54 protein-coding genes (1 of these 54 running past the window's edge) are annotated in these 56,843 nt (G+C 64.3%); 36 read left to right on the plus strand and 18 right to left on the minus strand.

The window, feature by feature from the left end; all coding sequences use genetic code 11:
* Positions 1-344: hypothetical protein (locus CD932_RS28865; protein WP_176460997.1), on the plus strand; the 344-nt coding region annotated here is incomplete at its 5' end.
* 120 nt (positions 345-464) lie between these two features.
* Here the strand turns inward: CD932_RS28865 and CD932_RS15150 are convergent.
* From CD932_RS15150 to CD932_RS15160, 3 genes are read right to left on the minus strand one after another with little or no spacing between them, the layout of a single operon-like run.
* On the minus strand, positions 465-1,103 hold the full coding sequence (locus tag CD932_RS15150; RefSeq protein ID WP_094443661.1) for an NAD(P)H-dependent oxidoreductase: 639 nt from the start codon (positions 1,101-1,103) through the stop codon (positions 465-467).
* A gap of 56 nt (positions 1,104-1,159) precedes the next feature.
* On the minus strand, positions 1,160-2,236 hold the full coding sequence (locus tag CD932_RS15155) for an ATP-binding protein (protein WP_094443662.1): 1,077 nt from the start codon (positions 2,234-2,236) through the stop codon (positions 1,160-1,162).
* Positions 2,236-2,955, minus strand: coding sequence for a response regulator (locus tag CD932_RS15160; protein WP_094443663.1), 720 nt, complete (start codon positions 2,953-2,955; stop codon positions 2,236-2,238). Before CD932_RS15160 ends, CD932_RS15155 begins: the two co-directional genes overlap by 1 nt.
* 133 nt (positions 2,956-3,088) lie before the next feature.
* Between CD932_RS15160 and CD932_RS15165 the strand changes: the two genes are divergently transcribed.
* The 27 genes from CD932_RS15165 to CD932_RS15295 all read left to right on the plus strand — a co-directional run bounded on the left by CD932_RS15165 (position 3,089) and on the right by CD932_RS15295 (position 35,166).
* On the plus strand, positions 3,089-4,231 hold the full coding sequence (locus CD932_RS15165; RefSeq protein WP_094443664.1) for an efflux RND transporter periplasmic adaptor subunit: 1,143 nt from the start codon (positions 3,089-3,091) through the stop codon (positions 4,229-4,231).
* Positions 4,232-4,258: 27 nt separating this feature from the next.
* Complete coding sequence (locus CD932_RS15170; RefSeq protein WP_094443665.1) at positions 4,259-7,384, plus strand: efflux RND transporter permease subunit; 3,126 nt, start codon at positions 4,259-4,261, stop codon at positions 7,382-7,384.
* On the plus strand, positions 7,381-8,769 hold the full coding sequence (locus tag CD932_RS15175) for an efflux transporter outer membrane subunit (protein ID WP_303396095.1): 1,389 nt from the start codon (positions 7,381-7,383) through the stop codon (positions 8,767-8,769). Before CD932_RS15170 ends, CD932_RS15175 begins: the two co-directional genes overlap by 4 nt.
* 34 nt (positions 8,770-8,803) lie before the next feature.
* The gene (locus tag CD932_RS15180; RefSeq protein WP_094443666.1) at positions 8,804-9,589 is read left to right on the plus strand and encodes a transporter substrate-binding domain-containing protein; all 786 of its coding nucleotides are present in this window, start codon (positions 8,804-8,806) and stop codon (positions 9,587-9,589) included.
* Positions 9,590-9,687: 98 nt separating this feature from the next.
* Positions 9,688-11,265: an FAD-dependent oxidoreductase gene (locus CD932_RS15185; RefSeq protein WP_094443667.1), complete on the plus strand. Its 1,578-nt coding sequence runs from the start codon at positions 9,688-9,690 to the stop codon at positions 11,263-11,265.
* 23 nt (positions 11,266-11,288) lie between these two features.
* A complete protein-coding gene (locus tag CD932_RS15190) occupies positions 11,289-11,795 on the plus strand; it encodes a RidA family protein (protein ID WP_094443668.1) in 507 nt (168 codons plus the stop codon).
* A gap of 16 nt (positions 11,796-11,811) precedes the next feature.
* Positions 11,812-14,190 (plus strand): TonB-dependent siderophore receptor, encoded by a 2,379-nt coding sequence (locus tag CD932_RS15195; RefSeq protein WP_094443669.1) that lies wholly within the window; start codon positions 11,812-11,814, stop codon positions 14,188-14,190.
* A 59-nt stretch (positions 14,191-14,249) separates the two neighbouring features.
* Positions 14,250-15,170 carry a LysR family transcriptional regulator gene (locus tag CD932_RS15200; protein WP_094443670.1) on the plus strand — a complete coding sequence of 307 codons (921 nt, stop codon included), beginning with the start codon at positions 14,250-14,252 and terminating at the stop codon, positions 15,168-15,170.
* A 144-nt stretch (positions 15,171-15,314) separates the two neighbouring features.
* Positions 15,315-16,145, plus strand: a complete 831-nt coding sequence (locus CD932_RS15205; protein ID WP_094443671.1) for an ABC transporter permease — start codon at positions 15,315-15,317, stop codon at positions 16,143-16,145.
* A gap of 2 nt (positions 16,146-16,147) precedes the next feature.
* A complete protein-coding gene (locus tag CD932_RS15210; RefSeq protein WP_094443672.1) occupies positions 16,148-17,002 on the plus strand; it encodes an ABC transporter ATP-binding protein in 855 nt (284 codons plus the stop codon).
* Positions 17,003-17,004: 2 nt separating this feature from the next.
* Positions 17,005-18,231, plus strand: coding sequence for an acyl-CoA dehydrogenase family protein (locus CD932_RS15215; RefSeq protein ID WP_094443673.1), 1,227 nt, complete (start codon positions 17,005-17,007; stop codon positions 18,229-18,231).
* The gene (locus CD932_RS15220; RefSeq protein WP_094443674.1) at positions 18,228-19,337 is read left to right on the plus strand and encodes an LLM class flavin-dependent oxidoreductase; all 1,110 of its coding nucleotides are present in this window, start codon (positions 18,228-18,230) and stop codon (positions 19,335-19,337) included. The genes CD932_RS15215 and CD932_RS15220 overlap by 4 nt, the downstream gene beginning before the upstream one ends.
* Positions 19,338-19,350: 13 nt before the next feature.
* The gene (locus tag CD932_RS15225) at positions 19,351-20,295 is read left to right on the plus strand and encodes an NAD(P)-dependent oxidoreductase (RefSeq protein WP_094443675.1); all 945 of its coding nucleotides are present in this window, start codon (positions 19,351-19,353) and stop codon (positions 20,293-20,295) included.
* Positions 20,296-20,329: 34 nt separating this feature from the next.
* Positions 20,330-21,199 (plus strand): class II aldolase/adducin family protein, encoded by an 870-nt coding sequence (locus tag CD932_RS15230; RefSeq protein ID WP_094443676.1) that lies wholly within the window; start codon positions 20,330-20,332, stop codon positions 21,197-21,199.
* 14 nt (positions 21,200-21,213) lie between these two features.
* On the plus strand, positions 21,214-22,008 hold the full coding sequence (locus CD932_RS15235) for an energy transducer TonB (protein ID WP_094443677.1): 795 nt from the start codon (positions 21,214-21,216) through the stop codon (positions 22,006-22,008).
* 29 nt (positions 22,009-22,037) lie between these two features.
* Positions 22,038-22,820: a protein TolQ gene (tolQ, locus tag CD932_RS15240; protein ID WP_094443678.1), complete on the plus strand. Its 783-nt coding sequence runs from the start codon at positions 22,038-22,040 to the stop codon at positions 22,818-22,820.
* Position 22,821: 1 nt separating this feature from the next.
* Positions 22,822-23,247, plus strand: coding sequence for an ExbD/TolR family protein (locus CD932_RS15245; RefSeq protein ID WP_094443679.1), 426 nt, complete (start codon positions 22,822-22,824; stop codon positions 23,245-23,247).
* A gap of 9 nt (positions 23,248-23,256) precedes the next feature.
* The gene (locus CD932_RS15250) at positions 23,257-24,240 is read left to right on the plus strand and encodes an ABC transporter substrate-binding protein (RefSeq protein ID WP_094443680.1); all 984 of its coding nucleotides are present in this window, start codon (positions 23,257-23,259) and stop codon (positions 24,238-24,240) included.
* A 30-nt stretch (positions 24,241-24,270) separates the two neighbouring features.
* Positions 24,271-26,781, plus strand: coding sequence for a TonB-dependent siderophore receptor (locus CD932_RS15255; protein ID WP_094443681.1), 2,511 nt, complete (start codon positions 24,271-24,273; stop codon positions 26,779-26,781).
* Complete coding sequence (locus CD932_RS15260; RefSeq protein WP_094443682.1) at positions 26,771-27,748, plus strand: ABC transporter substrate-binding protein; 978 nt, start codon at positions 26,771-26,773, stop codon at positions 27,746-27,748. Before CD932_RS15255 ends, CD932_RS15260 begins: the two co-directional genes overlap by 11 nt.
* 18 nt (positions 27,749-27,766) lie before the next feature.
* Positions 27,767-29,095 (plus strand): LLM class flavin-dependent oxidoreductase, encoded by a 1,329-nt coding sequence (locus tag CD932_RS15265; RefSeq protein WP_094443683.1) that lies wholly within the window; start codon positions 27,767-27,769, stop codon positions 29,093-29,095.
* A 28-nt stretch (positions 29,096-29,123) separates the two neighbouring features.
* Positions 29,124-29,696, plus strand: coding sequence for a cysteine dioxygenase (locus CD932_RS15270; protein WP_094443684.1), 573 nt, complete (start codon positions 29,124-29,126; stop codon positions 29,694-29,696).
* Positions 29,697-29,707: 11 nt separating this feature from the next.
* Positions 29,708-31,321 (plus strand): rhodanese homology domain-containing protein, encoded by a 1,614-nt coding sequence (locus CD932_RS15275; RefSeq protein WP_094443685.1) that lies wholly within the window; start codon positions 29,708-29,710, stop codon positions 31,319-31,321.
* A 124-nt stretch (positions 31,322-31,445) separates the two neighbouring features.
* On the plus strand, positions 31,446-31,739 hold the full coding sequence (locus CD932_RS15280; RefSeq protein WP_094443686.1) for a helix-turn-helix transcriptional regulator: 294 nt from the start codon (positions 31,446-31,448) through the stop codon (positions 31,737-31,739).
* Positions 31,740-31,768: 29 nt separating this feature from the next.
* Positions 31,769-32,176, plus strand: coding sequence for an arsenate reductase (glutaredoxin) (gene arsC / locus CD932_RS15285; RefSeq protein WP_094443687.1), 408 nt, complete (start codon positions 31,769-31,771; stop codon positions 32,174-32,176).
* Positions 32,177-32,186: 10 nt separating this feature from the next.
* Complete coding sequence (arsH, locus tag CD932_RS15290) at positions 32,187-32,864, plus strand: arsenical resistance protein ArsH (RefSeq protein WP_094443688.1); 678 nt, start codon at positions 32,187-32,189, stop codon at positions 32,862-32,864.
* Between the two features lie 91 nt (positions 32,865-32,955).
* Complete coding sequence (locus tag CD932_RS15295; RefSeq protein WP_094443689.1) at positions 32,956-35,166, plus strand: OsmC domain/YcaO domain-containing protein; 2,211 nt, start codon at positions 32,956-32,958, stop codon at positions 35,164-35,166.
* On the opposite strand, the gene CD932_RS29775 is transcribed toward CD932_RS15295, so the two are convergent.
* Positions 35,111-35,455 (minus strand): DUF3885 domain-containing protein, encoded by a 345-nt coding sequence (locus CD932_RS29775; protein WP_369679839.1) that lies wholly within the window; start codon positions 35,453-35,455, stop codon positions 35,111-35,113. The two genes, CD932_RS15295 and CD932_RS29775, sit on opposite strands and share 56 nt — an antisense overlap.
* Here CD932_RS29775 and CD932_RS15305 point away from each other — a divergent pair.
* A complete protein-coding gene (locus CD932_RS15305) occupies positions 35,346-35,672 on the plus strand; it encodes a transposase (RefSeq protein WP_254926619.1) in 327 nt (108 codons plus the stop codon). The two genes, CD932_RS29775 and CD932_RS15305, sit on opposite strands and share 110 nt — an antisense overlap.
* 72 nt (positions 35,673-35,744) lie before the next feature.
* On the opposite strand, the gene CD932_RS28270 is transcribed toward CD932_RS15305, so the two are convergent.
* From CD932_RS28270 to CD932_RS15330, 5 genes are all read right to left on the minus strand, one after another.
* Entirely contained in the window at positions 35,745-36,629 is an 885-nt protein-coding gene (locus CD932_RS28270; RefSeq protein WP_141213261.1) for a hypothetical protein, read from the minus strand.
* Positions 36,629-37,612, minus strand: a complete 984-nt coding sequence (locus tag CD932_RS15310; RefSeq protein WP_094443690.1) for a DGQHR domain-containing protein — start codon at positions 37,610-37,612, stop codon at positions 36,629-36,631. Before CD932_RS15310 ends, CD932_RS28270 begins: the two co-directional genes overlap by 1 nt.
* A gap of 528 nt (positions 37,613-38,140) precedes the next feature.
* Positions 38,141-39,043 (minus strand): DUF2145 domain-containing protein, encoded by a 903-nt coding sequence (locus CD932_RS15320; protein ID WP_094443692.1) that lies wholly within the window; start codon positions 39,041-39,043, stop codon positions 38,141-38,143.
* The gene (locus tag CD932_RS15325; protein WP_094443693.1) at positions 39,043-39,474 is read right to left on the minus strand and encodes a hypothetical protein; all 432 of its coding nucleotides are present in this window, start codon (positions 39,472-39,474) and stop codon (positions 39,043-39,045) included. Before CD932_RS15325 ends, CD932_RS15320 begins: the two co-directional genes overlap by 1 nt.
* Positions 39,475-39,570: 96 nt before the next feature.
* Positions 39,571-40,404: an HDOD domain-containing protein gene (locus tag CD932_RS15330; RefSeq protein WP_094443694.1), complete on the minus strand. Its 834-nt coding sequence runs from the start codon at positions 40,402-40,404 to the stop codon at positions 39,571-39,573.
* A 213-nt stretch (positions 40,405-40,617) separates the two neighbouring features.
* On the opposite strand from CD932_RS15330, the gene CD932_RS15335 reads away from it, so the two are divergent.
* Positions 40,618-41,391, plus strand: coding sequence for a hypothetical protein (locus tag CD932_RS15335; RefSeq protein WP_094444413.1), 774 nt, complete (start codon positions 40,618-40,620; stop codon positions 41,389-41,391).
* A gap of 8 nt (positions 41,392-41,399) precedes the next feature.
* On the opposite strand, the gene CD932_RS15340 is transcribed toward CD932_RS15335, so the two are convergent.
* The 3 genes from CD932_RS15340 to CD932_RS15350 all read right to left on the minus strand — a co-directional run bounded on the left by CD932_RS15340 (position 41,400) and on the right by CD932_RS15350 (position 43,945).
* The gene (locus tag CD932_RS15340) at positions 41,400-42,032 is read right to left on the minus strand and encodes a carbonic anhydrase (protein ID WP_094443695.1); all 633 of its coding nucleotides are present in this window, start codon (positions 42,030-42,032) and stop codon (positions 41,400-41,402) included.
* A gap of 141 nt (positions 42,033-42,173) precedes the next feature.
* Positions 42,174-42,932, minus strand: coding sequence for an alpha/beta fold hydrolase (locus CD932_RS15345; protein WP_094443696.1), 759 nt, complete (start codon positions 42,930-42,932; stop codon positions 42,174-42,176).
* Complete coding sequence (locus CD932_RS15350; protein WP_094443697.1) at positions 42,929-43,945, minus strand: M14 family zinc carboxypeptidase; 1,017 nt, start codon at positions 43,943-43,945, stop codon at positions 42,929-42,931. Before CD932_RS15350 ends, CD932_RS15345 begins: the two co-directional genes overlap by 4 nt.
* A gap of 188 nt (positions 43,946-44,133) precedes the next feature.
* Between CD932_RS15350 and paoA the strand changes: the two genes are divergently transcribed.
* From paoA to paoC, 3 genes are read left to right on the plus strand one after another with little or no spacing between them, the layout of a single operon-like run.
* Positions 44,134-44,784: an aldehyde dehydrogenase iron-sulfur subunit PaoA gene (gene paoA, locus CD932_RS15355; protein ID WP_094443698.1), complete on the plus strand. Its 651-nt coding sequence runs from the start codon at positions 44,134-44,136 to the stop codon at positions 44,782-44,784.
* Positions 44,781-45,764 carry a xanthine dehydrogenase family protein subunit M gene (locus CD932_RS15360; RefSeq protein WP_094443699.1) on the plus strand — a complete coding sequence of 328 codons (984 nt, stop codon included), beginning with the start codon at positions 44,781-44,783 and terminating at the stop codon, positions 45,762-45,764. Before paoA ends, CD932_RS15360 begins: the two co-directional genes overlap by 4 nt.
* A complete protein-coding gene (paoC, locus tag CD932_RS15365; RefSeq protein WP_094443700.1) occupies positions 45,761-47,959 on the plus strand; it encodes an aldehyde oxidoreductase molybdenum-binding subunit PaoC in 2,199 nt (732 codons plus the stop codon). The genes CD932_RS15360 and paoC overlap by 4 nt, the downstream gene beginning before the upstream one ends.
* 4 nt (positions 47,960-47,963) lie before the next feature.
* Here paoC and CD932_RS29660 read toward each other — a convergent pair whose 3' ends face one another.
* Positions 47,964-49,622 (minus strand): methyl-accepting chemotaxis protein, encoded by a 1,659-nt coding sequence (locus CD932_RS29660; RefSeq protein ID WP_094443701.1) that lies wholly within the window; start codon positions 49,620-49,622, stop codon positions 47,964-47,966.
* Positions 49,623-49,840: 218 nt separating this feature from the next.
* On the opposite strand from CD932_RS29660, the gene CD932_RS15375 reads away from it, so the two are divergent.
* Both CD932_RS15375 and corA read left to right on the plus strand, forming a co-directional pair.
* Positions 49,841-50,341 carry an arsenate reductase ArsC gene (locus tag CD932_RS15375; RefSeq protein WP_094443702.1) on the plus strand — a complete coding sequence of 167 codons (501 nt, stop codon included), beginning with the start codon at positions 49,841-49,843 and terminating at the stop codon, positions 50,339-50,341.
* A gap of 187 nt (positions 50,342-50,528) precedes the next feature.
* Positions 50,529-51,515, plus strand: a complete 987-nt coding sequence (gene corA / locus CD932_RS15380; protein WP_094444414.1) for a magnesium/cobalt transporter CorA — start codon at positions 50,529-50,531, stop codon at positions 51,513-51,515.
* Positions 51,516-51,545: 30 nt separating this feature from the next.
* Here the strand turns inward: corA and CD932_RS15385 are convergent, their stop codons facing one another.
* The 3 genes from CD932_RS15385 to CD932_RS15395 all read right to left on the minus strand — a co-directional run bounded on the left by CD932_RS15385 (position 51,546) and on the right by CD932_RS15395 (position 53,052).
* Positions 51,546-52,034 carry a hypothetical protein gene (locus CD932_RS15385; RefSeq protein WP_094443703.1) on the minus strand — a complete coding sequence of 163 codons (489 nt, stop codon included), beginning with the start codon at positions 52,032-52,034 and terminating at the stop codon, positions 51,546-51,548.
* A gap of 134 nt (positions 52,035-52,168) precedes the next feature.
* Entirely contained in the window at positions 52,169-52,639 is a 471-nt protein-coding gene (locus CD932_RS15390) for a GNAT family N-acetyltransferase (protein WP_094443704.1), read from the minus strand.
* Complete coding sequence (locus tag CD932_RS15395; protein ID WP_094443705.1) at positions 52,636-53,052, minus strand: rhodanese-like domain-containing protein; 417 nt, start codon at positions 53,050-53,052, stop codon at positions 52,636-52,638. The genes CD932_RS15390 and CD932_RS15395 overlap by 4 nt, the downstream gene beginning before the upstream one ends.
* Positions 53,053-53,145: 93 nt before the next feature.
* On the opposite strand from CD932_RS15395, the gene ftrA reads away from it, so the two are divergent.
* Entirely contained in the window at positions 53,146-54,132 is a 987-nt protein-coding gene (gene ftrA / locus CD932_RS15400) for a transcriptional regulator FtrA (protein ID WP_094443706.1), read from the plus strand.
* Here ftrA and CD932_RS15405 read toward each other — a convergent pair.
* Together CD932_RS15405 and CD932_RS15410 are read right to left on the minus strand one after the other, a co-directional pair.
* Entirely contained in the window at positions 54,116-55,396 is a 1,281-nt protein-coding gene (locus CD932_RS15405) for a DUF445 domain-containing protein (RefSeq protein WP_094443707.1), read from the minus strand. The genes ftrA and CD932_RS15405 overlap by 17 nt on opposite strands.
* Before the next feature lie 87 nt (positions 55,397-55,483).
* Positions 55,484-56,843, minus strand: partial view of an amino acid permease gene (locus tag CD932_RS15410; RefSeq protein WP_094443708.1) — the 3' portion only. 38 nt of this gene lie beyond the right edge of the window; 1,360 of the gene's 1,398 nt are visible here — the last part of the coding sequence; the start codon falls outside the window, past its right edge; it ends in the stop codon at positions 55,484-55,486.

The following is a 56,843-nucleotide window of genomic DNA, read 5'->3' on the forward strand; positions in this document are numbered from 1 at the left end:
ACACGCCGGGCGTGCTGACCGTCAAGCCGACCGAGGCGCTGCAAAGCACCGTGGCCAGCGTGATCGCGGCGGTCAATGTGGCGCCGTCGCAAGGCAATATGGTGCAGGCCGACATGGTGTCGACGGGGCAGAAGGTGGACAGCAAGGTCGAAGCGGTCGCCGTGGCGAAGGGCGAGCCGGAGCAGGGCACGAGCACCAGCAGTACCAGCGTCGTCAATACGCCGGTGGCGCGGGTGGCCGGCAACGTCACCACCAATGTCTTGCCGGGCTTGCGCCTGAGCGTGGTCGACACCGGACTGCGCCTGCCGACGGAGGGCGGCAATACCAGCGTGGAGAGCCAGTAAGCGAGGTCTTTGATTGAACTGCCGCGTCGTGCAGAACGGCGCGCAGTTTGAAGAAACAGGCACGAAAAAAAGCGGAGGCTGCCTTGAGGCAACCTCCGCTTTTTCATGGTCTACAAGAACTTACGCCATTTCGGTGACGAACTCTTCTTGCGGACGGCGCACTTTTTCGAGGTTCTGCAGCCAGTCGCCTTCGTTCGCGCGGTAGCCCAGCGGCAGGATGACCACCGAGCGCAGGCCGCGTGCGTTCAAGCCCAGGATCTGGTCGACCTTGGCCGGATCAAAACCTTCCATCGGCACCGAGTCGACTTTTTCCTGCGCTGCGGCGATCAGGGCCGTGCCCACGCCGATATACGCCTGGCGTGCCGCATGCTGGTAATTGGTTTCGGCGTCGCGCTGCGGATAGGTGTTCAGGATCTGCTGGCGGTAGGCTTCCCAGCCTTCGTTCTTGAAGCCGCGCACCGTATTGACCAGGTCAAACATATGGTTGATTCGTTCCACCGTGTAATTGTCCCAGGCGGCAAACACCAGCAGGTGCGAGCAATCGGTCACTTGCGCCTGGTTCCAGGCGTGCGGCTTGATCTGCGCGCGCAGTTTCGGGTTGCTCACCACGAACACTTCATACGGCTGCAGGCCGCTGGAACTGGCCGTCAGGCGCACCGCTTCGACGATGCGGTCGACTTTATCTTGCGGTACCGCTTTCGACGGGTCCATCTTTTTGGTGGCGTAACGCCATTGCAGGTCTTGCAGCAGATCGGACATGGAAATCTTTCATTTGAGAATAACGGGGAAAGCAGATGATAGCCGATTCGGCAATTTCAAGCTGGCGTGCCATGTTCCACCGGCCATTTGATGGTCAATACGGCGCCGCCGGCCGTACCGCGCCCGCAGGTGGCGCTGCCGCCGTGGGCGCGCGCGATCGCGTCGACCACCGCCAGGCCCAGACCGCTGCCGGCAGGCAGCTCGGCACGCGCCGCGTCGCCGCGCCAGAACGCCTCGAACACGTGCGGCGCCAGTTCGTCGGGGATACCCGGGCCGGCGTCTTCAAGCCGCAGGCAGTACTGGCCGTCGTGGACGCGCGTGCTGAGCAGCAGTTGCCCCGGGAGGGCGTAACGGCGTGCGTTGTCGAGCAGCGCCAGCACGACTTGCCGCATGCGCGCCGCATCGCAGCGTACCGGGTGGCCGGACAGGTCCAGCAGCAGGGCAAAGCCGGCCTTTGCCAGTTCCTGCTCCAGCAGGCGCGCGACTTCCTCGATTTCCAGCACCAGGTCGGTCCACGTCAGGCGCAGTTGCATGTGGCCGCTGTCGGCCAGGCTCAGGGTGCGCAAGTCTTCGATCAGCCGGCCCAGGCCTTCGACCTGCGACAGCAGGGCGGGAAACTCGACCTCTTCGGGCTTGAACACGCCGTCGACCACGCCCTGCAAGGTGCCGCGCAGGATGGTGACGGGGGTGCGCAATTCATGCGCGATGGCCGCGTTCCAGGTCTGGCTTTCCCGCTCGCCCCGCTCCAGCCGCTCGGCCATGCTGTTGAAGTCATCGACCAGCATCGCCGTTTCGCCCAGGCTGCGGTCGCCCGCCACGGCGCGCGCCGCCAGGTCGCCATGGGCCACGCGGCGCACGCTGTCCATCACGGAATTGATGGGAGTGAGGATGCGAGAGGCCAGCTTGATGGCGAGGAAAACGGCGATGACCAGACCGAAGATGGTCAGGCCCAGCATCCACAGCGATTCGGCCGTGGTGGGCGTCCAGTCGTTGGGCGCGGAAATCATGGCCGGATCGAATTCGGTGGCAATCGCAAAGAAGATCCACCAGCCTATCCATCCCAGCAAGGTACTGCTGACGATCAGCACCGACATCGACAGCACGATCTGCCGGTTCAAGCCCGTCAGGCGCATCACGCTTCGCCTTCGAGCCGGTAGCCCACGCCGCGCAGGCTGACCGGCATATTGGGTACGCCCGCTTCCTCGAGCTTCTTGCGCAGCTTGCTGACATGGCTGTCCACCGTGCGTTCCAGCGTGTTGCCCTCGGGCAGGCAGGCTTCCAGCAGTTCGAGCCGGCTGCACACGCGCCGCGGCGTGCGCGCCAGGTGAGCCAGCAGGCGAAATTCGGTCAGGGTCAGGTTCAGGGCGCAGACCACGCCGCCTCGCACCACGCTGGCGCAATAGCTGTCGTGATCAATTTCGACCGGGCCGCAGCGCAGCCGCGCGGGCGGCGCCTCGGCCGGACGCGCGCGCGAACGGCGCAGCACGGCCGTCACCCGCGCCACCACTTCGGCCGGATTGAACGGTTTCACAATATAGTCATCGGCACCCACGCGCAGGGCGGCCAGCTTGTCGGCGTCCTGGTCGCGCGCGGTGAGCATGATGACGGGCGTGTCGCCGCGCCGGCGCACCAGGGTCAGCACCTCCCAGCCGTCCTGCAGCGGCATTTGCACGTCGAGCAGCAGCAGGTCGGGCGCCAGCGCCAGGTGCTGCGCCAGCGCCTGGCGGCCATCAAGCGCGAAGGCCGTGCGGTAGCCGTCGCGCTCCAGGTAGCCGGCCAGGATGCGGGCGATCTGCGGCTCGTCTTCGGCGATCAGGACGAGAGGGGAGGGAGTAGCGGACAGGCGGTTCATGCGCGCAGTCTAGCATCGTTCACGGTCTCCATCGAATCTCCACATTTCCTCGACGGTGGTTCCACACAGCGTCTTTATGCTCGTGACCTGAATCGACCGGACCGCCGGTCGGGATACGCCACAGAGAAAGTCCATGCACGCCAACCGTCCCTACAAAACCGGGCTCGCCATCGCCGCCTTGCTCGGCCTTGCCGCCTGTTCCAAACCCCAGATCGCGCCGCCCGCCGCGCCGCCGCCGTCGGTCACGGTGCTCAAGCTGCAGACCGCACCGGTGCTGCTGAGCGACGAATTGCCCGGCCGCGTGGCCGCCTTCCGTACCGCCGATATCCGGGCGCAAGTGGGCGGCATCGTGCTGCGCCGCTGGTTCGAGCAGGGCGCCGACGTGAAGGCCGGACAGAAGCTGTTCCAGCTCAATGCGGCGCCGTTCCAGGCCGAAGCCGATGCCGCCGCCGCCGCCCTGCAAAGCTCGCTCGCCACCGCCAACCGCGCCGGCGTGCAGGCCGAGCGCTTGAAGCCGCTTATGGAGGCCGACGCCATCAGCCGCCAGGCCTACGATGACGCGGTGGCCCAGCGCGAGCAGGCCAGCGCCAGCGTGGCACAGGCGCGCGCGGCCCTGGCGCGGCGCCGGCTGGACCTGGCGTTTGCCAGCATCGACGCGCCGATCGCCGGGCGCATCGGCTCCGAACTGGTGACCGAAGGCGCGCTGGTGGGCGTGGCCGATACGGCCGCCATGGCGCGCATCGAGCAGATCGACAAGGTCTACGTGGACGTGCGCCAGCCGGCAGCCAGGCTGGCGGCCCTGCAGGCCGCCGGCGCAAGCGCGGGCGCCATCGACAAGCTGCCCGTCACCATCGTCGGTGCCGACGGCAAGGCTTACGCGCAGACGGGCCGCATTGTGTACTCCGGCACCAGTATCGACGCCGGCACCGGCGACGCCATCATCCGCGTGCTGGTCGACAATCCGCAGCGCCAGCTGTTGCCCGGCATGTTCGTGCGGGCCCGCGTGGCGCGCGCGCAGGACGAGCATGGCTTGCTGGTGCCGCAGCAGGCGGTGCTGCGCGCCGGCGACGGCCAGGCGCAGGCCTGGGTGCTCAATGGCGCCAACCAGGCCAGCCTGCGCCCGATCACGGTCGGCGACGTGGTCGATCACCAGTATGTGGTGGCCAAAGGCCTGAAGGCGGGCGAGACGCTGGTGGTCGAAGGCCAGGAGCGCCTGCAGCCGGGCAGCGTGGCCACGCCGCAAGCCTGGCGCCGCGCCGCCGTTGCCCCCGATTGATTGTTCGCCTCTGAAAGTGTAAAAAGCATGCCGCAATTTTTTATCGACCGCCCGGTGTTTGCCTGGGTGGTGGCGATCTTTATCGTGCTGTTCGGCCTGATCGCCATCCCGCAATTGCCGATTGCGCGCTTTCCTTCGGTGGCGCCGCCGAGCGTGAGCATTAGCGCCAGCTATCCCGGCGCCACGCCGCAGACCATGAACGATTCGGTGATCAGCCTGATCGAGCGCGAGCTGTCGGGCGTGAAAAACCTGTTGTACTTCGAGTCGTCGGCCGACACCTCGGGTTCGGCCTCGATCAGCGTGACCTTCAAGCCGGGCACCAATCCGGAACTGGCGCAGGTGGATGTGCAGAACCGCCTGAAAACCATCGAGCCGCGCCTGCCGCAAGCGGTGCGCCAGAATGGCCTGGGCGTGGAATCGGCGTCGTCGAGCTTCCTGCTGATCGTCAGTCTTCATGCGCCCGAGGGCGGCTATGACGAAGTGGCGCTGGGCGACTACCTGGCGCGCAATGTGACGGAAGAACTGCGCCGCATCCCCGGCGTGGGCAAGGTGCAGCTGTTCGGCACCGAGCGCGCCATGCGCATCTGGGTCGATCCGGCCAAGCTGGTGGCCTACAACCTGGCCATGGGCGACCTGACGGCGGCGGTGGCGCAGCAGAATGCGCAGATCGCGCCGGGCCGCCTCGGCGATGCGCCGGCCGTCAAGGGCCAGCGCGTGACCATACCGTTGACCGTGCAGGGCCAGCTGCAAACGCCGCAGGAGTTCGCCGCCATCGTGCTGCGCGCCAACCGCGATGGCTCCAAAGTGACCATCGGCGACGTGGCGCGGGTGGAACTGGGCGCGCAAAGCAGCAGCTTCAGCATCCGCGAAAACGGCCATGGCGCCTCGGGCGCCGCCGTCAGCCTGTCGCCGGGCGCCAATGCCGTGCGCACGGCAAGCGCGATTCGCGCGCGCATGGCCGAACTGGCGCCGGCCATGCCGGCCGGGATGCGGTACTCGGTGCCGTTCGATACCGCGCCCTTCGTCAAGATCTCGATCGAAAAAGTCGTCATGACGCTGATCGAGGCGATGGTGCTGGTGTTCCTGGTGATGTATCTGTTCCTGCAGAAGATACGCTACACGCTGATCCCGGCCATCGTTGCACCGATCGCCTTGCTGGGCACGTTTACCGTGATGCTGCTCGCTGGTTACTCCGTCAATGTGCTGACCATGTTCGGCATGGTGCTGGCAATCGGCATCATCGTCGATGACGCCATCGTGGTGGTCGAGGCGGTCGAGCGCCTGATGGCCACCGAAGGCCTGTCGCCGAAGGAAGCAACCTCGAAAGCCATGCGCGAGATCACCGGCGCGGTGGTCGGCATCACCCTGGTGCTGACGGCCGTGTTCATTCCGATGGCGCTGGCCAGCGGCTCGGTAGGCGCCATCTACCGCCAGTTCACGCTGGCGATGGCGGTGTCGATCCTGTTCTCGGCCTTTCTGGCGCTGAGTCTGACGCCGGCCCTGTGCGCCACCATGTTGAAACCCATCGCCCCGCACGACCATCAAAAGAAGGGTTTTTTCCGCTGGTTTGACCGCCAGTTCGAGCGCATGACGGCGCGCTATGAACGGGGCGTGGTGCGCATGTTGCGCCGTACCGGGCGCTCCATGCTGGCCTACGGCGGCATCGTCGCCGTGCTGGCCTTCGCTTTCATGCGCCTGCCGTCGGCCTTCCTGCCGGAGGAAGACCAGGGTTATTTCATCACCTCGATACAGCTGCCGTCGGACGCCACCACGGAGCGCACCATGGATGTGGTGAAACAGTTCGAGCAGCATGTGGCCAGCCGGCCCGGCATCGAAAACAACCAGTCCCTGCTCGGCTTCAGCTTTTCCGGCGCGGGTCCGAATGCGGCGCTGGCGTTTACCATGCTCAAGGACTGGAAAGAGCGCGGTGGCGCCACGGCGCAGGAAGAAGTAATCCAGGCGCAGCTGGCGATGGCCAGCGCGCGCGAGGGCATGATCATGAGCCTGATGCCGCCCGCCATCGATGAACTGGGCAATTCCTCGGGCTTTTCCATGCGCCTGCTGGACCGCGCCAACCAGGGCATCGCCGCCTTGCAGGCGGCCCAGAACCGCTTGCTGGCACTGGCCGCGCAAAGCACCAGGGTGGCCGGCGTGTATCCGGACGGCCTGCCGCCGGGCGCCAGCGTGCGCCTGGAAATCGACCGCGCCAGGGCCGAGGCGCTGGGCGTGTCGTTCGGCGCCGTCAGCGACATGCTGACGGCGGCCATGGGCTCGACCTATGTCAACGATTTTCCGAACGCGGGCCGCATGCAGCAGGTGATCATCCAGGCCGACGCACCGGCACGCATGCAGTTGAACGATGTGCTGGGCCTGCGCATCCGCAACAGCGCCGGCGGCATGGTGGCCCTGGGCCAGCTGGTGCGTCCGGTGTGGAGCGAAACGCCGCTACAACTGGTGCGCTTCCAGGGTTATCCGGCGGCGCGCATTTCCGGCAGTGCCGCGCCGGGCGTATCGAGCGGCGACGCCATGCTGGAAATGGAGCGGCTGGTGAAACAGCTGCCACCGGGCTTTGCGCTGGACTGGACCGGACAGTCGCTGCAGGAGAAGGAATCGGCTTCGCAGGCGCCGATGCTGATGGCGCTGTCGATGCTGGTGGTGTTCCTGGTGCTGTCGGCCCTGTATGAAAGCTGGGCCATTCCGCTGTCGGTGATGCTGGTGGTGCCGCTGGGCCTGTTGGGCGCGGTGCTGGCCGTGACCATGCGTGGCATGCCGAACGATGTGTTTTTCAAGGTCGGCATGATCACCATTATCGGCCTGTCGGCCAAGAACGCCATCCTGATCGTCGAATTCGCCCGGCAGTTGCAGGAACAGGGCAAGGGCCTGGTGGAGGCGACCGTGGAAGCGGCGCGCCTGCGCCTGCGGCCTATCCTGATGACCTCGCTGGCCTTCGCGCTGGGCGTGGTGCCCCTGATGCTGGCCAGCGGCGCCAGCGCCGAGACCCAGCATGCGATCGGCACCGGGGTCTTTGGCGGCATGATCACCGCCACCGTGCTGGCCGTGTTCTTCGTGCCGGTATTTTTTGTCGTCGTGCTCAGCGCGGTGGCCAGGCTGGAACAACGCTGGGGCAATCCGGCATTGCGGGGAGAAGCATGATGCGGCGCCATTTTATTTTACCGATGGCCGTGATGGCGGCCGCCTTGTCGGCTTGCAGCCTGACGCCGACCCTGGTGAAACCGGCGCTGCCGGTGCCATCCGCCTACGATGCCGGTGCCGCAGCGCAGGGCAATGCGGCCGACCTGGGCTGGCGCCAGATGCTGCTGGACCCCCGCTTGCAGCGCCTGGTGGAACTGGCCTTGCTGAACAACCGCGACCTGCGCGTGGCCGCGCTGAACGTCGACGCCGTGCGCGCGCAGTACCAGGTCCAGGACAGCGCGCGCTATCCGGCCATCGGCGCGGGGGGCGGCGGCACGCGCCAGCGCGCGCAAAACGCGGCCGGCAGCGCGGCGGTGCAGCAGCAGTTTACGGCTGGCGTGACCATGAGCGCCTTCGAAATCGACCTGTTCGGCCGCTTGCGCTCGCTGTCCGACGCCGCCTTTGCGCGCTACCTGGCGACGGAGCAGGGGCGGCGCGCGGCACAGCTGAGCTTGACAGCGGCCGTGGCCGACGCCTATCTTGACGAGCGGCTGGCCAGCGCGCAGCTGCAACTGACGCAGGCGACCTTGCAGGACTGGCGCCAGGCCCTGGTCATCACCCGGCGCCTGCATGCGGCGCAGCAACGCAGCGGGCTGGATCTGGCGCAGGCCGAAGGGCAGGCGGCAACGGCGGAAGCGGACTTGCAGGCACGTGAGCGTGCACGCCTGCTGGCGCGCAACAATCTGGAACTGCTGCTGGGTGGCCCGCTGCCCGGCGATTTGCCGGCCGGTCGCGCGCTCGACGCCCAGCCCGTGCTGACGCAATTGCCGGCCGGCCTGCCGTCCGACCTGCTGGTGCGCCGGCCCGATATCTTGCAAGCGGAGCAGACGCTGGTGGCGGCCAATGCCGACATCGGCGCCGCGCGCGCCGCCTTCTTTCCGCGCCTGTCGCTGACGGCGCAGCTGGGCTTTGCCAGCCCGGCAATAAGTGACTTGTTTCGCGGTAGCGCGCGCAGTTGGTCGTTTGCGCCGCAGATCACGCAGCCCTTGTTCCAGGGCGGCCAGCTGCGCGCCGAGCTGCGCCTGTCGCAGATCCGCACCGAGGTGGCCGTGCTGCAGTACGAGCAGGCGATCCAGAACGCGTTTCGCGAAGTGCGCGATGGCCTGGCCGGCAGCCAGACCTATGCGCAGCAGATCGCGGCACAGCAGCGCGTGGCGGCCAGCGCCGAACAGCGGCGGCAATTGTCGCAATTGCGCTACGGCGCCGGCCAGGACAGTCGTTTGGAACTGCTCGACGCGCAAAGACAATCGTATGCTTCGCAACAAACTTTGCTAGACTTGCGGCGTGACCAGTTCAAGTCGGCAGTCGCCCTGTACAAGGCGCTGGGCGGAGGGCTGGAAGAGTAATCGATAATCGCTTGCCGCTGACCGGGGGAGTACCATGTCTGCCAAGCCGCTGTTGCGCACCAGTTTGATCATATTGAGCCTGGGCCTGGGCCTCTGTTTGGCGCAGGCCTGGGGCCGGCCAGCGGACAGTGCGCCGCTGCGCGTGATCGGTTTTCCCTATCCGCCCTTCATGCTGGTCGACGAACGCAGCAAGCCGGCCGGCCCCATGGTCGAGCTGGTGGCCGAAGCGTTCCGCCGCATGGGCCAGCCCGTCCGCATCGAACTGCTGCCGCTGCCGCGCGCGTTGCTGCAAGTGGAAACGGGCGAAGCGGGCGCCCTGTTCAGCGTCAAGAAGACCCCGGAACGCGAAGCGAAATACCTGTTTTCCAGCGAACCCGTGCTGTTCCAGCACTATGTGATTTTTGTCGCCAGCGAATCGACCCTGGCCTTTCGCGGCGACCTGAACGAGCTGGCCATGGCCTCCATCGGCGTGGTGGGCGGCACTTCCTATGGCGCCATCTTTGACGCCGCCGCACGCCAGGGCGTTTTCAAGAAGCTGGAAATGAGTTCCAGCCACGAAGCCAATTTCAGGAAGCTGCTGGCGCACCGCATGGACGCGGTCGTGTGCAGCCGCGCCGTCGGCGTGGAAATCCTCAGGCAACTGCAGGCGACGCGGCGCGTGAAAATCAGCGGACCGGCGATCGAGACGACGCGAAGCTTTGTCATGTTCAACAAGGCCGTCGCCACGCCGCAACTGGTGTCGCGCTTTGACCAGGCCGTCAGGGAGATGCGGCGGGAAGGGATGCAGGGGGTACATTCCAAGTTGAGAAAGTATGATTAAATTTCATACTTAGTTATAGAAAACAATTAGTTCTAACATAATCATCGCCGCCATAAGATGGGTTGACCGAAGTTCAACCTACCTTGTGCGGAGTGATAATGAGTGTGACGCGTCGTCATTTTTTGATGCAACTGGCCGCTACCAGCGGCTATACGGCCGCGTATGCGGCCATGACTACCCTGGGCCTGGGGGCAGTGGGCGTAACGACGGCCGCCGCCGCCGCGCCCTTGCTGCCGGCGCCCGGTTCCGGCAAGGGCTTGCGCGTGCTGGTGCTGGGCGCCGGCATCGCCGGGCTGGTGTCGGCCTGGGAGCTGCGCAAGGCCGGCTACCAGGTGCAGGTGGTCGAAGCGCGCGAGCGGGTGGGCGGGCGCAACTGGACCATCCGCGACGGCACGCGCATAGCCTACACGGACGGCTCGAGCCAGACGGCCCGCTTCGACCGGGGCCAGTATTTCAATGCTGGGCCGGCGCGCCTGCCCAGCCACCATCAAACCATCCTTGGCTACTGCCGCGAGTTCGGCGTGGCGCTGGAAGCGGAAGTCAATACCAGCCGCAGCGCCTATTTTCTGCCGGACGCCGCGAAAAACAAGCCGGCGATCCAGCTGCGGCGCGCCGTCAACGATGCGCGCGGGCGCATTTCGGAGTTGCTGGCGAAGGCCGCCGATGCCGGCGCGCTGGACCGCGAACTGAGCGTGGCGGACCGCCAGCGCCTGCTGGCATTCCTGACAGTCTACGGCGACCTGGCGCCCGACAAGAGCTTCAAGGGCACCGAGCGTTCGGGCTACACCGTGTTTCCCGGCGCGGCCGAACAGGTGGGCGTGCGGCCCGAGCCCTTGTCGCTCGACGAACTGCTGGACCCGGATCTGTGGACGTCCCTGATTTTCGATGAACTGCTGATTTTCCAGCCCACCATGCTGCAGCCGGTGGGCGGCATGGACCGCATCCCGGCCGCCTTCGGCCAGCGGCTGCAAAAGGAACTGCGCCTCAACACCGAGGTCACGCGCATCCACAACGAAGCGGACGGCGTGGCCGTCACCGTGCGCCATCGCGCCAGCGGCAAGCTCGAGACCCTGCGCGCCGACTATGCGATCACCACCTTTCCGCTGCCCGTGCTGGCCAAAGTACCTTCGAATTTTTCGCCGCCGGTACAGCAGGCGATCGCCTCCACCGAGTACGACACGGCCAGCAAGATCGCCTGGCAGTGCCCACGTTTCTGGGAAACCGACAGCCATATCTATGGCGGTATCTCGGTGGTCAAGCACGTGACGTCGTTGATCTGGTATCCGAGCGGCGGCTTTCACCAGCCGAACGGCACGCTGGTCGGCTGCTACAACATCGGCCAGGCGGCGCGCGATTTCACCAGCCAGCCTTTGGCGGCGCAATTTGCGTCCTCGCGCCAGGTGATCGACCGCGTCCATCCCGGCCGCGGCGCGGCCCTGCAACGCCCCGTCAGCGTGGCCTGGCACAAGGTGCCGTACAGCCTGGGCTCCTGGGTGCACTGGGCCACGCCGGCCGAACCGGCGTATGTGCTGCTGAACCAGCCCGACGGCCGCGTGCACTTCGCTGGCGAATACCTGAGCCAGATCGGCGCCTGGCAGGAGGGCGCCGCCTTGTCCGCCCATCACGCCGTGGCGGCAATCGCCGCCCGCGTCGCAAGCTCCGCTGCCACCATTTAATTGCTTCCCACCGAGAGAACACCATGAAAAAAAACGCCACCACCCTGATCGCCGCCTTGACCTTTGCCGCCGGCGCCGCCGGCGCGCAAGACATCAGGCGCACGGCTATCCCCAATTCGAACTTCCCGATTTCGGTCGCCGTTAGCGTGCCGGCCACGGCCAGCACCGTCTATTTCAGCGGCGTGCTGCCCGATGTCGCCAATCCCGCCGCCCCGAAAGGCTCGTTCGAGTCGTTCGGCGACACACAGACGCAAGCCTTGTCGGTATTGCGCAAGCTGCAAGCGGCATTGAAGAACGAAGGCCTCGATTTCGGTGACGTGGTGCAGCTGCGCGTCTTTTTGGTGGGTGATGCCAGGCTCGACGGCAAGCTCGATTTCAATGGCTTGAATGCCGCCTACTCGCAGTTTTTCGGCACACAGCAGCAGCCGGCCAAGCCGGCCCGCACCGCATTGCAAGTAGTGGCCCTGCCGCTGCCGGGCGCGCTGGTCGAGATCGATCTGGTGGCGGCCAAGGCCGCCCGTAACAACTGACAGGAAACCGACAACCATGAACCACGCTCCCCATATACTCAAGCCGCGCACCTTGCCGCTGGCCGTCTTCCTCGCCTTTGCCGCCAGCAGCGCGATTGCCTCTGACGCCGCCGATGCCAATGCGGGGCCGGCGTTGGCCGCCGCAGAAGGCGGCGTGGTGGTCGTCACCGGCACGCGCGATACGCGCCGCTCTGCCGACGATAGCCTCAGCCCCATCGACGTGGTCAGCGCCGCCGATTTGCAGCGCACGGGCCAGCTTGACTTGCGCGACGCGCTGGTCAAGCTGCTGCCGTCCGTCAACCGCCTGGCGCAAGCGGGCGACGCGGCCAACCTCACCAGCGCGCTGACCTTGCGCGGCCTGAGTCCCAACCATGTGCTGCTGTTGATCAACGGCAAGCGCCGCCACACGTCCGCCAATATTTCGGCCGATCCCGGTGCCCAGCAGGGCGCCACGCCGGTCGACCTGGACCTGATCCCAATTGGCGCCGTCGACCATATCGAGGTGCTGCGCGATGGCGCGGCCGCCCAGTATGGCTCGGACGCCATTGCCGGCGTGATCAACGTCATCCTGAAGTCGTCGGCGCAGGGCGGCAACCTCACCGTCAACAGCGGCCAGTACTACAAGGGCGACGGCCTTACCCTGGGCAGCTCGGCCGATATCGGCCTGCCGCTCGGCGAAGACGGCTTTGTTCACCTCAGCGCGGAGACCAAACGCCATGACCATAGCGTCAGGAGCGCGCCGGACGAGCGTACCGGCACCCTCGTCAACCGCACCCTGGGCGACCCGCAAAGCCGGCGCGAAGCGGTCGGCCTCAATGCCGGCTATGCCTTCGGCAGCACCGAACTGTATGCGTTTGGCAGCGTGGCGCACCGCGCCGGCGAAAGCGTGCAGAACTACCGCCTGCCGAACCGCCTGCCGCAGCTGTATCCGAACGGTTTCAGCCCCGTCGAGACCAGCAACGAGCAGGACGGTTCGCTGACGGCTGGCGTGCGCGGCGAGCAGCTGGCCGGCTGGCGCTGGGACCTGAGCGGCACGTACGGCGTGGACAACGTCAAGATCGGCATGCGCGATTCGGCCAATACCGACCTGTATGCGGTCACCGGCGCCACGCCGACCAGCTTCCACCTGGCCAGCTACAAGAACACGCAGTGGGGCGTGAACCTTGATGTGGTGCGCCCGTTCGAGGTCGGTTTGGCGGCGCCGCTGTCGGTTGCGCTGGGCACCGAATACCGGCGCGAGACCTATGAAGTGGGCGCCGGCGACGCCGCCTCGTCGTTCGGCAGCGGCGCGCAGGCCTTGCCCGGCCTGTCGGCCATCAGCGCGGGCAAGCACGATCGCACCATCTCGGCCGCCTACGCCGACCTGTCGACCAGGCTCGGTCCCCGGTGGGAAGCGGAACTGGCGGCTCGCCATGAACGCTACAGCGACGCCGGCAACAGCACTAATGCCAAGCTGTCCGCGCGCTACCAGGCCAGCGCACGCTATGCGCTGCGCGGCACCTTGAGCACGGGTTTTCGCGCGCCGTCGCTGGCCCAGGAGTACTACACCAGCCTGGCGGTCTCGCCGACCACGGCCGGCGGCCAGCTGGCCGTCAATTCGGTGGCCGCGCGCAGCCTGGGCGCGAGCGCCCTGAAACCGGAAAAATCGCGCAGCATCAACCTCGGCCTGGTGGCGCAGCCCTGGGGCAAGTTCAACCTGACGCTCGACGCCTACCGCATCGAGATCCGCGACCGCATCATCCAGGGCGGCACTTATACGGGGACGACCGCCATCAATGCCTTGAGCTCGGCCGGCATCAGCCTGCCCACCGGCCTGTCGTCGGTCAGCGCCAGCTATTTTGCCAACGGCGTCGATACCCGCACCCAGGGCGTGGACGTGGTGGCGACCTACACCAGCAATCTGGGTGCGGGGCGTATAGCCTGGGATCTGGGCGGGAACGTCAATACCAGCTCCATCCTGCGCACTGCCACTGACACCAACGGCAGGCCGCTATTGAACGCCCAGCAGGCCGGTTATCTCACGACCTCGACGCCGAAAAACAAGCTGATACTGGGCGGCGTCTGGAGCCAGGGGCCGTGGGGCGTGAGCCTGCACGCCACGCGCTACGGCAAGACGGCCACCGAAGCGACCTTTTTTTCGGGGCCGAACATCTATTCCACCTCGGTGTTCAACCATATTGAAAACGCGCCGCGCACCCTGACCGACCTGGAAGTACGCTATACCGTCAGCAAGAAACTGCAGCTGTCCCTGGGCGCCAACAACCTGTTCGATGTCTATCCGAGCAAGGTGCCGGCAGCCAGCCGCTACCTGGGCGTGTATCAATACGATACGGCCGCGTCGCAGACAGGCTTTAACGGAGGCTATTATTATGTGCGCGCTTCGTATGCGTTCTAGGCGGCCGTTCCAAGGGCGCGTTAAGATGGCGTTTTGGACGTTACCGGAACAGCATGCCCATGAAGATAGATGACATCAGCGCCTTTGTCGCCGTCGTGCGTAACCAGTCCGTCAGCGCGGCGGCCGAGTCCCTGCGGCTGACGCAGTCGGCCATCACGCGCCGGCTGCAGAATTTCGAGCAGGACCTGGGCGTGGAACTGCTCGACCGCAGCGTCAAGCCGCCACGCCCGAACGCCACCGGCAAGCGGGTGTTCGAGCAGTGCGGCAAGGTGCTGCTGGAAGTGGACCGCTTGCGCGACCTGGTGCAGGGCGACCAGGCGCCCACCGGCGTGTTTCGCCTCGGCGTGATCCAGACCGTGGGCGACATGGTGCTGCTCGACACCCTGCGGCGCCTGAACGCGGCCTTTCCCGGCCTGCACACGGAAGTCGCTTCCGGCTGGGGCGCCCAGCTGCTGGAACGGGTCGCCAATGCCGAGATCGACGCGGCCGTGGCCCTGTTCCCGGCCACCAAGGTGCTGCCCGAAGGCCTGGTCGGCCGCGCCCTGGGCCGGCTGGAACTGGTGGTGGTGGCAAAAAAAGGCAGCATGCCGCGCCGCAACTACAAGCTGCGCGAGCTGTATGACGTGGGCTGGGTGCTCAACCCCGACGGCTGCGGTTTCCGCGCCGGCCTGGCGCGTACCCTGGCCCAACAGGGGCTGTCGTTCAAGCTCAACCTGGAAACCTTCGGCGCCGATCTGCAACTGGGCCTGGTGGCCAACGGCGCCGGTCTCGGCCTGATGCCGCTGCCCATCCTTGAACGCAGCCGCCACCTGGGGCAGCTCGATATCATCAACGTCAGCGACTTCAAGCCGCAGCTCGATATCTGGCTGATCCAGGCGCAGCTGCCCGGGCCGGTGCAGCATGCGATCGATTTTGTGGCACAGGAGGTGGCGCTGGCGTTTGCGGGGCCGGCGGCGGTGCAGCGGGCGAGGGCGGTCTAGGCAACCTGGCTGGCTTGCAAGATTATTCTTAAAAATCATATATCAATAGAATAAACAATTAGTTTCATCATAATCATTGGCTCCCTATACTGAATTCTTCGCTGCCCGATTACCCCGGCGGCCATTTCAGAACAGGGAAGCCAGATGTCAGTTTCTACCTCCGCCAGCAGTCTCCCGCAGCAAGCGCCGCTTGCGGCCAGCCGCAAGCGTCCCTTTTTTTCCGCCGTCCTTGAACGCGCCATCAGCCCGCTGATCCTCCTGGGGGCCTGGGAAATCGCCGCCCGCACCGGCGTGCTGCCCGAGCGCGTGCTGGCCGCGCCGTCGCAGATCCTCGCCACCATGGGCGAGCTGATCGTCTCGGGCGAAATCGGCAGCAATGTGATCGTTTCGCTGCGTCGCGTGCTGATCGGCCTGGCCGTCTCGCTGTCGCTGGGCACGGCGCTGGCCCTGATCGCCGGCCTGTCGCGGCGCGGCGAGGTGGCGGTCGATTCTCCCATGCAGATGGCGCGCACCTTGCCGTTCCTGGGCCTGGTGCCGTTGTTCATCCTGTGGTTCGGCATCGGCGAATTGACCAAGATCGCGCTGATCGCCTTTGCCACCACCTTCCCGATGTACCTGACCCTGTACAGCGGCATCCGCGGCATCGACTCGAAACTGGTCGAAGCGGCGCGCCTGTTCGGCCTGTCGTATCCGCAGCTGATCGTGCACGTGATACTGCCTGGCGCCTTGCCATCGTTCCTGGTCGGCCTGCGCTATTCGCTGGGCGTGAGCTGGCTGTCGCTGGTGGCCGTCGAGCAGATCAACGCCACGGCGGGCCTGGGATACCTGATCAACAACGCCCGCGACTTCATGCGCACCGACATCATCGTTGTCTGCCTGCTGGTCTACAGCTTGCTGGGTCTGGCCACCGATTTCCTGGTGCGCGCCATCGAACACCATGCGCTGGCCTGGCGCCCGACTTTTATCAAGGATTGATCATGTCCACAATCGAATTGGACCGTCCCCGCGCCACCACCGCCGTGCAGCGCGCCGCACACGAGGCGCACACCGCCAGCGCCGCCGTGCGCGCGCGCCAGGTCAGCAAGCGCTTTGGCGCCAACGTCATCCTCGACCGGCTGGACCTCGATATCCGCCCCGGCGAATTCGTCGCGCTGCTGGGGCGCAGCGGCTCGGGCAAGACCACCTTGCTGCGCGCCCTGGCAGGCCTCGACGTCATCAGCTCCGGCACATTGAACGTGCCACCAGCGCGCGCTGCCGTCTTCCAGGAGCCGCGCCTGATGCCGTGGAAGCGCGCCTGGCGCAATGTGACCCTGGGCCTGGACATTGCCCAGCCGCGTGAGCGGGCAAAACTGGCCTTGCAGGAAGTGGGCCTGGCGCACCGCGAAAACGCCTGGCCGGCCACCTTGTCGGGCGGCGAAGCGCAGCGCGTGGCGCTGGCCCGCGCCCTGGTGCGGGAGCCGCAACTGCTGCTGCTCGACGAGCCGTTCGCCGCGCTCGATGCATTGACGCGCATCCGCATGCACCAGCTGATCCTGGACCTGTGGCGCCAGCACAAGCCATCGGTGCTGCTGGTCACGCACGACGTCGATGAAGCGGTGCTGCTGGCCGACCGCGTGCTGGTGCTGGACCAGGGCCGCATCGCCGCCGATATCGCGATTGCCCATCCACGGCCGCGCAGTGCGCAGCAGCCGCAGTTCCAGCAGGTGCGCGCCCGGCTGCTTGCCTTGCTGGGCGTGGAACTCGAATCGCTGGAACTGCCAGCGCCTGTCGTCGAAGTGCCGGCTGTGGCGCCCCTCGCCAGTCCCTTTAACTTCAGTAATTTTTCGGTGTAACCATGTCCTCCTCCCTCCTGCACCTGCCGACTTCCTCAACCCGCTACCAGCATCAGCTGGACAGCCCGCAATTTGCCTCGTTGCTGCTTGATCTGACGGCCCAATTTGCCACCAGCGCCGCCCGCCACGACCGCGAAGCGAGTTTTCCGCACGAAAATTTCGAACGCCTGCACGAGCTGGGCCTGCTGGCGCTGACCGTGCCGCGCGCCCTCGGTGGCCTGGGCGCCAATCTGGAGCAGACGGCGAGGGTGGTGGCGGCCGTGGCGCGCGGCGAGCCGTCGACGGCGCTGGTGCTGACCATGCAATACCTGCACCACGCGTCGAACCAGCACGCCACGCGCTGGCCGCGTCATTTGCTGGACCGCGTGGCGAGGGAAGCGGTGGCAGAGGGCGCCCTGATCAACGCGCTGCGCGTGGAGCCGGAGCTTGGCACGCCGGCGCGTGGCGGCCTGCCCGCCACCACGGCGCGCCGTACGCCTGATGGCTGGCGCATCAGCGGGCGCAAGGTGTATTCGACGGGCGTGCCGCGTCTGACCTGGCTGTCCGTCTGGGCGCGCAGCGACGACGACCTGCCTTTGCTTGGCAACTGGCTGGTGCGCAAGGATTCGCCCGGCATCACCATCGTCGAGACCTGGGACCACCTGGGCATGCGCGCCACCGGCAGCCATGACGTGATCTTTGACGATGTGCTGGTGCCGCTCGACCATGCGGTCGATGTGGCGCCGGCTGGGGCCGCGCAAGAACCCGATGCCGGGCTGCTGACCTGGATGGCGGTGCTGTTATCGAGTATCTACGACGCCGTGGCGCGTTCGGCGCGCGACTGGCTGGCCCAGTGGCTGCAGGACCGCGTGCCGGCCAACCTGGGCGCGCCGCTGGCCAGCCTGCCGCGCTTCCAGGAAGCGCTGGGCCTGATCGACACCTGGCTGTTTTCCAACGCCACCCTGATGGCCTCCGCCGCCGCAGGGCGCATCGCACCAGACGACAGTTTCCGCATCAAATACCTGGTTACCAACCAGGCGATACAGGTGGTGGAAAAAGCCATCGAATTGAGCGGCAATCCGGGCCTGTCGAACGCCAACCCCTTGCAGCGCCATTACCGCGACGTGCTGTGCAGCCGTATCCACACGCCGCAGAACGACACCATTTTGATCAACAGCGGGCGCGCCGCGTTCGCTGCAATTGCCCCATCTCTCCAACCCGCCACCACTACCATGAAGGAAGCAAAATGAGCATCGAATTCATCGGCTTCAGTGCCACCCAGGAAGTGTCCGAAACCGTGCTCGGTACCGGTCCTGTCGTCAACAAGGCTTTTCTCGGCGCCGTCGCCCGGGCTCACGAATACGCCGGTTTCGACCGCGTGCTGGTGGCCCACAGCAGCGCTTCCGTCGACGGCTTCCAGGTCGCCTCGTATATCGCCTCGCAAACGGAAAAACTCGGCATTTTGCTGGCGCACCGCCCCGGGTTTGTCGCGCCGACCCTGGCCGCGCGCCAGCTGGCCACCCTCGACCAGTTCAGCGATGGCCGCCTGGCCGTGCATATCATCAGCGGCGGCGACGACACCGAACAGCAGCGCGACGGCGACTTCCTGAACCACGACCAGCGCTATGCGCGCAGCGACGAATTCCTGGGCGTCGTCAAGCAGACCTGGAGCAGCAGCGGGCCGTTCGACCACGACGGTGCGCTCTACAAGGTCAAAGGCCAGAACGCCGGCGTGCGCCCGGTGGCGGGCAACCATCTGCCGATTTATTTCGGCGGCTCGTCCGAGGCGGCCATCGACGTGGCCGGCAAGCATGCCGACGTGTATGCGCTGTGGGGCGAATCGCTGGCGCAGGTCGAGGAAATCATCGGCAAGGTGCGCGCCGCTGCCGCCCGATACGGTCGCGCCGACAAGATCCGTTTCAGCCTGTCGCTGCGCCCCGTGCTGGCCGAGACCGAAGAACAGGCCTGGGCCAGGGCCGACGCCATTTTGGCCCGCGCCACTGCCAAGGTCCAGCACAATGCACATTTCAGCGGCCGCCCGCAGCAGCCCGTCAATGTCGGCTCGCAGCGCCTGCTGGCCACGGCCGCCAACGGCAAGGTGGTTGACGAACGCCTGTGGACGGGCATCGCCGCGCTGACCCGTGCGGCCGGCAATTCCACCGGCCTGGTGGGCACGCCGGAACAGGTGCGCGACGCGCTGTTGAAATACTGGGAGCTGGGCGTGACCACGTTTTTGATCCGTGGTTTCGATCCGATCCAGGATGCGCTGCAATACGGCCGCGAACTGATCCCCCTGGTGCGCGCGGCTGTTGCCGAACGTGAAGCGCAGCGCGACGCGACGCGCCTGGCCGCCTGACCCGGAGACGCAGATGAACGCATGGACCATCGCCAGCCAGTTCGACCCCAGGGTCAATGCGCTGCTGGCCGCACAAGCCGGCTTGCCGGTGCTGGACCTGGCGCCCGGTCCCTTGACCGCGCTGCCCGACGCCGACATCCTGTTCGTGCTGCCGGCGCCGCAAGGGCAGACGCTGCTGGCCACGCCCGCGCCACAGCACTGGCCTGCGCGCGTGCGCTGGGTGCAGCTGGCCTCGGCCGGCATCGACTACTACCCGCCCTGGCTGTTTCAGGGGCCGGTGGTGACGTCGGCGCGCGGCACGGCGTCGGACGCGATTGCCGAGTACGTGCTGGCGGCGGTCTTTTCCGCCACCAAGCGCATCCCCGAGATCTGGATGGGCGACGCCGGCCACTGGCGCAGAGTATCGCTTGGCCTGGTCCAGGGATCGACCCTGGGCCTGTTTGGCTTCGGCTCCATCGGCCAGGCGGTGGCGCGGCGCGCGCTGGCGCTGGGCGTCAAGGTGATCGCCTTGCGCCGCTCCGACGCGCCGTTTGAAGTGGCCGGCGTGGAGGCGGTGCCTGATCTGGCCAGCTTGCTGGCGCGCTCCGACCACCTGGTGCTGGCCGCGCCCTCGACACCGGCCACCCGTCACGTGATCGATGCGGCCGCGCTGGCGCACGCCAGGCCACATCTGCACCTGATCAATATCGCGCGCGGCAATCTGATCGATCACGCGGCGCTGCATGCGGCGCTCGACGCTGGCCAACTGGCGCTGGCTACCCTGGACGTGACGGAGCCCGAACCGCTGCCGCCCGGCCACGCCTTTTACACGCACCCGAAAGTGCGGCTGTCACCCCATATTTCGCCCAACACCGACGCCATCTTGCCGGCCCTGATCGATAAATTTTTGCACAACCTGCGCCATTTCCGCGCCGGCACGCCACTTGCCGACGTGGTCGACACGGCGCGCGGCTATTGACGCCACTGAAGAAACCACTGAACAAGGAACCGCCATGAGCAGCACCGCCCCTTTGTACTCCGCCCCCTTGTCGCGCCCGCATTTGCGCGCCGTGGGCGCCCCTGCGCCACGGCCCGCCATCTACGGCGCGCCGCGCGACGCCAGCGGCAATATCATCTTTGCCGAACCGCCGCCGCCACCGACCCTGGCCGCGCAGCGCCAGCACCGCAAGGAACGCCTGGCCGTATCGTTTCGCCTGTTTGCCCGCTATGGCTACGACATGGGCGGCGCCGGCCATATCACGGCGCGCGACCCGGAGTTTCCCGATCACTTCTGGGTCAATCCGGCCGGCGTGTATTTCGGCCATATCCGCGTCTCCGACCTGATCCTGGTCAGCCACGACGGCAAGGTGGTCGAAGGCGATGGCCTGCTCAACCGCGCCGCCTTTGCCATCCATTCCGAACTGCACAAGGCGCGCCCCGACGTCATCGCCGCCGCCCATTCGCACGGCTTGTACGGCAAGGCCTTTGCCGCCCAGGGCCGGCTGCTCGATCCGCTGACCCAGGATTCCTGCATGTTCTACGAAGACCATGCGATTTTCGAGGACTTCAGCGGCGTGGTGCTCGATACCAGCGAAGGCGAACGCATCGCCGCCACGCTCGGCCCACGCAAGGCCGTGATCCTGCAAAACCACGGCTTGCTGACGGTGGGCGCATCGGTGGAGTCGGCTGTGTGGCGCTATATCGCGTTTGAAAACGCGGCCCAGGCGCAGCTGTTGTCGGAAGCGGCCGGCCCCACCAGGCCGATACCGCAGGCGGTGGCGCGCCATACGGCCAGCCAGATCGGCTCCGACGCCGGTGGCTGGTTCAGCTTCCAGCCGCTGTGGGATGTGATCACGCGCGAAGAGCCTGATTTGTTCGATTGATTGAGGAGAGACCCATGAACAGCGCTACCTTGACCTTCGTACCACCGCTGCGCGCGCCGGTGAGTTCGGCCGCAACGCCGCTACCGTTTGTCGCCCGCTTGCCATCATCGCAAGCGGGTACGCCCGCCTGGCGCCGCTACCGGGGCGTGCTCATTTCCGGCTTGCTGCACGCCGGCGTGGCGCTGCTGGCCTGGAATCTGGCCGGCACGCATCGCGCGCCCAAGGCGGTGGCCAGCGTGGTGGAATTGATCCGCGTGGCGCCGCCGAAGGCCATCGCACCGCCGCCGCCGAAACCTGCCGAACCTCAGGTCAAACCGCTGTCGCTGGCGCCGCCCCGGCCAGTGGCAGCTGCCGTGCCGCAGCCGAAAACCGTCGATGCGCCGGCCGCCAGCGCCGAAACCCATACGGCGCCGGCGACACCGGCACCTGCGGCGGCTATCGGCCCGGTGACGCCGGTGGCGCCGGCCCCCGCACCGGTGGCGGCCAAACCTGCGCCAGCCGCGTCGAAAGTGGTCAGCACGGAAGGCATCCCCACCGACTACGTGAACCAGGTGTATGCCCGCATCAACCGCAATACCGACTATCCGCAGGCGGCCAGACAGCGCCGCCAGCAGGGCCGTGTGGGCTATGTATTGACGCTCGACCCGCAAGGGGCGCTGTTGAAAGTCGAGCTCCAGCCCTCGGGCGTGGAAGCGCTGGACGAGGCGGCAAGGCAGGCCATCGAACGGGCCGCGCCGTTCCCCAGATTGCCCGACCTGGGCGGCAGTACGTATCTGCTGGCCGGGAACATTGTCTTCAAATTGAATTGAATAATTGAACTGAACCCCTGGAGAACACCATGAACCCGACCACCATTTCCGCCCACCTGTCGCCGCTGGAACTGTTCCAGCAGGCCGACAGTATCGTCAAATCCATTATCGTGCTGCTGATCCTGGCCTCGCTGGTCAGCTGGGGCGTGATCGTCGACAAGCTGCTGCGCTTCAAGCGCCTGCAGCGCAGCGCCGCCGCGTTCACCGGCGCGCTGGCCGGCCAGTCCACCTTGCAGCGTCTGGCGCAGCAGCTGCGCGAGCAGCCGCATGATCCGTTTGCCCGGATCTACCAGTCCATTGCCGACGAGTGGCGGCACAGCCACCGTTTGCACCTGCACGCCGATGCGTCCGGCCGCGACAGTCTCAAGGAGCGCATCAACCGGGTCGGCCAGATCGCCGGCAGCGTCGAAGCCGAGCAGCTGCAAAAAGGCTTGTCGGTGCTGGCCACGGTGGGTTCGGTCGCGCCTTTCGTCGGCCTGTTCGGCACCGTGTGGGGCATCATGAACGCCTTCCAGGGCATTGCCGCCAGCAACAGCACCAGCCTGGCGGTGGTCGCCCCGGGCATTGCCGAAGCGCTGTTTGCCACCGCGCTCGGCCTGGTTGCGGCGATCCCCGCCGTCGTTGCCTACAACCGCGTGGCCGGCGACTTGAACAGCTATACGGGCCGCCTGGCCACGCTCACCGGCCTGGTGGAAGTGCAGCTGTCGCGCCAGCTCGAAGCGGGCGAGACGCAGATCGACGGCGTGGACGCGGCGCAGGCCGCGCCGGAACACGCGCATGCGGCGGCCAGGCTCGTGCCGCAGGGAGCCTGAGATGGGCGCCAAATTATCCGGCAGTGCGGCGCACAGGATAGTGCCCGTCAGCGACATCAACGTCACGCCGCTGGTGGACGTGATGCTGGTGCTGCTGATCGTGTTCATGGTGGCAGCGCCGATGATGGCCACCGGCGTCAAAGTCGACCTGCCGACCGCCAATACCCGGCCGTTGGAAGAGCCGAAGCTGCCCATCGTGGTCAGCATCGACGCCGCTGGCACCGTCTATGTGAATGAAAACGCGGCCAAGGCCGGTCCTGCCGATTTGCTGGCCCTGGTGCAGCAGGAATCGAAAGGCGACCATGAACGGCGCATCCATCTGCGGGCCGACCAGGCGCTTTCCTACGGCAAGGTGGTCGCCACCATGGGCGTGCTGAACGACGCCGGCTACGCCCGCATCGCCCTCGTTTCCGAAGCCGCCAAATAAGGAGCCCGCATGAACAGTACAACACAGACGCGCCGCCGTTTCCTGACAAGCTCCGCACTGGCGCTGGCCGCCGGCGGCATGGGCGCCTGGGTGCCGGCCCTGGCCGCGCCGCAGCTGGGCGGCACCCTGCTGCGCATCGGCACCTACAAGGGGGACGATTCCTATTATTACACTGAAGCGGGCGTGGAGAAAACGCCGTACAAGAGTGTGCTGGCCGAATTTGCCGCCGGTAACCTGATCGTTGAAGCGCTGGCGGCCGGCTCGCTCGACGTGGGCGGCATGAGCGAAATTCCGCCCATCTTTGCGGCCGCTTCCGGCGCGCCGATAAAGGTCATCGCCGTGCTGCGCGGCGACGTCAACAACCAGGTGGTGCTGGTGCCGAAAAATTCGCCCCTCACCGACGCGGCGCAGTTCAAGGGCAAGCGCATCGGCTATGCGCGTTCGACCACCTCGCATTACTTCCTGCTGCAGCTGCTCAGGGAAAAGGGCCTGAGTTTCAAGGATATCGAGCCGGTGGCACTGGCGCCGCAGGACGGTTTCGCGGCGTTCCAGAGCGGCCAGCTCGACGCCTGGGTGATCTTTGGCCTGGTGGTGGAACTGGCCAGGAGCCAGGGTGCGCGCGTGCTGCGCACGGCCGACGGTGTCTTGTCGGGCAATTACGTGATCAGCGCGTCAAGCAGGGCGATCGCCGATCCGCTCAAGCACGCAGCCATCGGCGACTACCTGCGGCGCGTCGCCAGGGTCTATCAGTGGATCAATGAGCACCCCGAGCAGTGGTCCGCCAAGAGCGCGCGCATCGCCGGCGTGCCGCCGCAGCTGTTCCTGAACCAGGTCAGGCAGCGCAGCGAGCCCTTCAAGCTGGTGGCGGTCGACGACGCCGCCATCGCCTCGCAGCAGCAGGTGGCCGATGTCTTCGCGCAAGCGGGCCTGCTGGCCAGGCGCATCGACGTGGCGCCGCTGTGGGATCGCAGTTTTGCCAGGTATCTGGCTTGAAAAAATAAACAATCAAACAAGGGAAATGCCATGCTTCACACTTACCAGCCGCTCCGCTACACCCCCCTGCACCTGGCGCTGTTGGCCTGCGGCGCCGTCACTTCCATGGCGCAGGCACAGAACAGCATCGGCCAGGTCCAGGACGTGGTGGTGACCACCGGCGTGCGCGGCGAGCAGCGCACGGTGGCCGACAGCCCCGCACCGATCGACGTGATCAATGGCGAACAACTGCTGCACACGGGCCGTGCCGAACTGAGCGAGGCGCTGGGGCGCCTGCTGCCTTCATTTAACTTCGGCACCAACCAGGCTGGCGTCAATTCGGTGGTGCGCCCCGTCAGCAACCGCGGCATGGGGCCGGCCTATACGCTGGTGCTGGTCAATGGCAAGCGGCGCCATAATGCGGCGCTCCTGACCAATGGCGGCGGCGACACCAGCGGCGTCAATCCGATCGACCTCGACACCATTCCACTATCGGCGATTGACCATATCGAAGTGCTCAAGGACAGCGCCGCCGCGCAATACGGTTCCGACGCGGTGGCCGGCGTGGTCAATGTGATCCTGAAGACGGGCGACCATGGCGGCTCGCTGGGCGCCACGGCCGGGCGCCTGAAGGAAGGGCAGGGCGACCGCAACAACTTCAAGCTCGAAGCCGATGCCGGCTTCAAGCTGGGCCAGGATGGCTTCGTGCATGTGGCGGCCAATGCGCGCCAGCGCGGCCAGTCGTGGAACAACTTCAAGTCGACCAATCTGGTGAACTATTCGCCGGCCAGCAATCCGAAGAACGCCAGCTGGGACCGCGAAGGGGCGCGCAATGGCGACCCCGGCATCGAAGCCTATAACCTCGCCTTCAATGCGGAGCTGCCGTATGGCGATCGTGGTTCCTCGGGGACGACTTTCTATGCCTTCGGCACGGCCGGCACGCGCAACACCATCGCCGGCAATAACTTCCGCCGCGCCAATGGCCTGGCCACCCTGGGCCAGCTGTTTCCGGACGGCTATTTTGCGCAAAACAACATGAGCGCCTACGACTACCAGTTGAACGCCGGCGCGCGCGGCAAGACGGCCGGCTGGAACTGGGACCTGAGCACGGGCTACGGCAAGAACCGCGCGCGCCAGTACAGCAATCTGACCAGCAATCCGTCGCTGGGCCCGACCTCGCCGACCAGCTTCGACAAGCTGGCCGTCTACCAGTTCGAGCAATGGACCAGCAACGAAGATGTGACGCGCGCCTTTGATATCGGCTGGGGCAAACCGCTGCAATGGTCGCTGGGCGCCGAGCAGCGCCTGGAGCGCTTTACCACCTATGCAGGCGACCCGCTCGGTTATGTCAACGGCGGCTATCTGTTCCGGCCCGGCGACCAGGAAGGCAATCCCAACGTGGGCAAACCGGCCGCCGTCGGCGCACAGGCGGGCGTGGCGCTGTCGCCGGCGGACGCCACCCGCGTCACGCGCACGGTGCTGGCGCTGTACAACGATATCGGTTTTTATCCGACCCCGGACTGGTTTGTCGACGTGGCCGTGCGCGGCGAGCACTATAACGACAGCGCCGGCAATACCCTGAGCGGCAAGCTCAATTCGCGCTACGACATCACGCCGCGCATCGCCGTGCGCGGCACCATCGGCACGGGTTTCCGCGCGCCGGCGCTCACGCAACTGGGCTATGCGCAGACCGACAACCGCACCAATATCAATCCGGTGACCGGCGAAGTGGCGCCCAGCCTGTCCAAGCTGCTGCGCAACGACTCCACGCTGGCGCGCCAGCTGGGCGCGAAAGACCTCGAGCCTGAAAAATCGAGCAACGTCGGCCTGGGCGTGGTCTTCAAGGCCAGCGACAACGCCAATATCACGCTTGACGCCTACCAGATCCGCATTGCCGACCGCATCGTGCGCACCGGCTACATGTTCGGTCCGGCGTTTGCGCCGCTGCTGCGCGCGTCGGGCCTGACGGGCAGCGAATGGGTGCAGTATTTCGCCAATGGCGTCGACACGCGCACGCGCGGCGCCGACCTGGTGGCGGACGTGACGTCCGACCATGGCGCGGCCGGCGTGGTGCGCTGGGGCGCGGCGCTGAACTGGAACCGCACGGCGCTGTTGAAGGTCAAGGCCACGCCGGCCGAAATCACCGCGCTGGGCGCCAACCCTGGCGGCACGCAGGTGTGGTACGGCTATGCGGCCGGCGGCGGCATCGGCGACCTGACTGCCGCGCCGCGCACCAAGCTGATACTGTCGGCGCGCTGGTTCGTTGGCGACTTCGACGTCAGCCTGCAAACCACGCGCTACGACAAATCGACCTGGCAAACTACGGCCAACCGCGCCCAGGATTACCGTTTTGGTGCCAAATGGCTGACCGACCTGGACGTGACGTACGCGCTGGGCAAGCACGCCAGACTGGTGCTGGGCGCGGCCAATCTGTTCAATGTCTTCCCGGACAAGAACGGCCCCGGCGACGCCAACACAGGATCGTCCGGCTTTGTCTACGGCCCCTCGCCGTTCGCCCCGACCGGCGCCTACTACTATGCGAAAGCCGCGTATGACTTTTGATCCCTGGCGCCGCCGCCTGCTGAGCGCACTGCCGGCTTGTGCCTTGCTGGCCGCCTGCGGCGAAAAAGTCCTGGCGCCGTCCTCCGGCCTGTCGAAGGTGACCCTGGTGCTGGGCGACCAGGTCAACCTGCTGCGTTCGAAAGCGGAAGCGGCCGGCGTGCTTGATGGCGCGCCATACAAGATCGAATGGGCCAGCTTCCAGGGCGCCGCGCCCCTGTTCGAGGCGGTGGTGTCGGGCGACGTCGATACCGCCATGGCGGCCGATACGCCGGCGCTGGCCGCTGCCGCCGGCGGCGCGAGGGTCAAGGTGGTGGCGGCCAGCGTGTCGTCGCCAAAGGCGGTGGCCATCCTGGTGCCACCGAATTCGCCGATCCTGTCGGTGGCCGATTTGAAAGGGCGCCCGGTGATCGTGTCGTCGGCGCGCGGCAGCGTGGCGCATTATTTGCTGTTTGGCGCGCTGCGCGAGGCCGGGCTGTCCATCGACGATGTCAAAACCGGCTTCATGCTGCCCGGTGACGCGGCGGTGGCGTTTGCCAGCGGCCAGATCGAGGCCTGGGCCACTTTCGGCACCTACCAGGCCAGTGCCGAACTGCGCGGCGCGCGCGTGCTGCGCGATGGCGTGGGCATCAATTCGGGCATCGGCGTGATCGCCGCCTCCGACGCGGCGCTGGCCAATGCCGGCAAGCGCGCCGCGCTGGCCGATGTATTGCAGCGCCTGGCCAGGTCGAACGTCTGGGCCAATGACCATCCGCTTGAATACGCCCGCGTGTTCGAGCGCATCACCAGGCTGCCGCCCGACGTGGTGAAGCTGGTGGTGGGCCGCGACCGTCCGCAGTTGCGCGCGCCGGACCAACGGATCGTCACGCAATTGCAGCAGGTGGCCGACGCCTTTTATGCGGCCAGGTTGTTTCCGCGCCGGGTCGACGCGCAGCAACTGGTCGACGCCAGCCTGTTTCGTCCCATTTAATCAATCAAGGAATCCATCATGAGCACCGCACAATTGAAACTCGGCTTTATCCTGCATGGCGTCGGCCCCGGCTGGGGCGACTGGCGCCATGCAGACGCGCATCCGGGCGCCAGCACCGATATCGACTTTTATATCCGCCAGGCGAAACTGGCTGAAAAGGGCAAGTTCGATTTCCTGTTTGTCGCCGACAGCGTGCATATCACGGAAAAATCGAGCCCCCATTATCTGAACCGCTTCGAGCCATTGACGATCCTGTCGGCGCTGGCCACCGTCACCAAAAACATCGGGCTGGTGGGCACCCTGACGGTCAGCTACAGCGAGCCCTATACGGTGGCGCGCCAGTTTGCCTCGTTAGACCACCTGAGCCATGGCCGCGCGGGCTGGAACGTGGTCACGTCCTGGCTGTCGGGCAGCGCGGAGAACTATGGCAAGCCGCAGCACCCGCCGCACGAGGTACGCTACCGCATCGCCGCCGAGCATTTGCAGACGGTGCAGGGCCTGTGGGACTCGTGGGAAGACGATGCGCTGACCCACGACAAGGCCAGCGGCCAGTTTTTCGACCCATCGAAGCTGCACGCCCTGAACCACCACGGCGAATTTTTCCAGGTGCGCGGCCCGCTCAATATCAGCCGCTCGCCGCAGGGCCAGCCGGTGATCTTCCAGGCCGGCGCCTCGGAAGAGGGGCGCAATTTCTCGGCCCGCCATGCCGAAGCGTTCTTTACGGAAGGCTCGACCTTTGAATCGTCGCTGGCCTATTACCTTGATATCAAGGCGCGCGCCGCCGCCTTTGGCCGCCCGGCGGCGCAGCTGGCCGTGCTGCCGGCCCTGCGCGCCATCGTCGGCGCCACCGAAGAAGAGGCGCAGCGTCTGTATCAGCAAGCCGTGGCCCTGGTGCGCATCGAAGACGCGCTGGTGGCGCTGGCGCGCTCGTTCAATGAACACGACTTGACGCAGTATGCGCTGGACGCACCGTTTCCCGATATCGCGCAGTACGGCGCGCAAAGCAATCGCAGCGCGTCCGAGCGCATCATCAGGACGGCAAAGGAAGAAAATTTGACGCTACGCCAGGCGGCACTGCGCCAGGCCAGCCCACGCCAGGAATTCGTCGGCACCGGCGTACAGGTGGCCGACGCCATCGAGCGCTGGTTCAAGGGCGGTGCAGCCGACGGTTTTATCCTGTTCGAGTCCTTGCCGTACCAGCTCGACGCCTTTGTCGAACACGTGGTGCCGGTGCTGCAGGAAAGGGGACTGCTGCGCCGCGAGTACACGCACGGCACCTTGCGCGGCAACCTGGGCTTGCCGGTGCCGGAAAACCGCAACACGGCCGCGCGCCGCCAGGCAGCATAAGCCGCTACCATTGCACCAGGAGACAATCATGACGACACATGCCGATTTGCCCTTGCCCTTAAAAAATCTGGTCACAGCTTTCGAGGCGCTGCTGGCGCAAAACGCATCCGAGGCGGTGGTGGTGGAGCAGGGCGGCGCGTTGCTGCGCACCTTGCTGGCCACCGACGACTGGCTGCCCGATGCAGCGGCCCGACCCGACCCGCAATACTACCGCCAGTACCTGCTGTACCGCGACCCGCAGGCGCGTTTTTCCGTGGTCAGTTTTGTCTGGGGGGCGGGCCAGTCCACGCCGATTCACGACCATACGGTGTGGGGCCTGATCGGCCTGTTGCGCGGCGCCGAGGTGTCGCAGGATTTTGCGCGCACAGCCGATGGCGCCCTGGTCAAGGCGGGCCCGCCGCAGCGCCTGGAAAGGGGGCAGGTGACGGCAGTTTCGCCCGCCCTCGGCGATATCCACCAGGTGGCCAATGCCTTTGACGATCGCGTCTCGATCGGCATCCATATCTATGGCGCCGATATCGGCGCCGTCGACCGCTCCGTGTTTACCGCTGAGGGCGCCGTCAAGCCCTTCCGTTCCGGCTACGCCAACCAACTATCTTGACTGACCAGACCATGACCAAGAATCCAGCAACAGGCAATTTGTCCGTCCTCCCCCGCCGCAGCTACCAGCATGTGCGCGAACAATTGCTGGCCGGGCGAGAAATCGCGCTGCTCGACGTGCGCGAGGAAGACCCGCACGCGCAGGCCCATCCGCTGTTTGCCGCCAATTTTCCGCTGGGCCGCATCGAACTCGATGCCTGGACCAAGCTGCCGCGCCGCGACGTGCCCATCGTGCTGATCGACGGCGGCGAAGGCCACGACCAGCTGGCGCTTGAACGCCTGCGTACCCTGGGCTATACCGACGTGTCGCTGTTCGACGGCGGCATAGCCGGCTGGCGCGCGGCCGGCGGCGAGTTGTTCCGCGACGTCAATGTGCCCAGCAAGGCCTTCGGCGAACTGGTGGAGGAACAGGCGCAGACGCCGTCGCTGGCCGCCGGGGAACTGCAGGCGCTGATCGATGCAAAAGCCAATATCGTCATTCTCGACGCGCGCCGCTACGACGAATACCACACCATGAGCATCCCCGGCAGCATCAGCGTGCCGGGCGCCGAGCTGGCCCTGCGCGCGCGCGCCATCGCGCCGGACCCGGCCACCACCATCGTCGTCAACTGCGCCGGGCGCACGCGCAGCATTATCGGCGCGCAGTCGCTGCGCAATGCCGGTGTGCCGAACCGGGTCGCCGCGCTGCGCAATGGCACCATCGGCTGGACCCTGGCGGGCCAGCAACTGCAGCATGGCCAGACGCGCGTCTATCCCGACGACGTGGCGCACGGCCAGCAGGACGCGGCGCGCGCGCTGGCCGATCGCGCCGGCGTGCAACGCATCGATGCCGCTGGCCTGGCGCTCCTGCAGGCCGATCCTGCCCGCACCACCTATTATCTCGACGTGCGCAGCCCGGCCGAATTTGCGCTGGGCAGCCTGCCCGGCTTTCGCAGCGCGCCCGGCGGCCAGCTGGTGCAGGAGACCGAGCAGTTCGGCCCGGTGCGCGGCGCGCGTTTCGTGCTGGCGGACGACGACGGCGTGCGCGCCAACATGACGGCGTCGTGGCTGCGCCAGATGAACCATGAAGTGCATGTGGTCGATGGTCTGGCATCGCTTGATTTCAAGTCGCAAAAAACCTGGAGCGCGCCGCTGCCGCCGCTGCCGGTGGTCGATGAAGTCAGCCCGGCACAGCTCGCGCAGTGGCTGGCCGAAGAGCCGCTGCACACGGCGGTGCTGGACTTCACCAGTGGCGTGAACTACAACAAGCGCCATATCGCCGGCGCCTGGTTCGCGCTGCGTTCCGAGCTGCGCGCGGCGCTGGCGAAGCTGCCGGGCGACACGCGCCGCTACGTGCTGACCTGCGGCAGCAGCCTGCTGGCCCGTTTTGCCAGCGCCGACCTGCGCGAGATCACGGGCGCGCCCGTGTTTGTGCTGGCCGGCGGCACGGCGGCGTGGGCCGGGCAGGGCCTGCCGCTGGAAACCGGGCCGACCCGCCTGGCCTCGCCGCTGATCGACCGCTACCGCCGGCCGTATGAGGGCACCGACAACCAGCACGAACAGATGCAGGCATATCTCGACTGGGAATACGGCCTGGTGGCGCAACTGGCGCGCGACGGCACGCATGGCTTCAAGGTGCTGCGCTAGCAGTCCCTTCCTGTACCGCATCGACCTGGCAAGGCCCGGCCAGCTTGCGCCTGCAAGCTGGCCGGGCTTTACATTGCTCTTCGATTTCGATTATCATTGAAATATCGAATTAATGGAACTTCTCATGCAAACCCAACATGCGCTGGCCGCCCTGGCGGCGCTGGCCCAGGAGTCGCGCCTGGCCATCTTCCGCCTGCTGGTGCAAACCGGCCCCGACGGCCTGGCCGCCAGCAAGATCGCCGAGCGCCTGGGCATCGCCGCCTCGTCGCTGTCGTTCCACCTGAAAGAGCTGTCGCATGCGCAGCTGGTCACGGCGCGCCAGGACGGGCGCTTCATCATCTATGCGGCGCAGATGGACAGCATGGATGCGCTGATCGGCTTCCTGACCGAAAACTGCTGCGGCGGCGCGCCCTGCTGACCGCTGGCTGCTGAACTGAAAGGATTAATATGGATATCGTCATTTACCACAACCCCGCCTGCGGCACCTCGCGCAACACGCTGGCGCTGATACGCAATACCGGCGTCGAACCGCAGGTCATCGAGTACCTGCAACAGCCGCCATCGCGCGAGGAGCTGTCTGGCCTGATCGCGCGCGCCGGCCTCACCGTGCGCGAGGCGATCCGCCAGAAAGGCACGCCCTGGCTGGAGCTGGGCCTTGACAAGCCGGCGCTGGACGACGCGGCGCTGCTGGACGCCATGCTGGCCCATCCCATCCTGATCAACCGGCCGTTTGTCGTCACGCCGCTCGGCGTGCGCCTGTGCCGGCCGTCGGAAGTGGTGCTCGACATCCTGCCGCTGCCACAACTGGCGCCGTTTGCCAAGGAAGACGGACAGAAGGTGGTGCCGCGTGACTGAGATTGCCGGCATGCCCAACCTGAGTGCGTTTCACGTCGATACGCCGACCGCAGAAAAGCTCGCGGCGCCGGCCATGACGCATGCGCCGCGCATCTTGCTGCTGTACGGCTCCCTGCGCGAACGCTCCTACAGCCGGCTGCTGGTGCTCGAAGCCGAGCGGCTGCTGCGCCACTTCGGCGCCGAGACGCGCGTGTTCGACCCGCACGGCCTGCCGATGGTCGACAGCGTCGGCGCCGAGCATCCGAAGGTGCAGGAACTGCGCGCGCTGTCGCTGTGGTCGGAAGGGCAGGTCTGGTGCAGCCCCGAGCGCCATGGCGCGGTGACGGGCGTGTTCAAGTCGCAGATCGACTGGCTGCCTCTGGAACAGGGCAGCGTGCGCCCGACCCAGGGCCGCACGCTGGCCGTGATGCAGGTGTCGGGCGGCTCGCAATCGTTCAACGCCGTCAACGGCCTGCGCGTGCTGGGCCGCTGGATGCGCATGGTGACCATACCGAACCAGTCGTCGGTGGCCAAGGCCTGGCAGGAATTCGACGACGCCGGCCGCATGAAACCGTCGGCCTATTACGACCGCCTGGTCGACGTGATGGAGGAGTTGTATAAATTTACGCTGATCGTGCGCGAGCGCAGCGACTACCTCACCAGCCGCTACAGCGAGCGCAAGGCGGCGGCGCACGACCATCCGTTGTAGCCGGGCATGTCCGAACTGAACATCGCATGCGGTATTCCAGGAAAGCAAGGATAATAGCGGCCAATTCATTCGCCTAGCATTGGAATACCCCATGGAAATTAAAGTCAACTTTCTCGACAAGCTGCGCCTCGAAGCCAAGTTCGATGATTTCACGGTCATCGCCGACCAGCCGATCCGCTACAAGGGCGATGGCTCGGCGCCTGGTCCCTTCGATTATTTTCTGGCCTCGTCGGCCTTGTGCGCGGCTTATTTCGTCAAGTTGTACTGCGATACGCGCAATATCCCGACCGAGCATATCCGCCTGTCGCAAAACAATATCGTCGATCCTGACAACCGCTACCAGCAGATTTTCAAGATCCAGGTCGAATTGCCGGCCGATATCTCGGCCAAGGACCGCCAGGGCATCTTGCGCTCGATCGACCGCTGCACGGTCAAGAAAGTGGTGCAGACCGGCCCCGAATTCGTGATCGAGGAAGTGGAGAACCTGGACGCCGACGCCCAGGGCCTGCTGATGCTGAGCGCCGATCCACAGACCCGCACCCATATCGCCGGCAAGGATTTGCCGCTGGAGCAAACCATTGCCAATATGTCGGCCATCCTGGCTGGCCTGGGCATGAAGATTGAAATCGCCTCATGGCGCAATATCGTGCCCAATGTGTGGTCGCTGCATATCCGCGACGCCCATTCGCCGATGTGTTTTACCAACGGCAAGGGCGCCACCAAGGAAAGCGCGCTCGCCTCGGCGCTGGGCGAATTCATCGAACGCATGAATTTCAACCATTTTTATGGCGGCGCCTACTGGGGCGAGGATATCGCCAACGCGCCGTTCGTCCATTACCCGGACGAGCGCTGGTTCAAGCCCGGCCGCAACGACAAGCTGCCGAAGGAAATCCTCGACAAGCACAGCCTGGCCATCTACAACCCCGACGGCGAATTGCGTGCCTCGCACCTGGTCGACACCAATTCCGGCAATGCCGCGCGCGGCATCTGCTCGCTGCCGTATGTGCGCCAGTCCGACGGCAAGGTCGTGTATTTCCCGTCCAACCTGATCGAAAACCTGTACGTCAGCAATGGCATGAGCGCCGGCAATACGCTGGCCGAAGCGCAGGTGCAGTGTTTGTCCGAGATTTTCGAGCGCGCCGTCAAGCGTGAAATCCTCGAAGGCGAAATGGCCTTGCCCGACGTGCCGCAAGAGGTGCTGGCGAAATACCCGGGCATCGTGGCCGGCATCCGGGGCCTGGAAGAGCAGGGCTTTCCGGTGCTGGTCAAGGATGCTTCCCTGGGCGGCGTCTATCCGGTCATGTGCGTGACCCTGATGAACCCGCGCACCGGCGGCGTGTTTGCCTCGTTTGGCGCACACCCGAGCCTGGAAGTGGCGCTGGAGCGCAGCCTGACGGAATTGCTGCAGGGCCGCAGCTTCGAAGGACTGAACGACCTGCCGCGCCCGACCTTTGCCAGCAACGCTGTTACCGAACCGAACAACTTTGTCGAGCACTTCATCGATTCGAGCGGCATCGTCTCGTGGCGCTTCTTCAGCGCCAGGGCGGACTACGATTTTGTCGAATGGGATTTTTCCGGCCATGGCGAAAACTCCAATGCCGAAGAGGCGGCCACCCTGTTCGGCATCCTGGCCGACATGGGCAAGGAGGCCTATATGGCGGTCTACGACAATCTGGGCGCGGCCGCCTGCCGCATCCTGGTACCCGGCTACTCGGAAGTGTATCCGGTGGAAGACCTGGTATGGGACAACACCAACAAGGCGCTGCTGTTCCGCGAGGATATCCTGAACCTGCATCGCCTCGACAATGCCAGCCTGGAAGCGCTGCTGGACCGCCTGGAAAACAGCGAACTCGACGAATACGGTGATATCGCCACCCTGATCGGCGTGGAATTCGATGAAAACACGGTCTGGGGCCAGCTGACGACCTTGGAACTGAAGCTGCTGATTCAATTGGCCTTGCAGCATTTCGACGAAGCGCAGGAGCTGGTCGAAGCCTTCCTGCAATACAACGACAACACGGTCGAGCGGCGCCTGTTCTACCAGGCGCTCAATGTGGTGCTGGAAGTGGAGCTTGACGACGAGCTGGAACTGGACGACTACGTCGTCAATTTCCGCCGCATGTTTGGCGACGCGCGCATGGACGCGGTGCTCGGTTCCATGGACGGCAGCGTGCGTTTCCATGGCCTGACGCCCACCAGCATGAAGCTGGAAGGGCTGGACCGCCACCAGCGCCTGATCGACAGCTTCAGGAAACTGCATGTGGCAAGGGGCAAGGCCATGGCTGCTTCCAGCGACGCTTGAGCTTCCATCCATGATGCGGGGGGGCATGGCTCTGTAAAGGGCCGAAACTCGCGCGCATCGCCGCGATGTCGTGATCGTGGAGCAAGTGGTGGTGCCGCTTGTACAAGCCGGCCAATGCGGGCTTGTTCAGGCTGGCGACAGCCTTGCCCCGGTCGTCATAAGCGTGGACAACAATCTCCTTGAAGGCTGGCCGGGTCAAGCAATCGGTTGCCTTCAACCTGTTGCAGCGCTTGCGCCGGTATGCCGACGCGGTGCTGCTGTTCGTGTCCGATCTCGCCGTGCCGTTCACCAACAACTGCGGCGAACACGCCATCCGCATGCCCAAGGTGAAGCAGGAAATTTCCGGCTCGTTCCGCACTTTGCTGGGTGCCCAAAACTTCTGCGTCATTCGCTCCTGCCTCGACACGCTGCGCAAACAAGGCCATGGCATGCTCGCCCTCCTGCAACGCGCCTCCGCTCGAAATCCGATTCAGCCAGCACCGGCTGAAAAGTTGCATAACAGATAAAACCTACATTCGCTGTGATTTACAAGGGTTCGGCAGTCATGAAATGCCCCAAAAAGAACCCTCTGTAACAAATTAAATTTTAAGTCTGGACACAAGAACATCGTGCGCTCGGCACAGCGAATGATATAAATACGCAACGCTTGCAGGAATGTTCTGCTCCGTCGGCTTCAAGGTCACACTACCAGCCCAGGCATGGGCAGATCCCCTCGAACGGATAATAGAGGTAAAATTTTTAGCCAAATCGCGCCCCTTGTCGCCATAGTAATTACTCTTTATGTAATTCCATGTATTTCGGATGTCGCTTGGATTGCACCAACCATCACTCCCTTTTGCTATCTGCTTCATCAATTCTAGATATTTGATCCGGCTATCATTTACGCTGATTTTATTTAAAAGTCGATGAAAGCTATTCCAAGCTAACTGGTGGGGTTTTCCCCCATGTTTTCGAAAAAGCAAATTTACCTCTCCCGACATATCACCATGACTGGCAACAACGTAAAAGGGTGTCGACTTATCCACAATCATAGCATTACGTATTGAAGGTGGCTCATCCGCAAGAATTCCCCTGAATTCGTCTTCGGAGAAATTCATGATAAAAGTACCCGATCCTTTTGCTATGTCGTTAGATATAAAATAGCAAGCGTAATAAGCGGTGACTAGAATCCAGGCCGGATGAGCTCCTGCCTCTATTAACGCGGAAAGACTAAGACATTGCTCGGCAATTCGAACTTTTCCAAAATGAAGCTCAGTTAAAACAGCGCTTAAGTAATCAGACTTCGCTACCGACATTTCTAATTCAGTCGAAGTGCAACTCACTATCGCTTTAGAAACCACTCCATCCGAAAGAGTATTCTTTATGGTATCGGCAAAAGAAAATTGATCGGGAAGATCAGAAGGATCGAGACCTAAGCCGGACAAATGGGTAAACGAGACCCCGGCAATATCCTCATGTATCATCAAAGAAGCCCGGCGGGTGTACCAAGTCGTTGACTATGAATTTCTAACAATGTGCTTAGTTCCGCTGCCAGCTCGTTGATTGCTTGTTGGTTCGATCCCGAATGTCTATCCATATCTACGCTTGAAATCCCATCTAGTATTTGCGTCATTGCATCAGTCGAATAATTTTTACAATGCATGATGGAAAGATGACAGACTTTATCGAAAACCTTGAAAACTGCCTGAAAAAATGCAGAAGTTACTAATCTTCCAGATTTACCATCAACTTTATCTAAAACTCGCTCGACAGCCGAAAGATAGTTAATTAAAAGTCTTTTCTTGTCCTCATATGTAAATTGGCCGAGGATGTCACCGGTGAGTAGAGGATCGACGGCAGCTTGGAATGGAACTAAAGATAACCGACCTGGTCCAGACGATGTTGCACTCATACGATCGTATAACGGAGATTCCGGTGATTCGTTTAGATCCTTGAAAAGCCGATTGCGAATTGCGTCGATGGAGTCAGGCTCTGATAAAAATTTCATTAACTCAATCCGCAGAGTTTTAGGAACTCCTTTTTGCGTTGAATTAATATCAAGGAAGTACTGCACTTCTTCTCTATGATCAAGTCCGTCTAAAATGCAAACCGGCAAGCGAATTTCATTGGCAGCTTTTTCGGATCCATACAATCGATGCTGGCCATCAATAACAAAAAAAGAACCGGCCTCTAAATTGATGCTTAAAATGTCGTCTTTAAAAGAAAGTTGCGCATTTTCCTGTGCGCTTAATACAATAGCGCCGGGTAGAATATTTCCTGCATCAATATATTCCGCAATTGCTGTCGCCCTTTTTTCACTAAGGAAGCGCTGATATCCTACATTGGGATCTTCATCGACGCGAGAAACTTTAGAGAACTGGAAAATTTCTTTAGCAGTCATCGCCGTTAAATAAAAATCCACATTTCCATTTCCGATGTTAAATGCGTGTACTTTGATAGTAGCCATAAATTCCTCATGTACGTAATAAATTGATTGTAACGAAAATAAGACTTTATAGCTACGTCAATCAATCCATATCGTTCTAGATATATTTTTTCATTAATGAAATCAATGACTTACAACCGATTTTCCTGAGGCATCGCGGGCATGGAGACGAACGCATAATGCTTGCGGTTGATACGGCCCCCCCGCCCCCCCCCCCCCCCCCCCCCCCCCCCCCCCCCCCCCCCCCCCCCCCCCCCCCCCCCCCCCCCCCCCCCCCCCCCCNNNNTTTTTCTATTAAGTAACAGCACACACATAACACGTTTTTTTGGGGCCGACGGGCACGGCGGCCCCCCCCCAATCTTTTGTTTTGGGCTCCCCCCCCCCCCCCCCCCCCCACTTTTCACTCATTTTTCGGGAAAAAACTCATGAAAATCGCCGCTCCAAGCTCAATTGGCGCTTACCGAAAAAAGATGTGTATAACGATATGGGGTAACGGCGACCCAAGATTTCTCAGTTGTAAAGAACGTTTGAGACGGGCTCCTGCTTATATCAGTCCAGCACCACCACCCGGTCATTCGCTCCCGGCACGCACCCCTCGGCCACCGGCTCCCAGCCCTTGTGCACCACCACCTGCTTGCCGTCATGGCACACTTCCACGCGTTCGCTGGCCGGCAGGCGCTGGCGGATCAGGGTTTCCAGGGTCGATGGCAGGCTCACCTGCAGCTGCATCGCGTCGATCGCCTCCTGCGGATGGTCGGACAAATGCACGAGTGGCACAAAAACGGCGCCGAGCATCAGCCAGCGCGAGGCGATGGTGACGGGTTCGGGCGCATAGGGGGCGGTGCGCAGCCAGGCCTGGGCGCGTGCGCGCAGGTCGGCGCCGTCGGGCAGTTCGCCCCAGGCGGCGCCCAGCAGTTCGACCACCCACTGATTGCAGTTCTGGTATTGCAGGCCGTAGACATAGGCGTTGGCGCTGTAGCTGCCGGCCAGCAGATGCTGCACGCGGGCCGGGTCGAGCAGGGCTTGGCGCAGCGGCGGCACGGTATCAAGGGGCAGGCGCACGATGGAGATATAGCCGAGTTGCGGGTTGTCGGTGCCCATGGCAAAACCGGCCGTGCCCTGATCAAAAATGCGTGGGCGGCCTTCGTCGCAGGCGTAGTAAAGCTGGCGCGCGGACCAGCCGGCGTCAGCCTCATGGCGCCAGGCCAGCGCAGCGTGGGAATAGCGGATGCCGAAGCGCGACAGGTCCAGGCCCGAGCGGCTGATCAGCGCCACGCTGCCTTCGGTGGCGGCCAGTTCTTCGCGCACCACGGCGGCGAAGCGCAGCAGTTTGTCCTGTTCGGCGGCGCTCAGTTCCTGCGAGCGGTCGCAGAAGCGCGAAGAAGACAGTGAGCCGCCGGCATGCGCCGCGCTGGCCGCACAGGCCAGCAGCAGCGCAGCAACACATCGCATCACATGCTGACCGGACGCGTACCGAGTTCGCCGTACCAGTCGTCGGCCAGCACCAGGAAGAAGGCGGCGCGCGTGTCGTTGCGGGAAAATTCGATGCCGTAGGCGCGATTTTGCGCGTGCACCATATCGCCTTGCGCCAGCTGCTGCTGATCAAAAGTTGCTTGCGGCAGGTCGAGCACCAGCGGCTGCTGGGCCGCTTCTGCCTGCATGGTCAGGCGCGTCATGCCGGCGTGACCGGGCGTGGCGGCGATATCGATGATGCGGTAGGGGCCGTTGTCGACACGCTTGTCGGTTTTCGAACTGTTGCTCGAACCGCTGAGCGAGTCGGACACACTGCCGCTCGACGCCGAGCCGGCGCTCGACGCCGAAGAGGCAAAACTGTCGGCGTGGGCGTTGCAGGCCACGGTCAATGCTGCGGCCAGGCCGAGCATGCGAAGAGAGATAGTCAAGGCGGTTTCCAGTGCTGTGATGCGGGTAGGGTCAGGCCGGGTGTATTCCCGGCAACTTTTCCATGATAGCAGATCACATCAGGCCAGCAAAACCGCGATCAGCTCTTTTGCCTCGGTGGATGGATTATTGCGTAATTCCTGCAACACCGGGTCTTGTTCGAGGTAATGCCGCAGCCCTTCGTTGACAATGGCCGGCATTTGCGGTAGCGGCGAGGCGACGGGCGCGATGGCCTTGGCCAGCAGCAAGGTGTCGCGCAGGCCGGCTGGCGGCAGCAGCACGGTGGCGCCAGGCAGGGTGACGACGGCGTCGGCCACCTGGCTTGGCACGATCAGCTGACGCATCAGCGCGCGGCCGACGATTTCCAGCACCGGCGCCATCTGCGTTTCCAGCTGCTGGTACAGGCCCGGGGTCTTGTCGGCTTCGGCCAGCACATACAGGCCGCCCACTTCATGGACGATGCCGGCAAACATGGCGGTGTCGGGGTCGACGTGGGTGATGCTGCGCGCAATTTCATGCGCCAGCGCCGCCACGTGCACGCTATGGGCCCACAGCTGCGAAGCTTGGGCGCGCAGGGCGGGGTCCCTGACGCCGGTGTTCATTTGCCGGATCACGGCGGCCGTGGCCAGCGACAGCAGGTTGCGGTAGCCGAGGCGCTCGACGGCGGCGCGCACGCTGGTGACGGTGGGTGTGTGCCCATGGGCGAACATCACCGAATTGGCCAGCGACACGGCGCGCGTCGACAGGCCCGGCTCGGATAGCAGCAGGCGGTGGATGTCGGCCGCATGGCAATCGGGGTTGCCCAGTTCCTGCTGCAAACGCAGGGCCGTATTGACGTTGGTCGGAAAGGCAAGGGTCTCGCTGTGGGCGCGGGCGAGGAGCCGGGACAGGCTGTTGAGGGTGTCGGCTTGCATGGATGATGTCGTCAAGATGAGGATGGCTTGAAAAGGATGGTTCTATTATCGGTCAATTTTGCCAGCCGTGTCGTATCGCAAGCTTCTCTGCGACGCCAACACCGTCCGCCTGTCCGTGCCGCCCCATCCAGGCCTGAGGGGACTGGTCTATAATCGCGGCCACGTTGCCACCGGCAGCGCGAGGTACAAGATAAAAGCACGATGGAAGCGCGCATGCACAAATTGATTTCTGAACTGGCCAGGCTGTACCTGGCCGACGGCCAGCAGGATACGCATGGCCAGCCCGTCACGCCCGAAGTACTGGCGCGCCAGGTGGCCGGCGGCCCGGCCGTTACCGCCCAACTGGTCGATAAGGCCGGACGCACGCGCACCCTGGTGCTGGAGTTTGGCGGCAAGGGCGGCGGCGAAAAGCACTGGGGCGAACTGTGCGCGATTGCCAATGCCGTGCAGCATGAACTTGACCTGCCGGCGCCCGCCGTCAGCATCTCGGGCCGCACCTCGTTTTACCTGTGGCTGTCGCTGGACACCCCGGTGCCGCTGGCGCAGGCCAGGCAGTTCCTGCAATTGCTGCGCACGGTATTCCTGCCGGCCAGCAGCGATATCCTGACCGCTGCCCCCGCCGCCTTCCTTGAGTCGGTCGAACTGCCGCCATGCCTGCAGCCATCGGGAACCTGGGCGGCCTTTATCCACCCCGGCATGGGCGCCTCGTTTGCCGACGAGCCTGGCCTGGACATGCCGCCGCCCTTGCACGCGCAGCTTGGATTCGTGGAAAGCCTGCGCAGCATGACGGCGGCGCAGTTCGCACAGGCGCTGGCCGTGCTGCAACAGCATGCCGGTGTGGCGCCTGCCGCCGCCACTGCTCCTGTCAGCAAGGCGCTGCCGCCATCAAGCGCTGGCTTGCTGCTGCAGGACGCCACCCTGGAAGATATCGTGCAGTGGCTGCATGCCCGCAATATCGAACCGACTTTCCGCCACCGCCTGGATTGATCAGGCCGTCAAAGCCTTGATGCAGGGTGCTGTGCCAATGGAACAAAACTACCTGTCGACTCATCGAGCGCATCGAGGGAGCCATTCTCGATGTCGTAGACCCAGCCATGAAGACTCAATCGCTTTTGCGCGATCCCCAGGGCCACCGAAGGATGGGTGCGGATATTATTGAGCTGTGCGACGACGTTGGCGCGGACCATGCCGTCGATGCGCGCCTGTTCCGTCGGGTGGTCGATTGCATCATTGATCATCCGTGCGGCATCAGCGTGGCGCAGCCAGTTCGTGACCGCAGGCATATGGTCAAGGCAGGCGCAGGTAGCGATGGCCTTCATTGCGCCACAATCGGAATGGCCACAAATGACGATGTCGGTGACGTTCAAGGCGGAGACAGCATATTCGACCGTCGCGCTCACGCCCCCTGGTTCGGGGCCATACGATGGCACGATGTTGCCAGCGTTGCGGATCACGAAGAGCTCGCCTGGCTCCCGTTGCGTCACCAGTTCCGGCACCATCCTGCTGTCAGAGCAGGAAATGAACAAGGCCTTGGGCGTTTGTCCTGTCGCCAGCGTTTTGAATAATTCACGGCGAGCCGGAAAAACTTCTTTCTGAAAGCGTAGAAATCCAGCAATGATGTCGCGCATATATTTTGGTAGCAAAAGTCGAAGGAATTGCTATTATCGCTGATCGAGCATGGTTAATACAGCTGGCGTGGTTGCTGGCAGGCCGTGGCCAGCGTGCAAGCGGGTGCCAACGTTACAGGACATTCCACCCTGGCGTGACATTCATGAGCTTGTAGCTATCCATCGCTTCACCGTTTGCGCCACCCAGCCCGGTTGATCGAGCGGCAAGTCGTGTCCCGCTTCGGGATGGTTTGCATAAGCGGTTCGCCACGCTTGCGCCAGTTGCTGTGAACAGGCGGGATCGACCAGCCGGTCTTGCCCGCCTGCCAATACCAGCATCGGCATGGGTGGACAGCTCGCTGGTGCACGAAAGCGGGCGGCCGACAATAACTGGCGCAGCGCATTGCGCCGTGTGACCGGATACTGCTGCTGGTACTTCAGCCACTGTTGCACCAGCGCCGCATTGCCCGCGCCATGCCGGCAACTGGTCAGGCGCAAGATCAATGCTTCCTGGCTGGCCTGGTTCCCCAACAGCAATTGGCGCAGCAGGGCCGGATAATTTTGCCAGCGCAGGCGCCGGTAAAACGGGCTGTACGGCCGCATGCTGGTATTGATCAGCACGCACGATGCGATCTCATGCGGGTAGCGGCTGGCCCATTCGACGGCCACCATGCCGCCCAGGGACAGGGCGAGCAGGCGGTACGGCGGCTTCAAGCCGCGCGCCAGCAGATCCTGGCGGCAACACTCCACCATGGCGCACACGCGCGTGGCGCTGTCCATCGCATGGCGCTGGCCGTTGCCGGGCAGGTCAGGCGTGACGATGGTGGCGCCGGGCAGGGCAGCGCCCAAGGTCGCCGGAAAGTCGCCCCAGTGGCGCTGCTCGCGCATCAGGCCGCGCAGCAAGACCCAGGTATCTGTCATGACTCATACCACTGCGCCAGCGCGCGCCGGCGGTGCGCCTTGCGCGCCAGGCCTTCAGGCATCCAGCGGCCGTGGCTGTTGGCGGCGCGCATCAGAAAATCGAACCACACCAGATGGCGGCGCAGCACGCGCTGCAAGCGGTGGGTGGCCGTGGGGTTGAAGATGCCGGCGCGATTGAACAGCTGGCGCGGGTTTTTCTTGACCCACAGCCAGGAACCCATTTCCAGCGTCAGCGGCAGGAACACGCGCTCGCTGTCGCTGGTCCCCCGCAGGTACAGATAATCCCACAGGTCGCCATGGGTGCGGTATTGCCGGCTTTGCGGCTCGAATACATAGTTGTGATTGGGATAGGTGCGGCTATACAGCTCTTCCAGCGCGCCGATATCGGCCAGGTGGGCGATCGGCGTGGCGGTGTGGGCGTGCGGAAACCAGATGCGGTCGCGCAAGCCGAAGCCGGAATGGCAATCGAGGGCGATGCTGAACTGGCGCGACAGCAATTCGCGTTCGACCAGCTCGCACACGGCATCGCTTTCTAGCTGCATCGGCGCGCCTTCCCGGCCCCGGTACCAGGGCAGCTTGTTGCTGTAGCGCTGGCCGCCCAGCAAAAAAGGCACAGGTTCGCTGGCCGACAATGGCGCATTGCGCATCAGGTCCACCCCTTGCGGATTGCAGCGCGTGCCTTGCCACATGCCGCCGGGATTGACCAGCGGCATGAACACCAGGCGCATCGATTCGAGCTGCTGGTGCAGGGTGCTGTCCCATTGCAGGCGCGCCAGGATGCTTTGCAAAAAGGCGAGGATCACTTGCGTGCCGATGCGTTCCAGTCCATGAATGCCGCCAAAGAATCCCAGCACGGGCACATCGGGGCTGGGGTTGCCCAGCGCAATCGTATAAACGGGAAAGTCGCGGCCATCGATGGGAATGCTGCATGGTGCGGCCACTTCCAGGTGGCGGCCGCCTTCGTCGATCAGGCGCTTGAGCATGATCAGTTCGGGGAGATTCTTTTCGATCATGGATGACGCTGAAAAGGAAGGGGCTTCAGTGTAGCTGAAATAAGCCTTGCTCCGTTAACGTATGTTCCGTACGTTCGCGTACAGACCTTTTTTCTCTGCGCCTTACACTCGATCCTGGGCCGGCATGCACCCAGCGAGCCAATAAATAAGTAAGCAGCGAGGACACAATCAGCCAGGAGGACGCAACGATGGACGAGATCAACGATATTAATACGGGCCGGCGCGATGTCCTGATCGTGGGGGCCTTGTCGGCCACTGCGGCGGTCATCCCCGCCATGGCTGCGGCCCAGGCTGGCAGTTCCGGGAGCGCAGCCTCGGCGCCACCGGTGATGATGGGTGTGCGCTTCGCCATCAACGGCAAGGTCCGGGCGCTCGAACTCGACACGCGTACCACCTTGCTCGACGCCTTGCGCGAACACCTGCACCTGACAGGCACCAAGAAGGGCTGCGACCATGGCCAGTGCGGCGCCTGCACCGTGATCGTCGACGGCCAGCGCATCAATTCCTGTCTGAGCCTGGCGGTGATGCATGAAGGATCAAAAATCACCACCATCGAAGGGCTGGGTACGCCGGAAAAACTGCATCCGATGCAGGCCGCGTTTGTCGCCCATGATGGCTATCAGTGCGGTTACTGTACTCCGGGGCAAATCTGTTCGGCCGTGGCGGCGCTGGACGAAATTCGCCGCGGCGTGCCCAGCCATGTCAGCGCAGACCTCAACGCGAAACCGCAAGTCACGCCCGAGCAATTGCGCGAACGCATGAGCGGCAATATCTGCCGCTGCGGCGCCTATTCGAATATCATCGACGCGATCACGGACGTTGCAGGGAGGCCGGCATGAAGGTCTTCAGCTACCAGCGCGCCACCACGCCGGCCGCAGCGGCTGCCGCCTCGCTGCGCACCCCGGGCGCCAAATTCATTGCCGGCGGCACCAATCTGCTCGACCTGATGAAACTTGAGATCGAGGCGCCGCCGCACCTGATCGACGTCAACGGCCTGGGCCTGGACCAGATCGGCGCCACGCCAGACGGCGGCCTGCGCATCGGCGCCCTGGTGCGCAACACGGCCCTGGCCGCAGATGAAAAAGTGCGGCGTCATTATGGCGTGCTGTCGCGCGCCTTGCTGGCCGGTGCGTCGGCCCAGCTGCGCAACAAGGCCACTACGGCCGGCAACTTGCTGCAGCGCACCCGTTGCCCGTATTTCTACGACACCAACCAGGCCTGCAACAAGCGTCATCCCGGCAGCGGCTGCCCGGCCATTGGCGGTTTCAGCCGCCAGCTGGCTATTCTTGGCGGCAGCGACGCCTGCATCGCCACCCATCCGTCCGACATGGCGGTGGCCATGCGGCTGCTCGACGCCGGCATCGAAACCGTGCGCCCCGATGGCGCCACGCGCACCATTGCGATCGCCGATTTTTATCGCTTGCCGGGCAATACGCCGCATATCGAAACGGCCCTGCAGCCGGGCGAGCTGATCACCGCCGTCACCCTGCCGAAACCGCTGGGCGGCACCCATGTCTACGCCAAGGTGCGCGACCGCGCCTCGTATGCGTTTGCGCTGGTGTCGGTGGCTGCCGTCGTCATGCCGGACGGCTCGGGCCGCGTGGCCCTGGGCGGCGTGGCGCCGCAGCCATGGCGCTTGGCGCTGGCGGACCAGGCCATGGGGCAGGGCGCGGTGGCCGTCAGCAAGATACTGCTGGCCAACGCCAGGCCGACCGAAGAGAACGCCTTCAAGGCCACCCTGGTGCGGCGCACCCTGGCTGGCGTGCTCAATGGAGTGCCCATGCAAGCGCGTGATACCGCGCAGAAAGTCACATCATGAAATTTACCACGCCCGCCACCACCAATCCCATCGACCAGCTGCGCTATATCGGCCGCGCCACCGACCGCATCGAAGGTCCCCTGAAAACCACGGGCACGGCGCCCTATGCCTATGAACAGAACGAAGCGGCGCCGAATGCCGCCTATGGTCATGTGCTGGGCGCGGCGATCGCCAGGGGCCGCATCACGTCCATGGACACCAGCGCCGCCCTGCGCGCGCCCGGCGTGCTGGCCGTCGTCTCGGCCGCGAACGCCGGCAAGCTTGGCAAAGGGAAGATGAATACCGCCAGGCTGCTGGGCGGCCCCGAGATCGAGCATTACCACCAGGCGGTGGCGCTGGTGGTGGCCGAAACGTTCGAGCAGGCGCGCGCCGCCACGCAGCTGATCGCCGTGACATATGCCCAACAGAAGGGCAAGTACGACCTGGCGGCGGCGAAAAGTTCCGCCATCAAGCCCAGGGAAGGCAAGCCCGACACCAGGGTGGGCGACTTTGCCGGCGCCTTTGCCGCCGCCCCCGTGAGGATCGACGCCACTTACACCACGCCAGACCAGTCGCACGCCATGATGGAGCCGCATGCCTCGATCGCGGCATGGAACGGTGACCAGTTGACGATCTGGACCTCGAACCAGATGATCGCCTGGAGCCGCGGCGACGTGGCCTTGACCCTGGACATTCCGAAAGCGAAGGTACGCCTGATTTCGCCGTATATCGGCGGCGGCTTCGGCGGCAAGCTGTTCGTGCGCGCCGATGCCGTCCTGGCCGCGCTCGGGGCGCGCGCCGCGCGGCGCCCCGTCAAGGTGGCGCTGACGCGTCCGCAACTGATGAACAACACCACGCACCGGCCCGCCACCATCCAGCGCCTGCGTCTCGGCGCCACGCGCGCCGGCAAGATCACGGCCATCGGCCATGAATCGTGGTCGGGCGACCTGGAAGGCGGCAAGCCGGAAACGGCAGTGATGCAGACGCGCCTGCTCTACGCGGGCGCCAACCGCATGACGGCCATGCGCCTGGCCGTGCTGGATCTGCCGGAAGGCAACGCCATGCGCGCACCCGGTGAGGCGCCGGGCCTGATGGCGCTGGAAATTGCCATGGACGAACTGGCGGAAAAGCTGAAGATGGACCCGATTGCCTTGCGCATTGTGAACGACACCAAGGTCGATCCGGAAAAACCGGGCCGGCCGTTTTCGCAGCGCCGCCTGATCGACTGCCTGCGCACCGGCGCCGTCGAGTTCGGCTGGAAGGAGCGCAGTGCCACGCCGGGCGCCAAACGCGACGGCCGCTGGCTGGTCGGCATGGGCGTCGCTGCCGCCTTCCGCAACAATATGGTGATGAAATCGGCCGCCCGCGTGCACCTGGACGCCCAGGGCGTGGTGACGGTGGAAACCGACATGACCGATATCGGCACCGGCAGCTACACCATTATCGCGCAGACGGCCGCTGAAATGCTCGGTGTCGAGCTCGACAGGATCGTCGTCAGGCTGGGCGATTCGGACTTTCCCGTATCGGCCGGTTCCGGCGGCCAGTGGGGCGGCAACAGTGCCACCGCCGGCGTGTATGCCGCTTGCGTCAAATTGCGCCAGGCCGTGGCTGTCAGGCTGCAGATGGACCCCAACGAGGCGCGGTTTTCCGATGGACAGGTCAGTAGTGGCGAGCGCGATGTGCCTTTGGCTCAGGCAGCCAGGGATGGCGAACTCGTGGCCGAGGATTTCATGGAGTACGGCGACCTGGACAAGAAATTTCAGCAGTCGACCTTTGGCGCGCATTTTGTCGAGGTGGGCGTGGACAGCTACACGGGTGAAGTGCGCATCCGGCGCATGCTGGCCGTGTGCGCGGCCGGCCGCATCCTGAACCCGAAGTCGGCGCGCAGCCAGGTGATCGGCGCCATGACCATGGGCGCCGGCGCAGCCTTGATGGAGGAACTGGTGGTCGACCAGCGCGGCGGCTTCTTCGTGAACCATGACCTGGCCGGCTATGAAGTGCCGGTGCATGCCGATATGCCGCACCAGGACGTGATCTTCCTGGAAGAAACCGACCCCCTATCGTCGCCGATGAAGGCCAAGGGCGTGGGCGAACTGGGCATTTGCGGCGTGGCGGCGGCGATCGCCAACGCCATTTATAACGCCACGGGGGCCAGGGTGCGCGAGTATCCGATTACCCTGGACAAGTTGCTCGACAAGCTGCCCGCCGTGGCCTGAAGCACTAACCCAGCGCCGGCGCGCCACCGACCGGCAAGCTCAACGTTGCCGGCTTGCGACGTACCGGGCGGGCCACGCTGGTGATCGGCTGCGCTTGCTCCGCCGCCATCACCACCGTATCGTCCACCGTAAAGAAGCCCACCACGCGCAGCAGGGTGGTCGCCTCGCTATGGACCGACTCTGCTGACGCGGCCGCTTCTTCGACCAGGGCCGCATTTTGCTGGGTGACATTGTCGATCGCAGTAATGGCACCGTTGATTTCGCCGATGCCCGACTCCTGCTCGGCGCTGGCCGTGGCGATATGGGCCATGATGCTGGTGACGCGCTCCACGCTGGCGACAATCTCGGCCATGGTGTCGCCGGCCGCATGGGCCAATACGCTGCCCGTTTCAATCTTCTCTACCGACGTATTGATCAGCTTTTTGATCTCGTGCGCCGCCGTCGCCGAACGCTGGGCCAGGTTGCGCACTTCACTGGCCACTACTGCAAAGCCGCGACCTTGCTCACCGGCACGGGCCGCCTCGACGGCGGCGTTCAGCGCCAGGATATTGGTTTGAAACGCGATGCCGTCGATGACGCCGATAATATCGACGATTTTTTTCGCCGCCGCGCTGATCTCATCCATGGTGCCGACCACGTCATCGACCACGCTGCCGCCTTTTTTGGCCACCTGCGAGGCCGACAGTACCAGTTCGTTGGCCTGGCGTGCATTGCTGGTATTGCCCTTGACCGCCGCCGTCAGTTCCTCCATCGACGAGGCCGTTTCCTGCAGCGCACCCGCTTGGTGTTCGGTGCGGCGCGACAGATCCATATTGCCGGTCGACAGTTCGCGCGAGGCGGTGTCGATGGTGACGGCGCCATCGTGCACCAGCTTGACCGTTTCACCGAGGCGCACCGTCATATTGTGCAAGGCATTGAGCAGCTGGCCCACTTCATCGTGGCGTTCCTGCACCTCGACCTGGCGCAAGTCGCCCCTGGCGACGCGCTCGGCAATATTGACCGCATGCTTGAGCGGCACGACGATGCTGCGCGTAATCGCCCACGCCAGCGCGGCGCCCGTGATCAAGGCCAGTGCGCCAAAGGCGAGCAGGGTGGCCACGCTGCTGTCGTACTGGCTGGCCGAGGCCGCCGCCAGGGCATTGGCTTCTTTGGTCTGGTAGTCCAGCAGCTTGCTCAACGCCGCAGCATAGGCGCCGAACGTGGTTTTCATGGTGCTGCCGGTCAGTTGCTCGACTTCCTGCGTGCGGCCCTGATCCTTGAAGGCAAACACTTCCTTGCGCACGGCAAGATACGCTTTCTGGTCCTTGGCGACCTCGTCAAACAGCGCCGCCTCGGTGCCGCTCTTGTGCAAGGCTTTCATTTGCGCCATCAGGCGCTCGACGGCCTTGTCGCCCAAGGTCAGCTGCGCCTGGAAATATTCGCCCGTTTCCAGGCTGTCGCTCTTGGCGATCGACAGGGCGCTATTGCCATTGAGCTTGGCCGTGCCCAGCAGTTCGGAAGCGATCTGCTGCTTGGCCAGCTTGTCCTTGACCAGGTAGTCGGTATTGTCATTGGCCGCATGCAAGCGCCACAGGGCGATGGCCGTAATGCAAGCCATGACGAACAGCACCATGGCGAACGAGATCAGGACCCGGGGTCCGGTTTTCAATTGGAGCAATTTCATGATGTGGAGAGTGCTTTCGGTTGTCTGCTGACGGATTGCTGATGAGGGAAGCGTAGCAGGCCAGTGTGACGCAAGTATTACATCATGGAAATTATATTTGCTGAACAATCATTATTGCCTGTCGTTGAAATGGCCTGCGTCATCATCCTGTCAAAGTCCGTCGATATGATGGACAGCCTGAACCTGCGGGCCCATGCCTGCCCCAACTGGAGAGTGATATGCAAGAAAAAGTGTACAAGGTGCTGTTTGTTTGCACCGGCAATTCGGCGCGCAGCATCATGGCGGAAGCCTTGCTGACGACGATGGGCAAGGGACGCTTCAAGGGCTATTCGGCCGGCAGCCACCCCGGCGGCGTCGTCCATCCTTATGCCATCGAGCAAGTGGCGATCACCGGCTACCCGGTCAGCGAGCTGCGCAGCAAGAGCTGGGACGAATTTGGCGCGGCCGGCGCGCCGCAGATGGATTTCATCGTCACCGTGTGCGACAAGGCGGCCAGCGAAGCCTGCCCGGTCTGGCCCGGCCATCCAATGTCGGCCCACTGGGGCTTCGAAGACCCGGCCGCCGTCACCGGCACCGACGAGGAAAAACGTGCCGCCTTCCACCGCATCTTCCGCCAGATCATGACGCGCATGAATATCTTTACCAGCCTGCCGCTGCATATGCTGGAAAAGAATGCGATCCAGCAGGAAATGCAGGCGATAGGCGCGCGCGCCGCCTGATTGCCACGTCCGTCCGCACGCGCCATGATCAGCAGGGCTGCTGCGTGGCGGCGGGCGCTCCATGCATCCGCCGTCCGCAATACAGGGCCAGGTCATCGGCTGGCTGCCGGAGCTGCGCTCGGGCGATCAAAAATTTCTTTCTTTTCCGCTATACTGGCCGTCCTTCCCAGCAGCCAGTACGCAGATCATGGACTTGAGTCAGCACGCCGCCGTCGTCAATTGCGAAGCCTATCGCCATGGCAAGAAAGTCGCCCACTTCGACATTGACAAGGTCGGCGATTTTCTCGGCGACCCTGATTGCTTTGTGTGGATAGGCCTGGCCGGCCCCGACAGCGCCGCCATGCAGGCGCTGCAATCGGCCTTCGGCCTGCACGAACTGGCGGTGGAGGATGCCGAAGGCGCGCACGAGCGGCCCAAGCTGGAGGAATACGGCGACACCCTGTTTATGGTGATGCATACGGCCAGCCTCGACGGCCAGGCCATCGTCTACGGCGAAACCCATGTGTTTCTCGGCTGCCGCTTCATCATTACCGTGCGCCATGGGCCGTCGGCCGGTTACGCCAGGCTGCGCGAGCGCAAGGAAACCGTGCCCGAAAAGCTGGCCAGCGGTCCCGGCTATGTGCTGTATTCCATTATCGATTTTATCGTCGACCAGTACCAGCCTTGCATCGACATGCTGCAATCGAAGTTCCAGCAATATGAAACCCAGCTCTTCAAGCCCAGCCTGAACGAAGACAAGCTGCAGGATTTTTACCAGCTGAAAACGGAATTATTGAAGCTCGACGCGGCCGTCAACCCGCTGCATGAAATCTGCACCCAGCTGATCCGCTTCCATGGCGATATCGTGCCCAAGGAAAACCGCATCTATTACCGCGACATCCTCGATCACGTCAAAAGAGTCACGCACACGGCCAATCAGATGCGCGAGATGGTCAACGCCGCCATGCAGGTGGCGCTGGGCCAGATTTCGATCCGCCAGAACGAGGTGGTCAAGCGCCTGGCCGCCTGGGCCGGCATCCTGGCCGTGCCGACCATGGTGTTCAGCCTGTACGGCATGAACTTCAAATTCATGCCCGAACTCAATTGGCGCGGCAGCTATCCGGCGGTGATGGTGGTGATCGTGGCGGGCTGCTTTTTCCTGCACCGGCGGCTCAAGCGCGAAGGGTGGTTGTAAGCTTGGCCGTGGCATGGCAGGTCCGCTGCTTCAGTCCGTCATGACGATATCGCGCAGCTCCTTGCCCTCGTAATACAGAATCCGGCACGATGCCTCGCCAAAGCACAGTGCGACTGCCTGGTTGGCGATATGCACCTTCTCGCATGGACTGCCGGGATGGCAGGCCGGCAGGTAGTCGCCGGGCGCCATCATCGACAGGCGCGGCGGGTTGGCGTCGCCATCGTTGTACTTGAAGGTCTTCAGTATGCCGGCGTAGCCACCGCCAGGCGTAAAAGTGACCATCACCACGCCGGCCAGCTTTTGCTCGTCGTTGTACATCAACTGAACGTTATCGTCGGTATCGGCACTCTGGATATGGCCCCTGATGGCCGGCAAGGGCATCATCGTCCAGCCAGGTGGCGTTTGTACGCCCGCCTGGCCTTGGGCGGCGACGGCGTTGGTGGTTGCCGCGGCGGCAAGCGTGAGCAGGCCGGCGGCAAAGGTCTGGGCAAACCGGCGCGGCAGGTAACAGGGGCGCATGGAGAACTCCGGTGGCATGCGGGCGGGTTGCCGCATTTGCAATCCATGCTAGGCAGTTGCCGCCGTGCCGTCAACCAGCGCACTATTACAAATTGGTAAGGTTTCAGGGATGCTGGCGACAGGCCCACCGTCACTCACTCAAGCTTTCGTATCCAGCCCTGCCATTGCGTGTCGGGCGCGCCTTTGATGCTGCGATAAAACGCCTGCGCGCGCAGATTGCCTGGCAATACATCCCATTTCAGGCGCGCGCAGCCTTGTGCCTTGCCCTCGGCCATGACCGCCGCCATCAGCGCGTGGCCGATGCCCAGGCCGCGCGCTGCGCCATCCACATACAGTTCCTTGAGCACCAGGGTCGGCCGCAGGTCATAGGTGAAGGCGATGGTGTGGACCACGGCGTAGCCGGGCAGGGCGCCGCTGCCGCTTTCGGCGACGAATGCCACGAATTGCCGTGTCGATCCTTCACCGAGTCCGCGTTCAAGCAAATCGTTTTCGTTCACGCGGAACTGATCGAGATAGCCTTCGAAGCGCGCCAGCTCGCGCATCAGCGCCAGCAACGCTGGAGCATCCTGCCACAGCGCGCGGCGCACCGTGTACACGCTGGTCATGCGTGCATGCCGGCATCGGCAGGCGCCGTTTTCAGGGCAAATCCTTCAGCTATCCAGCCCGTGATTCCGCCCGGCATGATTTTCACGGGGCGGCCCAGCCTGGCCAGGCGGATCGCGGCGCGTGCGGCGCCGTTGCAATGGGGGCCGGCGCAATAGGTGACGAACAGCGTGTCCTCGGCATAGTGCGCCAGCCTGGATCCGATGATTTTTCCATGCTGCAAATGCGTGGCGCCGGGAATATGGCCGGCGGCAAATTGATCGGCGCCGCGCACGTCGAGCAGCACAAAGTCCGCATGGCCGGAGCTTAAGGTGTGGTGGACATCCCAGCAATCCGTTTCAAATTGCAGCAGCGATTCAAAATGGGCGAGGGCAAGGGCTTGCGGTGCGGCGGCGACTTCAGTAACGAGCGACATGGTGTGTTCCGGTTGGTTGGCATGCGACGATTATCGGTGCCAGCCGGTGCGCCTGACAGTGGCGCAAAGGTCAAACTGCGGTAACATTACGCCATGAAGCATCATCTTGTCGTGGCACTCGCGTATGACCAGTTGTGCACCTTTGAATTTGGCTGCACGGTGGAGATCTTCGCGCTGGACCGGTCCGAGCTCGGCGTGCCCTGGTACGAATTTGCCGTCTGCGCGGCCGAAGCGGGACCTATCCGCGCCATGGGCGGCATTTCGGTCGTGGCGCCACATGCGCTCGAGCTGCTCGATCGGGCCGACACCATCGTGATTCCCGGCTGGCGCAATGCCGACGAGGCGCCGCCTGCCGCCTTGCTCGGCAAGCTGCGCGCGGCCAATCTGCGCGGTGCGCGGCTGTGTTCGATCTGTTCCGGCGTGTTTGTCCTGGCCGCCGCTGGCGTGCTCGACGGCAAGCGCGCCACTACCCACTGGCGCTATGCCGAGCGCCTGGCGCAGCGCTATCCGGCCATTACGGTGTTGCCGGACGCGCTGTATGTGGATGAGGGCAACATCATCACTTCGGCCGGCTCGGCCGCCGGACTGGACATGTTGCTGCACCTGGTGCGGCGCGACCATGGCGCGAAGATCGGCAACAGGGTGGCGCAGCGGCTGGTGACGGCGCCGCACCGCGAAGGCGGTCAGGCGCAGTTCGTGCCACGGCCGATGGCGAAAGACGAGGCCGGCAGGCTGGCGGCCCTGATCGACTGGCTGCGCGAACATCCGGCTTTGCCGCACACCATCGCCAGCATGGCGGCGCGCGCCTTGATGAGTCCGCGCACCTTGCAGCGCCAGTTTCAGCACGCCACCGGCATGGGCCCGGTCAGCTGGCTGATACGCGAAAGGGTGGCGCTGGCCAAAGACTTGCTGGAGTCGCCCGCCACGCCGATGGCGCAGGTGGCCGAGCTGGCCGGTTTCGGTTCGGAAGAATCGCTGCGCCGGCATTTCCGGCGCCTTGTCGCCACCAGCCCCGGCGCCTACCGGCAGCGCTTCTCTGACGCCGATCTGCTTGCGCCGAAAGTCAGAAAGCCTGGCTGACCGTATGAATCAGCAAGCCCGCCAACCCGCCCACCACGGTGCCGTTGATGCGGATGAACTGCAAATCGCGGCCGATGGCCAGCTCGATGCGCTCGCTCATCTCGTCCTTGCTCCACAGCGCCAGCCGGCTTTCGATAAACGCGCCCACTTCGCCCCGGTAGCGGCGCACCAGCGAGCTGCTGCCGGCGACGATGGTGTCGTTGAGCCACTGCCTGGCTGTTTCATCGCTGCCCAGCACCTTGCCGGTGTTGCCCGCGATATTGGCCATCGCGCGCGCCAGCGCCGGCTGCGCGCTGTCGAGGTCCGCCCGCAGGCGTTCGAGCAGCGTATCCCAGGCTTCGCCCAGCATCGCCTGCACCTTGTCGCTGGCCAGCAGCTGGCTCTGGTACTGCCTGACGGTGTCTTGCCAGTGGGCGTCGTTTTTCAGGTGCAGCGCGCTGTCGGCGATCCAGCCCGACAGGCGGGCGCGCACCGGATGCTGCGGATCGGCGCGCACGGCGACGACGAATTCCTGCAGTGACCTGATCATGCGCGCCTCGTACAGCACCAGCGCCGCCTTGACCAGCTTGTTCTCGATATGGAAGGCGTTCAGCGCGAAATCGCCGATGGCCGCATGGTGGCTTTCGTCGGCCAGGTAGTCGGCGCCCTTGTCGAGCACGAAGTCCAGCAGTTCCTGCGGCTTGCTGTCGGCGATCAGGGCATCGATGCAGTCGGCCGCCACGCTGGACAGATTCAGTTGGCCCAGGTAACGGGTGGCCTTGCCGCGCACCAGTTCGCGCAGTGGTTCATGGTCCAGCATCGACAGCAGTTGCCTGGCGACCCCGGCACAAGATGCGCCCAGTTGCTGCGCATGCAGTGGATCGCGCAGCCAGGCGCCCAGCAGAGCGGCCGGGTCGGCCTGGGCGATGCGTTCGGCAATGCCTTGTTCTGTAATGAAATGGTTTTCCACAAAGGCGCCCAGGCTCTGGCCGATGCTGTCCTTGCTGTTTGGAATAATCGCCGTATGCCAGACCGGAATGCCGAGCGGATGGCGGAACAGGGCGACGACGGCAAACCAGTCGGCGATCGCGCCCACCATCGATGCTTCGGCAAACGCTTCCAGGTAGCCCCAGGCCGGGTGGCTTGCGCGCTGCGAGCGGGCCAGCGCAAACAGCAGCGCGGCGGCCAGCAGCAGGCCGACGGCCACCCACTGCATGGTGCGCAGGCGGTCGCGCTTGAACTGGTCGGCGTGCCGTGGTTCGGTCAGGACGGGAGCTGGGGGCATGGCGAAACTCTTCTTGAGGTAGAGAGCGCCATCATAACTGCGGCGGGCGACAAGGGCTGTCGCGCACGCCGCAGTATCGGGGAACGATCAGGCTTTCGGGTGCAGCAGTGAACGTTTGCGGGCATAACCGAAGTAGATGACCAGGCCGATCGCCAGCCAGATGCCGAAGGCGATCCAGGTCACCATGCTCAAGTAGCTCATCAAGGCCACGCAGAAGATCACGGCCAGCGCCGGGATCACCGGCACGCCCGGGCAGCGGAAGGCGCGCGGCAGGTCGGGGCGCTTCTTGCGCAGCACCACCACGGCAATCGCCACCAGGGTGAAGGCGGCCAGCGTGCCGATATTGATCAGTTCAGCCAGGATATTGAGCGGAATCACGGCGGCGATCAGGCCGAACACGATGCCCACCAGCCAGGTGGCGAAAAACGGCGTCTGGAAGCGCGGATGCACGGTCGACAAACGGGCCGGCAGCAGGCCGTCGCGCGACATGGCAAAGATGATGCGGGTCTGACCGAATGCCATCACCAGTATCACGGTGGTCATGCCAAGGATGGCGCCCAGGTCGACAAAGCCCGCGATCCAGTTTTCGCCCGCATATTGCAAGGCCAGCGAGACTGGATGGTCGACGCCGAGAAATTTTTGATACGGCACGATGCCGGTCATGATGGCAGACACCACCACGTACAGCACGGCGCACACGGCCAGCGAACCGATAATACCGATCGGCAGGTCGCGCGACGGCTTCTTGACTTCCTCGGCGGCCGAGGTAACGGCGTCAAAGCCGATAAAGGCAAAAAACACCAGCGCCGCCGCGCTCATCACGCCGTTCATGCCGAAGGGCATGTAAGGCTGCCAGTTGGCCGGCTGCACATGGCGCGCGCCGAAAATGATAAACAGCAGCACCACGCCGATCTTGATGGCCACCATGACGTTGTTCAGCCGTGCCGATTCGCGCACGCCCCAGCCCAGCATGGCGGTGAGCAGCAGCATGATCACCAGCGCCGGCAGGTTGATCCAGGTCGACACACCGGGCAGGGCGCCGGGTGCAGCCGTCAGTTCCACCGGCAGCACGATACCAAAACCGGCGATCAGCGACTGGAAATAGCCGGACCAGCCGACACACACGGCGGCCGCTGCCAGGCCATATTCAAGCAGCAAGTCCCAGCCTATCATCCACGCCGCCAGCTCGCCCATGGTGGCGTAGGTATACGTGTAGATCGAGCCGGCCACCGGCACGGTGGAGGCAAATTCCGCATAGCACAGGGCGGCAAAGCAGCAAGCCACCGCCGCGATCACGAACGACAGCGACAAGGCCGGGCCGGCCGTCAGCGCGCCCGTGCCGGTCAGCACGAAGATGCCGGTGCCGACGATGGCACCGATGCCCATCAGCACCAGGTCGAACGGCCCCAGTACCTTGGCCAGTCCGCCGGGCTTCTTGCTGTGGGCG

This window comes from Janthinobacterium sp. PC23-8 (genome assembly GCF_002250505.1).
Classification (GTDB): Bacteria; Pseudomonadota; Gammaproteobacteria; order Burkholderiales; family Burkholderiaceae_D; genus Janthinobacterium.

Coding starts and splice junctions, on each gene's coding strand:
- CD932_RS15150 (WP_094443661.1), bottom strand. CDS start 1,103: ATGTCCGATCTGCTGCAAGACCTGCAATGGCGTTACGCCACCAAAAAG.
- CD932_RS15155 (WP_094443662.1), bottom strand. CDS start 2,236: ATGCGCCTGACGGGCTTGAACCGGCAGATCGTGCTGTCGATGTCGGTG.
- CD932_RS15160 (WP_094443663.1), bottom strand. CDS start 2,955: ATGAACCGCCTGTCCGCTACTCCCTCCCCTCTCGTCCTGATCGCCGAA.
- CD932_RS15165 (WP_094443664.1), top strand. CDS start 3,089: ATGCACGCCAACCGTCCCTACAAAACCGGGCTCGCCATCGCCGCCTTG.
- CD932_RS15170 (WP_094443665.1), top strand. CDS start 4,259: ATGCCGCAATTTTTTATCGACCGCCCGGTGTTTGCCTGGGTGGTGGCG.
- CD932_RS15175 (WP_303396095.1), top strand. CDS start 7,381: ATGATGCGGCGCCATTTTATTTTACCGATGGCCGTGATGGCGGCCGCC.
- CD932_RS15180 (WP_094443666.1), top strand. CDS start 8,804: ATGTCTGCCAAGCCGCTGTTGCGCACCAGTTTGATCATATTGAGCCTG.
- CD932_RS15185 (WP_094443667.1), top strand. CDS start 9,688: ATGAGTGTGACGCGTCGTCATTTTTTGATGCAACTGGCCGCTACCAGC.
- CD932_RS15190 (WP_094443668.1), top strand. CDS start 11,289: ATGAAAAAAAACGCCACCACCCTGATCGCCGCCTTGACCTTTGCCGCC.
- CD932_RS15195 (WP_094443669.1), top strand. CDS start 11,812: ATGAACCACGCTCCCCATATACTCAAGCCGCGCACCTTGCCGCTGGCC.
- CD932_RS15200 (WP_094443670.1), top strand. CDS start 14,250: ATGAAGATAGATGACATCAGCGCCTTTGTCGCCGTCGTGCGTAACCAG.
- CD932_RS15205 (WP_094443671.1), top strand. CDS start 15,315: ATGTCAGTTTCTACCTCCGCCAGCAGTCTCCCGCAGCAAGCGCCGCTT.
- CD932_RS15210 (WP_094443672.1), top strand. CDS start 16,148: ATGTCCACAATCGAATTGGACCGTCCCCGCGCCACCACCGCCGTGCAG.
- CD932_RS15215 (WP_094443673.1), top strand. CDS start 17,005: ATGTCCTCCTCCCTCCTGCACCTGCCGACTTCCTCAACCCGCTACCAG.
- CD932_RS15220 (WP_094443674.1), top strand. CDS start 18,228: ATGAGCATCGAATTCATCGGCTTCAGTGCCACCCAGGAAGTGTCCGAA.
- CD932_RS15225 (WP_094443675.1), top strand. CDS start 19,351: ATGAACGCATGGACCATCGCCAGCCAGTTCGACCCCAGGGTCAATGCG.
- CD932_RS15230 (WP_094443676.1), top strand. CDS start 20,330: ATGAGCAGCACCGCCCCTTTGTACTCCGCCCCCTTGTCGCGCCCGCAT.
- CD932_RS15235 (WP_094443677.1), top strand. CDS start 21,214: ATGAACAGCGCTACCTTGACCTTCGTACCACCGCTGCGCGCGCCGGTG.
- tolQ (WP_094443678.1), top strand. CDS start 22,038: ATGAACCCGACCACCATTTCCGCCCACCTGTCGCCGCTGGAACTGTTC.
- CD932_RS15245 (WP_094443679.1), top strand. CDS start 22,822: ATGGGCGCCAAATTATCCGGCAGTGCGGCGCACAGGATAGTGCCCGTC.
- CD932_RS15250 (WP_094443680.1), top strand. CDS start 23,257: ATGAACAGTACAACACAGACGCGCCGCCGTTTCCTGACAAGCTCCGCA.
- CD932_RS15255 (WP_094443681.1), top strand. CDS start 24,271: ATGCTTCACACTTACCAGCCGCTCCGCTACACCCCCCTGCACCTGGCG.
- CD932_RS15260 (WP_094443682.1), top strand. CDS start 26,771: ATGACTTTTGATCCCTGGCGCCGCCGCCTGCTGAGCGCACTGCCGGCT.
- CD932_RS15265 (WP_094443683.1), top strand. CDS start 27,767: ATGAGCACCGCACAATTGAAACTCGGCTTTATCCTGCATGGCGTCGGC.
- CD932_RS15270 (WP_094443684.1), top strand. CDS start 29,124: ATGACGACACATGCCGATTTGCCCTTGCCCTTAAAAAATCTGGTCACA.
- CD932_RS15275 (WP_094443685.1), top strand. CDS start 29,708: ATGACCAAGAATCCAGCAACAGGCAATTTGTCCGTCCTCCCCCGCCGC.
- CD932_RS15280 (WP_094443686.1), top strand. CDS start 31,446: ATGCAAACCCAACATGCGCTGGCCGCCCTGGCGGCGCTGGCCCAGGAG.
- arsC (WP_094443687.1), top strand. CDS start 31,769: ATGGATATCGTCATTTACCACAACCCCGCCTGCGGCACCTCGCGCAAC.
- arsH (WP_094443688.1), top strand. CDS start 32,187: ATGCCCAACCTGAGTGCGTTTCACGTCGATACGCCGACCGCAGAAAAG.
- CD932_RS15295 (WP_094443689.1), top strand. CDS start 32,956: ATGGAAATTAAAGTCAACTTTCTCGACAAGCTGCGCCTCGAAGCCAAG.
- CD932_RS28270 (WP_141213261.1), bottom strand. CDS start 36,629: ATGATACATGAGGATATTGCCGGGGTCTCGTTTACCCATTTGTCCGGC.
- CD932_RS15310 (WP_094443690.1), bottom strand. CDS start 37,612: ATGGCTACTATCAAAGTACACGCATTTAACATCGGAAATGGAAATGTG.
- CD932_RS15320 (WP_094443692.1), bottom strand. CDS start 39,043: ATGCGATGTGTTGCTGCGCTGCTGCTGGCCTGTGCGGCCAGCGCGGCG.
- CD932_RS15325 (WP_094443693.1), bottom strand. CDS start 39,474: ATGCTCGGCCTGGCCGCAGCATTGACCGTGGCCTGCAACGCCCACGCC.
- CD932_RS15330 (WP_094443694.1), bottom strand. CDS start 40,404: ATGCAAGCCGACACCCTCAACAGCCTGTCCCGGCTCCTCGCCCGCGCC.
- CD932_RS15335 (WP_094444413.1), top strand. CDS start 40,618: ATGCACAAATTGATTTCTGAACTGGCCAGGCTGTACCTGGCCGACGGC.
- CD932_RS15340 (WP_094443695.1), bottom strand. CDS start 42,032: ATGCGCGACATCATTGCTGGATTTCTACGCTTTCAGAAAGAAGTTTTT.
- CD932_RS15345 (WP_094443696.1), bottom strand. CDS start 42,932: ATGACAGATACCTGGGTCTTGCTGCGCGGCCTGATGCGCGAGCAGCGC.
- CD932_RS15350 (WP_094443697.1), bottom strand. CDS start 43,945: ATGATCGAAAAGAATCTCCCCGAACTGATCATGCTCAAGCGCCTGATC.
- paoA (WP_094443698.1), top strand. CDS start 44,134: ATGGACGAGATCAACGATATTAATACGGGCCGGCGCGATGTCCTGATC.
- CD932_RS15360 (WP_094443699.1), top strand. CDS start 44,781: ATGAAGGTCTTCAGCTACCAGCGCGCCACCACGCCGGCCGCAGCGGCT.
- paoC (WP_094443700.1), top strand. CDS start 45,761: ATGAAATTTACCACGCCCGCCACCACCAATCCCATCGACCAGCTGCGC.
- CD932_RS29660 (WP_094443701.1), bottom strand. CDS start 49,622: ATGAAATTGCTCCAATTGAAAACCGGACCCCGGGTCCTGATCTCGTTC.
- CD932_RS15375 (WP_094443702.1), top strand. CDS start 49,841: ATGCAAGAAAAAGTGTACAAGGTGCTGTTTGTTTGCACCGGCAATTCG.
- corA (WP_094444414.1), top strand. CDS start 50,529: ATGGACTTGAGTCAGCACGCCGCCGTCGTCAATTGCGAAGCCTATCGC.
- CD932_RS15385 (WP_094443703.1), bottom strand. CDS start 52,034: ATGCGCCCCTGTTACCTGCCGCGCCGGTTTGCCCAGACCTTTGCCGCC.
- CD932_RS15390 (WP_094443704.1), bottom strand. CDS start 52,639: ATGACCAGCGTGTACACGGTGCGCCGCGCGCTGTGGCAGGATGCTCCA.
- CD932_RS15395 (WP_094443705.1), bottom strand. CDS start 53,052: ATGTCGCTCGTTACTGAAGTCGCCGCCGCACCGCAAGCCCTTGCCCTC.
- ftrA (WP_094443706.1), top strand. CDS start 53,146: ATGAAGCATCATCTTGTCGTGGCACTCGCGTATGACCAGTTGTGCACC.
- CD932_RS15405 (WP_094443707.1), bottom strand. CDS start 55,396: ATGCCCCCAGCTCCCGTCCTGACCGAACCACGGCACGCCGACCAGTTC.